50 protein-coding genes, 2 tRNA genes and 1 pseudogene (1 of these 53 only partly in view) are annotated in these 56,997 nt (G+C 70.1%); 22 read left to right on the plus strand and 31 right to left on the minus strand.

Annotated elements, in window-relative coordinates; translation table 11 throughout:
* The first annotated feature begins 130 nt into the window (after positions 1-130).
* The 3 genes from ACZ6R6_RS03980 to hrpB all read left to right on the plus strand — a co-directional run bounded on the left by ACZ6R6_RS03980 (position 131) and on the right by hrpB (position 3,835).
* Entirely contained in the window at positions 131-301 is a 171-nt protein-coding gene (locus ACZ6R6_RS03980) for a hypothetical protein (protein ID WP_470089993.1), read from the plus strand.
* A 43-nt stretch (positions 302-344) separates the two neighbouring features.
* Complete coding sequence (locus ACZ6R6_RS03985; RefSeq protein WP_470089995.1) at positions 345-1,175, plus strand: undecaprenyl-diphosphate phosphatase; 831 nt, start codon at positions 345-347, stop codon at positions 1,173-1,175.
* Between the two features lie 116 nt (positions 1,176-1,291).
* Positions 1,292-3,835: an ATP-dependent helicase HrpB gene (gene hrpB / locus ACZ6R6_RS03990; RefSeq protein WP_470089997.1), complete on the plus strand. Its 2,544-nt coding sequence runs from the start codon at positions 1,292-1,294 to the stop codon at positions 3,833-3,835.
* Between the two features lie 28 nt (positions 3,836-3,863).
* Here the strand turns inward: hrpB and ACZ6R6_RS03995 are convergent, their stop codons facing one another.
* Positions 3,864-4,568, minus strand: a complete 705-nt coding sequence (locus ACZ6R6_RS03995; protein WP_470089999.1) for a hypothetical protein — start codon at positions 4,566-4,568, stop codon at positions 3,864-3,866.
* 467 nt (positions 4,569-5,035) lie between these two features.
* On the opposite strand from ACZ6R6_RS03995, the gene ACZ6R6_RS04000 reads away from it, so the two are divergent.
* From ACZ6R6_RS04000 to ACZ6R6_RS04020, 5 genes are all read left to right on the plus strand, one after another.
* On the plus strand, positions 5,036-5,413 hold the full coding sequence (locus ACZ6R6_RS04000) for an RNHCP domain-containing protein (RefSeq protein ID WP_470090000.1): 378 nt from the start codon (positions 5,036-5,038) through the stop codon (positions 5,411-5,413).
* Positions 5,414-5,444: 31 nt separating this feature from the next.
* A complete protein-coding gene (locus ACZ6R6_RS04005; protein ID WP_470090002.1) occupies positions 5,445-5,855 on the plus strand; it encodes an RNHCP domain-containing protein in 411 nt (136 codons plus the stop codon).
* 188 nt (positions 5,856-6,043) lie between these two features.
* Positions 6,044-6,895, plus strand: a complete 852-nt coding sequence (locus ACZ6R6_RS04010; RefSeq protein WP_470090003.1) for an SPFH domain-containing protein — start codon at positions 6,044-6,046, stop codon at positions 6,893-6,895.
* Between the two features lie 2 nt (positions 6,896-6,897).
* Positions 6,898-7,125: a type II toxin-antitoxin system antitoxin gene (locus tag ACZ6R6_RS04015; protein WP_470090005.1), complete on the plus strand. Its 228-nt coding sequence runs from the start codon at positions 6,898-6,900 to the stop codon at positions 7,123-7,125.
* A gap of 47 nt (positions 7,126-7,172) precedes the next feature.
* Positions 7,173-8,579: an amidase gene (locus tag ACZ6R6_RS04020; RefSeq protein WP_470090007.1), complete on the plus strand. Its 1,407-nt coding sequence runs from the start codon at positions 7,173-7,175 to the stop codon at positions 8,577-8,579.
* 56 nt (positions 8,580-8,635) lie between these two features.
* Here the strand turns inward: ACZ6R6_RS04020 and ACZ6R6_RS04025 are convergent, their stop codons facing one another.
* The 3 genes from ACZ6R6_RS04025 to deoC all read right to left on the minus strand — a co-directional run bounded on the left by ACZ6R6_RS04025 (position 8,636) and on the right by deoC (position 12,066).
* Positions 8,636-9,517 carry an aldehyde dehydrogenase family protein gene (locus ACZ6R6_RS04025; protein ID WP_470090008.1) on the minus strand — a complete coding sequence of 294 codons (882 nt, stop codon included), beginning with the start codon at positions 9,515-9,517 and terminating at the stop codon, positions 8,636-8,638.
* 182 nt (positions 9,518-9,699) lie between these two features.
* On the minus strand, positions 9,700-11,124 hold the full coding sequence (locus ACZ6R6_RS04030) for an aldehyde dehydrogenase family protein (protein WP_470090010.1): 1,425 nt from the start codon (positions 11,122-11,124) through the stop codon (positions 9,700-9,702).
* A 3-nt stretch (positions 11,125-11,127) separates the two neighbouring features.
* Positions 11,128-12,066 (minus strand): deoxyribose-phosphate aldolase, encoded by a 939-nt coding sequence (deoC, locus tag ACZ6R6_RS04035; protein WP_306860106.1) that lies wholly within the window; start codon positions 12,064-12,066, stop codon positions 11,128-11,130.
* Between the two features lie 442 nt (positions 12,067-12,508).
* Here deoC and ACZ6R6_RS04040 point away from each other — a divergent pair, with 442 nt between their 5' ends.
* The 3 genes from ACZ6R6_RS04040 to ACZ6R6_RS04050 all read left to right on the plus strand — a co-directional run bounded on the left by ACZ6R6_RS04040 (position 12,509) and on the right by ACZ6R6_RS04050 (position 16,298).
* Positions 12,509-12,670: a hypothetical protein gene (locus ACZ6R6_RS04040; protein ID WP_470090012.1), complete on the plus strand. Its 162-nt coding sequence runs from the start codon at positions 12,509-12,511 to the stop codon at positions 12,668-12,670.
* Positions 12,671-12,778: 108 nt separating this feature from the next.
* Positions 12,779-15,652 (plus strand): ATP-binding protein, encoded by a 2,874-nt coding sequence (locus ACZ6R6_RS04045; protein ID WP_470090014.1) that lies wholly within the window; start codon positions 12,779-12,781, stop codon positions 15,650-15,652.
* Positions 15,653-15,698: 46 nt separating this feature from the next.
* Positions 15,699-16,298 carry a helix-turn-helix domain-containing protein gene (locus tag ACZ6R6_RS04050; protein ID WP_470090016.1) on the plus strand — a complete coding sequence of 200 codons (600 nt, stop codon included), beginning with the start codon at positions 15,699-15,701 and terminating at the stop codon, positions 16,296-16,298.
* Positions 16,299-16,544: 246 nt separating this feature from the next.
* On the opposite strand, the gene ACZ6R6_RS04055 is transcribed toward ACZ6R6_RS04050, so the two are convergent.
* From ACZ6R6_RS04055 to ACZ6R6_RS04075, 5 genes are all read right to left on the minus strand, one after another.
* Positions 16,545-18,482 (minus strand): ABC transporter ATP-binding protein, encoded by a 1,938-nt coding sequence (locus ACZ6R6_RS04055; protein WP_470090018.1) that lies wholly within the window; start codon positions 18,480-18,482, stop codon positions 16,545-16,547.
* Between the two features lies 1 nt (position 18,483).
* Complete coding sequence (locus ACZ6R6_RS04060) at positions 18,484-19,317, minus strand: ABC transporter permease (RefSeq protein WP_470090020.1); 834 nt, start codon at positions 19,315-19,317, stop codon at positions 18,484-18,486.
* Entirely contained in the window at positions 19,314-20,276 is a 963-nt protein-coding gene (locus tag ACZ6R6_RS04065; RefSeq protein ID WP_470090021.1) for an ABC transporter permease, read from the minus strand. The genes ACZ6R6_RS04060 and ACZ6R6_RS04065 overlap by 4 nt, the downstream gene beginning before the upstream one ends.
* Positions 20,276-22,315, minus strand: a complete 2,040-nt coding sequence (locus ACZ6R6_RS04070) for a S9 family peptidase (RefSeq protein ID WP_470090023.1) — start codon at positions 22,313-22,315, stop codon at positions 20,276-20,278. The genes ACZ6R6_RS04065 and ACZ6R6_RS04070 overlap by 1 nt, the downstream gene beginning before the upstream one ends.
* A 176-nt stretch (positions 22,316-22,491) precedes the next feature.
* Entirely contained in the window at positions 22,492-24,138 is a 1,647-nt protein-coding gene (locus tag ACZ6R6_RS04075) for an ABC transporter substrate-binding protein (protein ID WP_470090025.1), read from the minus strand.
* Positions 24,139-24,266: 128 nt separating this feature from the next.
* On the opposite strand from ACZ6R6_RS04075, the gene ACZ6R6_RS04080 reads away from it, so the two are divergent.
* Positions 24,267-24,503, plus strand: coding sequence for a glutaredoxin domain-containing protein (locus ACZ6R6_RS04080; RefSeq protein ID WP_306860125.1), 237 nt, complete (start codon positions 24,267-24,269; stop codon positions 24,501-24,503).
* A 147-nt stretch (positions 24,504-24,650) separates the two neighbouring features.
* On the opposite strand, the gene ACZ6R6_RS04085 is transcribed toward ACZ6R6_RS04080, so the two are convergent.
* Positions 24,651-26,021, minus strand: a complete 1,371-nt coding sequence (locus ACZ6R6_RS04085; protein WP_470090027.1) for an MFS transporter — start codon at positions 26,019-26,021, stop codon at positions 24,651-24,653.
* Positions 26,022-26,035: 14 nt separating this feature from the next.
* Positions 26,036-26,545, minus strand: coding sequence for a cupin domain-containing protein (locus ACZ6R6_RS04090; protein WP_470090029.1), 510 nt, complete (start codon positions 26,543-26,545; stop codon positions 26,036-26,038).
* Positions 26,546-26,652: 107 nt separating this feature from the next.
* Here ACZ6R6_RS04090 and ACZ6R6_RS04095 point away from each other — a divergent pair, with 107 nt between their 5' ends.
* A complete protein-coding gene (locus tag ACZ6R6_RS04095) occupies positions 26,653-27,582 on the plus strand; it encodes a LysR family transcriptional regulator (protein ID WP_470090031.1) in 930 nt (309 codons plus the stop codon).
* Between the two features lie 20 nt (positions 27,583-27,602).
* On the opposite strand, the gene ACZ6R6_RS04100 is transcribed toward ACZ6R6_RS04095, so the two are convergent.
* The 9 genes from ACZ6R6_RS04100 to ACZ6R6_RS04140 form a co-directional block, all read right to left on the minus strand.
* On the minus strand, positions 27,603-28,172 hold the full coding sequence (locus tag ACZ6R6_RS04100; RefSeq protein ID WP_470090033.1) for a TMEM165/GDT1 family protein: 570 nt from the start codon (positions 28,170-28,172) through the stop codon (positions 27,603-27,605).
* Between the two features lie 276 nt (positions 28,173-28,448).
* Positions 28,449-29,486, minus strand: a complete 1,038-nt coding sequence (locus tag ACZ6R6_RS04105; RefSeq protein ID WP_470090034.1) for a UDP-N-acetylmuramate dehydrogenase — start codon at positions 29,484-29,486, stop codon at positions 28,449-28,451.
* Positions 29,487-29,541: 55 nt separating this feature from the next.
* Entirely contained in the window at positions 29,542-30,792 is a 1,251-nt protein-coding gene (locus tag ACZ6R6_RS04110) for a glycosyltransferase family 2 protein (RefSeq protein ID WP_470090036.1), read from the minus strand.
* 89 nt (positions 30,793-30,881) lie between these two features.
* Positions 30,882-31,310 (minus strand): MaoC family dehydratase, encoded by a 429-nt coding sequence (locus ACZ6R6_RS04115; protein ID WP_470090037.1) that lies wholly within the window; start codon positions 31,308-31,310, stop codon positions 30,882-30,884.
* A gap of 1 nt (position 31,311) precedes the next feature.
* Positions 31,312-31,758 (minus strand): MaoC family dehydratase N-terminal domain-containing protein, encoded by a 447-nt coding sequence (locus ACZ6R6_RS04120; protein WP_470090039.1) that lies wholly within the window; start codon positions 31,756-31,758, stop codon positions 31,312-31,314.
* A 262-nt stretch (positions 31,759-32,020) separates the two neighbouring features.
* Positions 32,021-32,185: a 50S ribosomal protein L33 gene (gene rpmG, locus ACZ6R6_RS04125; protein WP_036325591.1), complete on the minus strand. Its 165-nt coding sequence runs from the start codon at positions 32,183-32,185 to the stop codon at positions 32,021-32,023.
* A gap of 75 nt (positions 32,186-32,260) precedes the next feature.
* Positions 32,261-32,334, minus strand: a tRNA-Met gene (locus ACZ6R6_RS04130).
* Positions 32,335-32,535: 201 nt separating this feature from the next.
* Positions 32,536-32,608: transfer RNA gene (locus ACZ6R6_RS04135), tRNA-Thr, on the minus strand.
* A gap of 101 nt (positions 32,609-32,709) precedes the next feature.
* Entirely contained in the window at positions 32,710-33,321 is a 612-nt protein-coding gene (locus ACZ6R6_RS04140) for a hypothetical protein (protein ID WP_470090041.1), read from the minus strand.
* 346 nt (positions 33,322-33,667) lie between these two features.
* Here ACZ6R6_RS04140 and ACZ6R6_RS04145 point away from each other — a divergent pair, with 346 nt between their 5' ends.
* Positions 33,668-34,318, plus strand: coding sequence for a hemerythrin domain-containing protein (locus tag ACZ6R6_RS04145; protein WP_470090043.1), 651 nt, complete (start codon positions 33,668-33,670; stop codon positions 34,316-34,318).
* A gap of 110 nt (positions 34,319-34,428) precedes the next feature.
* Here the strand turns inward: ACZ6R6_RS04145 and ACZ6R6_RS04150 are convergent, their stop codons facing one another.
* A complete protein-coding gene (locus ACZ6R6_RS04150; protein WP_470090045.1) occupies positions 34,429-37,764 on the minus strand; it encodes a BTAD domain-containing putative transcriptional regulator in 3,336 nt (1,111 codons plus the stop codon).
* A gap of 55 nt (positions 37,765-37,819) precedes the next feature.
* On the opposite strand from ACZ6R6_RS04150, the gene ACZ6R6_RS04155 reads away from it, so the two are divergent.
* On the plus strand, positions 37,820-38,131 hold the full coding sequence (locus ACZ6R6_RS04155) for a hypothetical protein (RefSeq protein ID WP_470090046.1): 312 nt from the start codon (positions 37,820-37,822) through the stop codon (positions 38,129-38,131).
* 143 nt (positions 38,132-38,274) lie between these two features.
* On the opposite strand, the gene ACZ6R6_RS04160 is transcribed toward ACZ6R6_RS04155, so the two are convergent.
* The 3 genes from ACZ6R6_RS04160 to ACZ6R6_RS04170 form a co-directional block, all read right to left on the minus strand.
* On the minus strand, positions 38,275-39,219 hold the full coding sequence (locus ACZ6R6_RS04160; RefSeq protein ID WP_470090048.1) for a ribose-phosphate diphosphokinase: 945 nt from the start codon (positions 39,217-39,219) through the stop codon (positions 38,275-38,277).
* Positions 39,220-39,325: 106 nt separating this feature from the next.
* On the minus strand, positions 39,326-39,895 hold the full coding sequence (locus tag ACZ6R6_RS04165) for a neutral zinc metallopeptidase (protein WP_470090050.1): 570 nt from the start codon (positions 39,893-39,895) through the stop codon (positions 39,326-39,328).
* A 327-nt stretch (positions 39,896-40,222) separates the two neighbouring features.
* A complete protein-coding gene (locus ACZ6R6_RS04170; RefSeq protein WP_470090052.1) occupies positions 40,223-41,134 on the minus strand; it encodes a hypothetical protein in 912 nt (303 codons plus the stop codon).
* A gap of 283 nt (positions 41,135-41,417) precedes the next feature.
* On the opposite strand from ACZ6R6_RS04170, the gene ACZ6R6_RS04175 reads away from it, so the two are divergent.
* Positions 41,418-41,813, plus strand: coding sequence for a hypothetical protein (locus tag ACZ6R6_RS04175; RefSeq protein ID WP_470090054.1), 396 nt, complete (start codon positions 41,418-41,420; stop codon positions 41,811-41,813).
* A 249-nt stretch (positions 41,814-42,062) separates the two neighbouring features.
* Here ACZ6R6_RS04175 and ACZ6R6_RS04180 read toward each other — a convergent pair whose 3' ends face one another.
* Positions 42,063-42,914, minus strand: a complete 852-nt coding sequence (locus ACZ6R6_RS04180; RefSeq protein ID WP_470090055.1) for a hypothetical protein — start codon at positions 42,912-42,914, stop codon at positions 42,063-42,065.
* Positions 42,915-43,985: 1,071 nt separating this feature from the next.
* Between ACZ6R6_RS04180 and ACZ6R6_RS04185 the strand changes: the two genes are divergently transcribed.
* Complete coding sequence (locus ACZ6R6_RS04185) at positions 43,986-44,531, plus strand: SMI1/KNR4 family protein (protein WP_470090057.1); 546 nt, start codon at positions 43,986-43,988, stop codon at positions 44,529-44,531.
* Positions 44,532-44,621: 90 nt separating this feature from the next.
* Here ACZ6R6_RS04185 and ACZ6R6_RS04190 read toward each other — a convergent pair whose 3' ends face one another.
* Entirely contained in the window at positions 44,622-44,768 is a 147-nt protein-coding gene (locus tag ACZ6R6_RS04190; protein ID WP_470090059.1) for a hypothetical protein, read from the minus strand.
* A 288-nt stretch (positions 44,769-45,056) separates the two neighbouring features.
* Positions 45,057-45,197, minus strand: a pseudogene (locus tag ACZ6R6_RS04195) (ClpX C4-type zinc finger protein); the annotation flags it as partial.
* 496 nt (positions 45,198-45,693) lie between these two features.
* Between ACZ6R6_RS04195 and ACZ6R6_RS04200 the strand changes: the two are divergent.
* The 3 genes from ACZ6R6_RS04200 (at position 45,694) to ACZ6R6_RS04210 (ending at position 48,818) form a co-directional block, all read left to right on the plus strand.
* A complete protein-coding gene (locus tag ACZ6R6_RS04200) occupies positions 45,694-46,227 on the plus strand; it encodes an RICIN domain-containing protein (protein WP_470090060.1) in 534 nt (177 codons plus the stop codon).
* Between the two features lie 529 nt (positions 46,228-46,756).
* Positions 46,757-47,026 (plus strand): hypothetical protein, encoded by a 270-nt coding sequence (locus ACZ6R6_RS04205; RefSeq protein WP_470090062.1) that lies wholly within the window; start codon positions 46,757-46,759, stop codon positions 47,024-47,026.
* Between the two features lie 961 nt (positions 47,027-47,987).
* A complete protein-coding gene (locus ACZ6R6_RS04210) occupies positions 47,988-48,818 on the plus strand; it encodes a hypothetical protein (RefSeq protein ID WP_470090064.1) in 831 nt (276 codons plus the stop codon).
* Here ACZ6R6_RS04210 and ACZ6R6_RS04215 read toward each other — a convergent pair.
* Positions 48,802-49,248 carry a hypothetical protein gene (locus ACZ6R6_RS04215; RefSeq protein ID WP_470090066.1) on the minus strand — a complete coding sequence of 149 codons (447 nt, stop codon included), beginning with the start codon at positions 49,246-49,248 and terminating at the stop codon, positions 48,802-48,804. The genes ACZ6R6_RS04210 and ACZ6R6_RS04215 overlap by 17 nt on opposite strands.
* Before the next feature lie 376 nt (positions 49,249-49,624).
* A complete protein-coding gene (locus ACZ6R6_RS04220) occupies positions 49,625-49,876 on the minus strand; it encodes a GntR family transcriptional regulator (protein WP_470090068.1) in 252 nt (83 codons plus the stop codon).
* Positions 49,877-49,960: 84 nt separating this feature from the next.
* Here ACZ6R6_RS04220 and ACZ6R6_RS04225 point away from each other — a divergent pair, with 84 nt between their 5' ends.
* Positions 49,961-50,242, plus strand: a complete 282-nt coding sequence (locus ACZ6R6_RS04225) for a hypothetical protein (RefSeq protein ID WP_470090069.1) — start codon at positions 49,961-49,963, stop codon at positions 50,240-50,242.
* A gap of 134 nt (positions 50,243-50,376) precedes the next feature.
* Here ACZ6R6_RS04225 and ACZ6R6_RS04230 read toward each other — a convergent pair whose 3' ends face one another.
* Positions 50,377-54,090 (minus strand): hypothetical protein, encoded by a 3,714-nt coding sequence (locus ACZ6R6_RS04230; protein ID WP_470090071.1) that lies wholly within the window; start codon positions 54,088-54,090, stop codon positions 50,377-50,379.
* 852 nt (positions 54,091-54,942) lie between these two features.
* On the opposite strand from ACZ6R6_RS04230, the gene ACZ6R6_RS04235 reads away from it, so the two are divergent.
* On the plus strand, positions 54,943-56,724 hold the full coding sequence (locus tag ACZ6R6_RS04235; protein ID WP_470090471.1) for an IS481 family transposase: 1,782 nt from the start codon (positions 54,943-54,945) through the stop codon (positions 56,722-56,724).
* Positions 56,725-56,846: 122 nt separating this feature from the next.
* Here the strand turns inward: ACZ6R6_RS04235 and ACZ6R6_RS04240 are convergent, their stop codons facing one another.
* Positions 56,847-56,997, minus strand: the 3' portion of a protein-coding gene (locus ACZ6R6_RS04240; RefSeq protein ID WP_470090072.1) for a YxiG-like protein. It continues 344 nt past the right edge of the window; only the last 151 of its 495 coding nucleotides appear in the window; the start codon falls outside the window, past its right edge; it ends in the stop codon at positions 56,847-56,849.

A 56,997-nucleotide genomic window follows, 5' to 3' on the forward strand; every position in this document is an offset into this window, starting at 1 on the left:
GGACGAGGGCACGATGTGGGCGAGCACGTTCGCCCTGACCGAGGTGACGGCCGAGGTGGAGGCGCGCATCAGCGCACTCGTGAAGCAGGCGGTGAGCTGAGGCCCGGCCGAGCCGCTGACCGGCGTCATCGTGGCCGACGCGCTGCTGCCGGCCGTCGACTCGCTGGACGAGAACCGGTCAGTGGAACACTCCCATCAGCTCAGCGCGCTGCGCGAGCAGCTCCTCGGCCCCCAGGAGAGCCGCGCGCGCCGGTCGGCCCAGCCGAATGACCGGGTCACACGAGGTCCCGCGCTCCGCTAGCCTCGCGTAAGTTACGCACGCGCTGGGACGGAAGGTACCCAAGTTGATCGGCTGGTTCGAAGCGGTGGTCCTCGGACTCATTCAGGGATTGACGGAGTTTCTGCCGATCTCCTCCAGTGCCCACATCAGAGTCGTGTCGGCGTTCTTCGGCTGGGAGGACCCCGGTGCGGCGTTCACCGCGGTGATCCAGCTCGGCACCGAGGCCGCGGTGGTGATCTATTTCCGCAAGGAGATCTGGGAGATCATCTCCACCTGGACCCGGGCCCTGTGGACGCCCGTCCTCCGCAAGCACTACGCCGCCCGGATGGGCTGGTACGTCATCATCGGCACCATCCCGATCGTCGTCCTCGGCCTGGCCTTCAAGGACTCCATCGAGACCGCCTTCCGCGACCTGCGCCTGATCGGCACGACGCTGATCGTCTTCGGCCTGATCCTCTGGTTCGCCGACCGCACCGCCCGCAACAAGCTCACCCTGGACCGGCACCTCAGCTTCACGCACGCCCTGATCTACGGCGCCGCCCAGTCGCTCGCCCTGATCCCGGGCGTCTCCCGCTCCGGCGGCACGATCAGCGCCGGCCTGCTGCTGGACTACCGCCGCGAGGAGGCCGCCAAATACTCCTTCCTGCTGGCCATCCCGGCCGTGCTGGGCGCGGGCGTCCTGGAGCTGTTCAAGATCGGCGAAGGCGGCGCCCCCGAGTGGGGCCCGACGATCCTGGCCACCGTGATCTCGTTCATCGTCGGCTACGCCGCGGTGGCGTGGTTCCTGAAATACATCAGCACCCACCGTTTCACCGGATTCGTGATCTACCGGATCATCCTCGGCATCGTCATCATCGCCCTGGTGAGCTTCGATGTCCTGAACCCCCTGGCCTGAGCCCCGGCACCACCGGGCCCGCACCACGCGGGCCCGGCCCCCGGCGCCACCGGGCCGCACCACGCGGGCCCGGACCCCGTTCCACGTCCGGCGCCGGGTTCGGGGAGACTGGCCGGGTGCGTTCCGACTGGTCCGGCCTCCCCGTCCGCCACGTCCTGCCCGAGCTGCTCGCCGCCCTGGACGAGCACGGCGCCGCCGTGCTCACCGCGCCTCCCGGCACGGGCAAGACCACGCTCGTCCCGCTCGCGCTGGCCGGACTCCTCGACGGCTCTCCCCCGAAACGGGTGATCGTGGCCGAGCCCCGCCGGATGGCGGTGCGGGCGGCGGCCCGGCGGATGGCGTGGCTGCTGGAGTCGGAGGTGGGCGCGGAGGTCGGGTTCACCGTACGCGGCGAGCGCAGGGCGGGCGCGGAGACGGTCGTCGAGGTCGTCACCACCGGGGTCCTCCTGCAGCGGCTCCAGCGCGACGCCGAGCTCGACGGCGTGGACGTGGTGCTGCTGGACGAATGTCACGAACGCCACCTGGACGCCGACACCGCCCTGGCCTTCCTCCTCGACGTCCGCGCCACGCTCCGTCCCGACCTGCGGCTCATCGCCACCTCCGCCACCGCCGACGCCGCGCCCTGGGCCCGGCTGCTCGGCTCCGGCGCGGCCGGCGGCCGCCCGGCGACCGCCGCGCCCGGGCCTGACACGCCGCGGGCCGCGCCGATCGTGCACGCCTCCGGATCCATGCACCCGGTCACGCCCGTCTGGGCGCCTCCCACCCGGCCGGTGACGCCCCCGCGCGGCCTGCGGGTGGACCCCGCGTTCCTGTCCCACGTCGCCGACGTCGTACGGCGCGCGCTGGGCGAGCACGGCGGGGACGTGCTGTGCTTCCTGCCCGGGGTCGGCGAGATCGGCAGGGTGGCCGCGATGCTCGGCGGCGTGGAGGTGCTGCAGGTCCACGGCCAGGCCCCGGCGCACGTGCAGGACGCCGTGCTCTCGCCCGGCCGGGAACGGCGGGTCGTGCTCGCCACCTCGGTCGCCGAGTCGAGCCTGACCGTCCCCGGGGTCCGGATCGTGGTCGACTCCGGCCTCGCCCGCGAGCCCCGCACCGACCATGCCCGGGGCCTCGGCTCGCTCACCACCGTCCGCGCGTCCAGGGCCGCCGCCGCCCAGCGCGCCGGCCGGGCCGGGCGCGAGGCCCCCGGGGTGGTGTACCGGTGCTGGTCGCAGGCCGAGCACGACCGGCTCCCCGACCACGCCCAGCCCGAGATCGCCCTCGCCGACCTGACCGGCTTCGCCCTCCAGGCCGCCTGCTGGGGCGACCCCACGGCCGCCGGACTGGCCCTGCTCGACCCGCCGCCGCCCGCCGCGATGGAGGCGGCGCGGCGGACCCTGCACGCGCTGGGCGCCCTCGACGGCCGGGTCACCGACCGGGGACGGCGGATGGCCGGCGCCGGGGTCCACCCCCGCCTGGCCCGGGCCCTGATCGACGCCGGCCCCCGGGCCGCCGAGGTGGTGGCGCTGCTGTCCGAGCAGCTCCCCAGGGAGTCGGGCGACGACCTGGTCGCGCTCTGGCGCTCCGCCCGGCGCGGCGGCGACGGCTTCTCCGCCCGCTGGCGCCAAGAGGCGAGACGCCTGTCCCGGGCAGTCCCCCCGCGGGAGCGGCCCGGCCGGGACCCGGCGCCGGGACGGACCTCCGTACCGGCCGGAGCCGGTGACGACGCCGTGGCCGGGCTGGTGGTGGCGCTGGCCTATCCGGAGCGGGTCGCGCGGCGGCGGGGCGGATCGTATCTGATGGTCTCCGGGACGGCCGCCGAGCTGGCCCAGGGGTCACGGCTCGGCGCGGCGGAGTGGCTGGCGATCGCGGTCGCGGACCGGCCGGTCGGGGCCGCCTCCGCCCGGATCAGGCAGGCCGTCGTCATCGACGAGGAGATCGCCAGGCTCGCCGCCGCGCCCCTCCACCGCTCCGGCGAAGAGGTGGTGTGGCGGATCCCGCCGGGAGAGCGGCGCGGCGACGTCTCGGCGCGCCGGGTGGAGCGCCTCGGCGCCGTCGAGCTGTCGGCCGACCGGCTCCGCGCCGCCGACGTCAGACCCGCCGTCCTGGACGGCCTGCGCACCGAGGGCCTGGCGATCCTGCGCTGGACCCCCGAGGCGGTGGCCCTGCGCGAGCGCCTGGCCTTCTGCCACCGGACGCTCGGCGAGCCGTGGCGCGCGGTGGACGACGACGCCCTGATCGACGGCGCCGACCTGTGGCTGGAGCCCGAGCTGTCCCGCGTCCGGCGCCGGGCGGACCTGGAACGCCTCGATGTGGCCTCCGCCCTGCACCGTCTGGTCCCGTGGAGCGCCCGCCTGGCGGACGTGGCGCCCGAGCGGATCGAGGTGCCCAGCGGATCGCGGATCAAAGTCGACTACTCGGGCGAGCGGCCGGTGCTGGCCGCCAAGCTGCAGGAGCTGTTCGGCTGGGACGAGGCCCCGCGCGTCGCAGGGGTCCCCCTGGTCATCCACCTGCTCTCCCCCGCGGGCCGCCCGGCGGCCGTCACCGCCGACCTGGCCTCCTTCTGGCGCGAGGGCTACCGCGCGGTCCGCGCCGAACTGCGCGGCCGCTACCCCAGGCACCCCTGGCCCGAGGATCCCCTGTCGGCGGTCGCGACCCGCCGCGCCAACCCCCGCCGCTGAGCCCCGCCGCCCGCCGGGCCCGGGGACCTCAGAGGCTCAGCCGGTCCCTGGTCGGGACGATGTCCTCGAACCGGGAGACCGGCAGGTCCATCGAGTAGACCGCGCCGCCGACGGCCGCCGCGAGGGATCGGGCCGCCCGGTAGACGGTCTCCATGTCGGACCGGTGCGGATCGTCGACGTCGAGCTCCAGGTCGACCGAGTGGTCCGGCTCGGCCACCGGCCAGTCCGGGGGCGGCCAGTCGTAGGTGACGCGGATGGGGTCGCCGTGCTTGCCGTCGAGGTGGCAGAGGCCGAGCTCGTGGTCGTGGCGGACGGTGCGCTCGCCGAGAGACGGGCGCAGCAGCTCGGCCACCCGTTCGCAGCCGAGCGGAGGGCGGTCGCCGATGCGCACCTCGACGTCCACGTGGCCGTCGTGCTCCTGCGGCGGGTGCAGCGCACCGCCGAGACGGCTGGCGAGGCCGTTGAGCAGGAGGCAGGCCATGGACCGCAGCCCGTCCCGGGCGATGATCGCCCCGCGCCGGTCGGCGGGGACACCCGCGAGGACGGCCTGTCTCTCGGTGATCTCGACGTGGCGCACCTTGGTGCCCTTGACGACGTACCAGTCACCCGACGTCGTGAGACCGGGATCGTACTGGCGGAGCAGGCCCTCCAGCCTGTCCGGGTCGGCCGGGTGGTGGGTGAGCAGAGCGGGGTGACGGCGCAACTGGCGGGCCGTGCGATCGAGGAACCACATGCTCCGAGTCTGCTGGCCCGTGCTTGGGACTCACTTGCGAGCAGGCGGGGACGTGACTTGCGGGCCCCAAGCGGAGCCGGCGGACGCCCCACACGGAGCGGCCCGGCCCCCACGCGGAGCGGCCCGGCGCCCCCGCCCGGGCCCGCCGGGGCGGCCGCGGCGGAGCCGAAAAACCGTTGGCGTCCTGGTGCGCGCCGCTGTTACGGTCTCCGTGACCTCGTCGGTGACTCCCGGGCTCCCGAGCCCTAGAAAGCAGTTGATTTATGTTCCGGCCCGCGCCGAGCGCGCCTCGCCGTACCGCGAAGACCTCCTGCCGCTGATCTTCTCCCGGCACCGGACGGTCTCCCGGTGCGCCGGCCTGACCGCGTCCGCCTGATCCGCGACGCCCGCCGGCCAGAACTCTTCCGAGGATCGCTCGGCCCTCTCCTGCCGCAACTGTAAAAGTCTTCTGGCAAGGAGTATCCCGGGTGCCTACCGACAAGTCCGATCTCGCCCCCAGTTCCTTTCTGCGGGTCGACACCTTCACCTGCGTCCGGTGCGGCCTGACCGTCACCAAGCTCGCTCCGGACGGCAGCCGCCGCAACCACTGCCCGAGCTGCCTGCACTCCCGGCATGTCCTCGACCGCGTCGAGGGCGGGCCGTCCGACTGCGGGTCGCGGATGACCCCGATCTCCATCGCGGTGCTGCGCAACGGGGACTGGATGGTGATCCACCGCTGTGTCCGGTGCGACCAGCTCACCTCGAACCCGATCTGCGGGGACGACAACCAGCTCATCCTCATGCGCATGGCCGTACGTCCGCTGGCACAGCCGCCGTTCCCGCTCGAAGCCTTCGGCGACCTGTGAGACGGCCCGAGACACCGGACGGGAAACGATCATGCCACGACGGAAGCCGGAGCGGAGGCGTCCTCAGCGGCGCAAGGACGTGCTGCACGGGCGGGGCGGCGCACCGGGCGACGCGTTCCGGTGCGTCGGCTGCCGGCTCGACGTGCCCCTCGTCGCGCCGGGCACCGCCCACCGCAACCACTGTCCGCACTGCCTGACCAGCCTCCACCTCGACCGGCGGACGCCGGGAGACCGGAGCGCGGACTGCCGCGGGCGCATGGCGCCGCTGAGCCTGTCGGTGAGACAGGACGGGGAGTGGATGGTCATCCACCAGTGCCTGGCCTGCGGCGAGCTCAGCGCCAACCGCATCGCCGGGGACGACAACGTGCTCGTCCTGCTACGGATGGCCCTGCGGCCGCTGTCCGACGCCCGCATCCAGATGCGGGCGCTGCTCGCCTTCTGAGACGCCTCACGTTCTGAGACGTCGCGGGAGGTGGGCCGCCTCGCGTCCCGGGGGTGCCCTCCGGGACGCGAGGCCGCTCTCCCCGCGCCGGCGAATCTCCGCGCGTGTCCGCAGATCGTGCGGCTTGCGCGGGTCCGCCTTCCGTGGGATATCTTAGTGATATCACTTCGATAGCAAAGGTGGACTTCATGGAACGACGTGCTTTCCGGATGAACGGATTCGCCGTTCTGGTCGGGCTTGTGGTCCTCGCGGTCGTCCTGGCCGCGGCCTCGCTGGTGGGCGGCATGCCCCTGCTGGCCGCCGCCGCGATCCTGTGGGGGATCGTCGCGGCCGTCGTGTCCAGCGGCTTCGTGGTGGTCAACCCGAACGAGGCGAAGGTCGTGCAGTTTCTGGGCCGCTACGTCGGGTCGGTGAGCGACGCCGGCTTCCTGTGGGTGCTACCGTTCACCACCAAGCGGCGGATCACACTCCGGGTGCGCAACTTCGAGACGGCCAAGCTCAAGGTGAACGACGCCGACGGCAACCCCGTGGAGATCGCGGCTGTCGTCGTCTACAAGGTGATCGACACCGCCACGGCCGCCTTCTCCGTCGACGACTACGAGGAGTACGTGGCGATCCAGTCCGAGGCGGCCGTCCGACACCTGGCCACCAGCCACCCCTACGACGCCCACGAGGAGGGCCGCACCAGCCTGCGCGACGGCGCCGAGGTGGCCGCCGAGCTCACCGCCGAGCTGAGCGACCGCACCCACCTGGCCGGGGTGGAGGTGCTGGAGGCCCGGATCACCCACCTCGCCTACGCCCCGGAGATCGCCCAGGCGATGCTGGTCCGCCAGCAGGCCACCCAGGTCGTCGCGGCGCGCACCCAGATCGTCGCGGGCGCGGTGGGCATGGTCCAGCTCGCGCTGACGAGGCTGGCCGAGGAGGGCGTCGTGGAGCTCGACGAGGAGCGTAAGGCCCAGATGGTCTCCAACCTCCTGGTGGTCCTGTGCGGCGACCGGGCGACCCAGCCGGTGGTCAACGCCGGCAGTCTGTATGCCTGAGCATGCCCGAGCGTAAAAAGGTCCTGCTCAGACTCGACCCGGCCGTCTACGAGGCGATCGCCAAGTGGGCGGCCGACGACCTGCGGAGTATCAACGCTCAGCTCGAATACGCGCTGCGCCTGGCCCTCAAGGCGGCGGGCCGCGAGCTCAGGCGGGCCGAACCGGGGCAGGCTCAGCAGGGCACCGCGGAGCGGGATAACACCGATGAGCCGGACAAGTCATCTGATTGAGACGTGAGAAGCTTCCGCTCACGCACTCGCCGGACCACACTCGGTTCATGTCGTGGGTGGGAAAGTCCGCAGTGGAGATGGCGGAGGCCGTGCGACGGGGAGAGGCGACCGCCCCGGCGATCGTCGAGGAGCACCTGCGGGTGATCGCCAAGTATGACGGGCGCATCGGGGCCTTCCGCAAGGTCCGCGCCGAGCGGGCGCTCGCCGAGGCGCGGACCGTGCAGGAGCGGGAGGACCTGGCCGGGCTGCCGCTCGCCGGGGTCCCGGTCGCCGTCAAGGACAACATCGCGATCCGGGGCGAGGCGACGCGGAACGGCTCGGCGGCGACGTCGAACGCCGCCGCGGCCGAGGACCATCCGGTGGTGGCCAGGCTCAGGGCGGCCGGGGCGGTGGTCGTGGGCATCACCAACGTGCCGGAGCTGTGCCTGGTGGGGTTCTCCGACAGCGTGTACGGCGTGACGCGCAACCCGTGGGACCTGAAGCGCACACCGGGCGGATCGTCGGGCGGGAGCGCGGCCGCCGTGGCCGCGGGGATGGTCCCGCTGGCCCACGGCAACGACGGCCTCGGCTCGCTGCGCATCCCGGCCGCCTGCTGCGGGCTCGTCTCGATCAAACCGGGCCGGGAGGTGGTCCCGCCGCCCGAGCACGGCTGGGACGGGCTGTCGGAGAACGGCCCGCTGGCCACGACCGTGACCGACCTCGCCCTGGCGCTGGCGGTGATGGCGGGCGACATGTCCCTGGCCACGCCCGGGGAGAGCGAGTCCCTCGAAATCGGCAGCGCCATCGACGACTACCCGGGCGGGCTCACCCCTTCGGAGCCGATGAAGCTGCGGATCGCGGTGGCCCCGGCCCCGCTGCCCCCGGGGTTCGCGATGGACGCCGAGTTCCAGGCGGCGGCCGTCGAGGCGGCCGACACGCTCGGCGCCGCCGGGCACACCGTGGTGGAGCACGGCGCCCGGATGCCGGGCTGGCTGGGCTCGGCCACGATCGCCACCTGGCTGGCGTGCGCCGCGGCGGACGCCGAGGGGCTCGACCCGCGCAGGCTGGAGCGCCGCACCAGGTCACTGGCCAGGACGGGCCGGCTGCTGGCGAGGATCGGGATGGACGGCTCGGCGGGCCGTGACCGCTGGCGCGCCCACGGGGCCGACCAGTGGTTCGGCAACGCCGACGTGCTCATCACCCCGACGCTCGCCACCGTCCCGCCGGCCGCCGAGCGCTGGGGCCGCCGCGGACTGCTGGCGAACATGCGCACCAACCTGACCTACGCACCCGCCACCGGGGCCTGGAACATGGCCGGCTGGCCCGCCATGACCGTCCCGTACGGCTGGCACTCCACCGGCATGCCCATCGGAGTCCAGCTCGTCGCCGCCCCGGGCGGCGAGACGCAGCTCCTGGCCCTGGCCGCCCAGTTGGAGAGCGCCCACCCCTGGCTCCGCCACGCCCCGCTCGACTGACCGCCGGCTCGACTGACCGCCGGGGCGGGCGGGACCCGCCCCGGCGGCATGAGGGGTCAGACGCCGGTGGGGTGCCAGACGGTCTTGGTCTCCAGGAAGGCCGTCAGGCGCCTGGTGCCGGGGTCGGCCGACCAGTCGGGCGTGGTGGGACGCAGGACGCGCTTGAGGTTCTCCGCCGCCGCCTCCTCGCAGGCGACCGCCAGCTCCGGGTCGGCGACCCCGGTGAGGTCGATGGCGTTGACGTCCATGTGCGCGGCCAGCCAGGGGGCGATCTCCTTGACCGACCCGGTGAGGATGTTGACCACGCCGCCGGGCAGGTCGGAGGTGGCGAGCACCTCGGCCAGGGTGATGGCGGGCAGCGGGGCCCGCTCACCGGCGATCACGACGCAGGTGTTGCCCGTGACGATCACCGGGGCGATCACCGAGACGAGCCCGAGCAGGGGCTCGTCCGGGGCGACCACCGCGACCACGCCGGTCGGCTCCGGCGAGGAGACGTTGAAGTACGGTCCGGCGACCGGGTTGGTGGACCCGGCCACCGCGGCGATCTTGTCGGCCCAGCCGGCGTACCAGACCAGCCGGTCGACGGCCGCGTCCACGACGGCCCCGGCCTTCGCCGTCCCCGCCTCGGCCAGCTCGGCGACGAACTGCGCCCGGCGGCTCTCCAGCATCTCGGCGACGCGGTAGAGGATCTGCCCCCGGTTGTACGGCGTCGCGCCGGACCAGCCGCCGAACGCCTTGCGGGCGGCGGAGACCGCGTCCCGGGCGTCCTTGCGGGAGGCCTTGGACGCGTTGGCCAGGAAGGCGCCCTTGGAGGAGGTCACCACGTAGGACCTTCCGCTCTCCGAACGCGGGAACGCCCCGCCGATGTACAGCTTGTATGTCTTGCGCACGGCCAGCCGTACGGGCTCGCGGCCACTCGACCGCTCCGCCTTACTCATCTCCCCGCCCTCTCCATGTGCTCTCCTGCTGTGCCAGCCGGGCCGGTACGAAGATCTGGCCGCAGCGGCTCACCCCGCACCGGTGGGCGAACCAGCCCCGCAACGTCGGACGGCCGGCGCGGGCGAAGTCGTGGCCGCGGGTGCTCTGGGCGCGGCGACTGCGGCGCCTGGCCCTGTGATGGTCACACATCGAGATACGCCTCCAGCCCGTGACGTCCGCCCTCTCTGCCGTATCCGGACTCCTTGTAGCCGCCGAACGGAGAGGTCGGGTCGAACCGGTTGAAGGTGTTGGCCCAGACGACGCCCGCGCGGAGCCGGTCCGCCATCCACAGGATGCGCGAGCCCTTCTCGGTCCACACGCCCGCCGACAGGCCGAACGGGGTGTTGTTCGCCTTCTCGACGGCCTCGGCCGGGGTGCGGAAGGTCAGCACGGACAGGACCGGGCCGAAGACCTCCTCCCGGGCGATCCGGTGCGACTGGGCGACGCCGGTGAAGATCGTCGGCGGGAACCAGAAGCCCTTGTCCGGCAGCGGGCAGACCGGCGACCAGCGCTCGGCGCCCTCCGCCTCGCCGAGGTCCGACAGCTCACGGATCTTGGCGAGCTGGGCGGCGGAGTTGATCGCGCCGATGTCGGTGTTCTTGTCCAGCGGGTCGCCCAGGCGGAGCGTGCCGAGCCGCCGCTTCAGCGCGTCGAGCAGCTCCTGCGCGATCGACTCCTGGACCAGCAGGCGGGAGCCCGCGCAGCAGACGTGCCCCTGGTTGAAGAAGATCCCGTTGACGATGCCCTCGACGGCCTGGTCGAGCGCGGCGTCGTCGAACACGATGTTGGCGGCCTTGCCGCCGAGCTCCAGGGTGACCTTCTTGCCCGACCCCGCGACGGAGCGGGCGATCAGGCGGCCGACCTCGGTGGAGCCGGTGAAGGCGACCTTGTTCACGTCCGGGTGGTTCACCAGGGCCGCGCCGGTCTCGCCCGCGCCGGTCACGATGTTGACCACGCCGGGCGGGAGGTCGGCCTGCCGGCAGATCTCGGCGAACAGCAGCGCGGTCAGCGGGGTGGTCTCGGCCGGCTTGAGGACGACCGTGTTGCCGGCGGCCAGCGCGGGAGCGATCTTCCACGCGAGCATGAGCAGCGGGAAGTTCCACGGGATGACCTGGCCGGCGACGCCGAGCGGCCTCGGGTCGGCGCCGTAGCCGGCGTAGGCGAGCTTGTCGGCCCAGCCCGCGTAGTAGAAGAAGTGCGCCGCGACCAGCGGCAGGTCGACGTCGCGGGACTCGCGGATCGGCTTGCCGTTGTCCAGGCTCTCCAGCACGGCCAGCTCGCGCGAACGCTCCTGGATGATGCGGGCGATCCGGAACAGGTATTTCGCCCGCTCGGAGCCGGGCATCGCCGACCAGGTGCCGAACGCCTCGCGGGCGGCCCGGACGGCCCGGTCCACGTCCTGCTCGGAGGCGACGGCCACCTCGGCCAGGAGCTCCTCGGACGCGGGGTTGATCGTCTTGAGGGACGTGCCCGTCCCGTCGGCGAACTCGCCGCCGATGAACAGGCCGTAGGACGGCTTGATGTCGACGACGTCGCGGGATTCGGGGGCCGGTGCGTATTCGAACATCGATCAGTCCAGGGTGAAGTAGTCGGGACCCGCGTACCGGCCGGTGGCCATCTTCTGACGCTGCATCAGCAGGTCGTTGAGCAGGGTGGAGGCGCCGAGGCGGAACCAGTCGGGGGTCAGCCAGCCCTCGCCGACGGTCTCGTTGACCAGGACGAGCATCTTGATGGCGTCCTTGGTGGTCCGGATGCCGCCCGCGGGCTTCACCCCGACCTTGCGGCCGGTCGCCGCGAGGAAGTCACGGACCGCCTCCAGCATGACCAGCGTCACCGGAAGGGTCGCGGCGGGCTGCACCTTGCCCGTGGAGGTCTTGATGAAGTCGCCTCCGGCCAGCATGGCCAGCCACGAGGCGCGCCGTACGTTGTCGTAGGTCGACAGCTCGCCGGTCTCCAGGATCACCTTCAGGTGCGCGTCACCGCAGGCGGCCTTGATCGCGGCGATCTCCTCGAAGACCTTCAGGTAGTCGCCGGCGAGGAACGCGCCCCGGTCGATCACCATGTCGATCTCGTCGGCCCCGGCCGCCACCGCGAACGCGGTGTCGGCGACCTTGACGTCCAGGGACGAGCGCCCGCTGGGGAACGCGGTCGCGACGCTGGCCACCTTCACGCCGGAGCCGCCGAGCGCGCCGACGGCCTGAGCGACCAGGTCGGGGTAGACGCAGACGGCCGCCACCTTGGGCACGGCCGGGTCACTCGGATCGGGACGGACCGCCTTGGCGCACATCGCGCGGACCTTGCCCGGCGTGTCGGCGCCTTCGAGGGTCGTCAGGTCCACCATGCGTATCGCCAGGTCGATGGCCTCCGCCTTGGCCGTCGTCTTGATGGATCGGGTGCCGAGCGTCGCGGCCCGCTGGTCCGCGCCCACCCGGTCGACACCGGGGAGGCCGTGCAGGAAGGCCCGCAGCGTGACGTTGGACGCGGCCACGTCGGCGAGCGGAGCAGTCATAGTTGACACCTCTCCAGAATGCCGACTGGTGTGATTAGTTCCAAACTGGACGCTGCCCAGTCCCTCCACTCGTTTTCGTCAACATTCGCCGAGTTCAGCCGTGGGTACGGCGGGGTGCCGCCCCGCCGTACCCACGGGCGCCCGCACCGGGTACGGCCCCGCGGCCGGAAGGGCACCGGTATCGGGTACGGCCCCGCGGCCGGAAGGGCACCCGCACCGGGCGTACGGCACGTCGCGGCAGCTCACGGGCATGCCTAAGGCGGGGGGGGACCGGCGCCGCGGGATGCCTCCCGGCGCGTCTAAGGCGGTGGACCGGCCCGGCCTAGGTAGTCCCGGGCCGCGGGCCGCCGGCAGATAAGGCATCCGCCCGATGTGGGGGTGGGGGCCTTAGCGCGAATCTTGAGTGTGTAAGGGAATGGCACCACTCGAGGAGGAACCCGAAATGGGTCCCGAGCTTCACTATCAGATGATCATCAACCGCACCGCCGAGCTCCGCGAGGAGGCGGCCGACCACCGCCGCGCCCGCCAGCTCCTGTCCGCCAAGAAGAACCGCTCCGAGGGCGGGCGCAGGCGGAGCCTCTTCGGCAAGACCAGCGCGGCATGACCCCGTCACGAGAGCCCGGCCGTATCCTCCCGTCCGGCCGGGCCTCTCAGGCTCCGTAGCCCTTTCGCTGAACGATAAATAGGGCGATAGCTACATATAAGGCGTGACATGCTGGACGACATGATGGGTCGGGCGGTAAGCCCCGTCTTCGTGGGACGGGAGGAGGAGCTCGCGGGCCTGGCCGAGGCCTTCGAGCAGGCGCGCAACAACGCCGCCGCCGCCGTCCTGCTCGGTGGCGAGGCGGGAGTCGGCAAGACCCGGCTGATCGGATACTTCGCCGGACGGGCCGCGGACGACGGAGCGCACGTGCTCATCGGCGGCTGCGTGGAGCTGTCCACCGAAGGTCTCGCCTACGCGCCGTTCACCGCGGCGATCCGCCAGCTCGTCCGCGAGCAGGGCGCCGAGGAGGTCGCGGCCCTGCTGCCCGACGGCGCGGCGCGTGACCTGGCCCGGCTGCTGCCCGAATTCGGCGAGCCCAGCGGTGACGTGGAGACCGAGACCGCCCGCGCGCGGCTCTTCGAGCAGATCCTCAACCTGCTGGAACGGCTGGCCGAACGCCGCCCGGTGATCCTGGTCATCGAGGACATCCACTGGGCCGACCGCTCCAGCCGCGACCTGATCGCCTTCCTCAGCCGCAACCTGCGCACCGCGCCGGTCCTGATGATCCTCACCTACCGCTCCGACGATCTGCACCGCCAGCACCCGCTCCGGCCGGTGCTCGCCGAGCTCAGCCGGGTGGAGGGGGTCCTCCGGCTGGACCTGCCCCGGCTCACCCAGGACGAGGTGGCCGCCCAGATGGCCGGCATCCTCGGCACGACCCCCGAGTTCGCCCAGGTCGGCAAGGTCTTCCAGCGCAGCGAGGGCATCCCCCTGTTCGTCGAGGCACTGGTCGAGTGCGGCGGCGACTGTTCCTTCCCCGAATCCCTGCACGACCTGATCATCGGCTCCGTCGAGCAGCTCCCCGACGAGACCCAGCGGGTGCTGCGCATCGCCGCCGCAGGCGGGATCCGGGTGGGCCACGCCCTGCTCGCCGCGGTCAGCGGGCTGTCCGACGTGGACCTGGAGGACGCGCTGCGGCCGGCCATCGCGGCCAACGTGCTGCAGGTCGCCGACGGCCGCGCCTACGCCTTCCGGCACGCGCTGATCCGCGAGGCCGTGCACGAGGAGCTCCTGCCCGGCGAGCACGTGCGGATGCACGCCCGCTTCGCCGAGGAGATCAGCGGTGACCGCACGCTGGTCCCGCCGGGCCGGGCCGCCATCGAGATCGCCCATCACTGGTACTCCGCCCGCGACGACCTGTGGGCCCTCATCTCCGCCTGGGAGGCCGCCGCCAAGGCCGCCAAGACCTTCGCCTACAACGAGAAGATGCAGCTGCTGGAGCGGGTGCTCACGCTGTGGAGCAAGGTCCCCGACGCCGCCGGGCGGATCGGGGTGGACCACACCACGGTCCTGGAACACGCCTCGGAGGCCGCCCACGCCTGCGGCGAGATCGACCGGGGCGCCAGGTTCGTCAAGGCCGCGCTGGAGGAGCTCGACGAGCGGACCGATCCCGCGCGGGTGGCCGAGCTCGTCGTACGGCGGGCGCAGTTCAAGATGGCCAAGCGGAAGGCGGGGGCGCTCGACGACCTCCGCTACGCCGAGCGGCTCGTCCCCGGGCCGGTGCTGGAGCGCGCCCACGTGCTGTCCAAGCTGGGCTCCTTCCTGGCCTTCAGCGGCGAGGTGGCCGAGGGGACCGCGCTCACCGAGGAGGCGCTGCGGATCGCCCGCGAGCACGGGGACGAGTGCCTGGAGGCCGACCTGCTGCTCAACCTCTCGCTGGGCCACTCGATCGCGGGACGTCTCGACACCACGATCGCCGTCAACTCCACCGCCCAGGCGATCGGCGAGCGCGTCGGCTCCGGCCGCATCATCCTGCGCGCCCTCGCCAACAACGTGGACGCGCTCAACAACATGGGCCGCTCGGCCGAGGCCGTGGAGCTGGCTCTCGAAGGCGAGCAGCTGGCCAGGAAGTACGGCCGCTACCGCGTCCAGGGCACGTTCATCGCCAACAACCGCGCGGAGGCGCTGGAGGCGCTGGGCCGCTTCGACGAGGCGGCCCAGCTGGCCGACCAGGCGATCACCATGGACCCGACCCTGCGCACCCGGCACCACCTGCGCCGGATCCGCGCGGACGTGGCGGTCGCGCGGGGCGAGACGGACGTGATCAGGTCTGTCCTGAACGAGGTGGACGCCGCCGCGCCCCTCCAGGAGGAGTTCACCCAGGAGCTGTCGGCCAACGCCCGGCTCAAGATGGGCCTGCACCTGCTGAGCGGCGAACCGCTGGCCGCGTTGGAGGTGGCCGAGGAGGTCGTCCGCACCGCACGGATCATGAGCAAGCCCATGCTGGGCTGGCGGATGCTCGCCCTGCTGTCGGGGGTCTGCGAGACCGTCGAGACGCTCGTGCCCGAACGGGCGGCGGTGCTGCGCGCCCACGTCGAGGAGGCCGGGGCCACGATGACCGTGGACAGCCCGGTCGCCGAGGCCTACCGGCTCTGCCTCAACCGCGACCACGACGCCGCGGCCACCGCCTGGGAACGGCTGGACCGCCCCTTCCCACGTGCCAAGTCGCTGCTCCACGCGGGGCGGGCCGCGGCCGCCACGGGCGACCGCGAGGGCGCCGCCGTACGGCTGCGCACGGCCCACCCGATCGCCCTCGCGCTGTCGGCCCGGCCCCTGGCCGCGGAGATCGAGTCCCTGGCCCGCCGGGTCGGGGTGGCGCTGACGCCGGAGGCGGTCCCGGACCCCGACCCGCTGCTGACCCCGCGTGAGCAGGAGGTGCTCCGGCTGGTCGCCCAGGGGCGGTCCAACCGCGACATCGCCGCCGAGCTGTTCATCTCGGCCAAGACGGTGAGCGTCCACGTCTCCAACATCCTGGGCAAGCTCGGCGTCTCCACCCGCGGTGAGGCCGCCGCGGCCGCCCACCGCCTCGCCCTGATCGGCTGACCTGCTGCATCATTGGATCGGTCGGGACCGGCGAGAGGGGACGTGCGTGCGCAGCGAGGACGGCATCACCGTCGGCATGGCCCCGCCTCCTTCCGAGGCGGCGGGAGTGCGTGGCGCGATCGCCGCCAACCTGCGCCGCACCCGCCTGGCCCGGGGCCTCAGCGTCCGCGAGCTGGCCGAGCTGACCGGGGTGAGCAAAGCCCTCATCTCCCAGGTCGAGCGGGGCGTCGCCAACCCGACGGTCGAGGTGCTGTCCCGGCTGGCGACCTCTCTTGAGCTGACCTTCGGCGAACTGACCCGGATCCACCTGGTGGGGCCCGAGGTGATCCGCAGGAGCGAGAGCGTCCCCCTGCCGGTCGGCGACACCACCGTCCGCACCCTGTTCGCCGCTCCCGACCGGCGCCGCTTCGAGCTGGCCGAGGGCGACATCCCGGCGCGCACCCGCAGCGCGAAGAGCTCGCACGGCCGGGGATCGGTGGAGCACGCCTACGTCGTCGAGGGCGAGGTGACCGTCGAGACCGAGGAGTGGTCGGTGACCCTCACCGCGGGCGACGCCCTCCGGTTCGCCTCCGAGTCCGACCACGTCTACACCACCGGCGCCGTCCCCTGCCGGGTCCTGACGCTGATCTCCTTCTCCGAGGACTGACACCCCGCACCGCGCGACGCGACGAGTACGGCGAGCGGCCCGGGCGGGTGACGACGCGGGGGCGAGGTGCGCCCTGCCTGGCCAGCGTCGCCGCCGACCCGCTGCGGCGACCAATACCCGCATTCATAACCTGGCGGAATGGATGCCGGTCCCGGCGGCCCGTCCCGCCTTCCCGCCGTCGAGGGCCGCCGGGAGCCATCGAGAGCCGTCGGGGACCTCCGGAGCCACCGGGGTCTGTCGGATCCGTCAGGCCAGCCAGCCGCCGGAGCCGTCGGGGACACTGGCCAGCAGGGCCCGGGTGTAGGGGTGGGCGGGAGCGTCGAGGACCTGGTCGGCGGGGCCGGCCTCCACGCACTGACCGGCCTCCAGCACATACAGCCGGTCGGCGATCTGGCGGACCACCGCCAGGTCGTGGGTGATGAACAGCATCGCCATCGACAGCCGCTCCCGCAGTTCGGTCAGGAGCCCGAGGATCTGCGCCTGCACCGAGACGTCGAGCGCCGACACCGGCTCGTCGCAGATCAGCAGACGGGGCTCGCCCGCCACGGCGCGGGCTATCGCCACCCGCTGCCGCTCGCCTCCGGACAGGCCGGCCGGGCGCATTCCCGCCATGTCCCGGCCCAGGCCGACCGACTCCAGCAGCCGGGCGACGTCGTCCGGCGCGGCGGGCCGGCCGTCGGCCCGGAGGGCCTCGGCCAGGGCCGCGCCGACGGTCCGGGCGGGATTGAGCGTCGAGTAAGGGTCCTGAAAGATCATCTGGGCCGTGCGGCGGGCCTGGCGCACCGCGCCGCGGCCCATCCGGCCGTAGTCGGAGCAGTCGGCGCCGCCGAGCAGGATCGTGCCGGAGTCCGGGCGCTCCAGCCCGGCCACGCACCGGGCCAGCGTGGTCTTGCCCGACCCCGACTCGCCGACCACGCCGACGACCTCGCCCGGCGCGACGGACAGGCTCACCCCGGCCAGCGCGGGCCGCCGCGCTCCGGCGAACGTCCTGCGCAGGTCGCGCACCCGCAGCACCGGGTCGGCGGTGACGGGGAGCGGGGGCGCGACGCCCGGCTCGGGCGCGGGCGGCGCGGGGAGCTCGGCGGCCCGCAGACACGCCGACAGCCGCGCGCCCCGTACGGCGGACGGGCCGGCCTCACCCCGTACGGCGGACAGACCGGCGGACGAGTCGGCCTCACCCCGTACGGCGGGCATACCGGCTGATGCATCGGGACCGTGCCCTGCGGCGCGCAGCGCGGGCGCGCCGGCGCGGCACTCGGCCACCACGAGGGCGCACCGGTCGGCGAAGGCGCACCGGTCGGCCACGGCGTCGTGGGCGGGCACGGAACCGGCGACGGCGGGGATGACGGCGAGCCGCCGGTCCGCGGGCGGCTCGGCCGCCAGCAGGGCCCGGGTGTAGGGGTGGAGCTGTTCCTCCCGTACGGCCGCCGCCCCGCCGACCTCCATGATCCGGCCGGCGTACATCACCATGACCCGATCACAGGTGGAGAAGGCCAGGCGCAGGTCGTGCGTGATGAGCACGAACGCCATGTCCCGCTCGCGCTGGACACGCCGGACGAGGGCGAGCACCTCGCGCTGGGTGGTGGCGTCGAGCGCGGTCGTCGGCTCGTCGGCCAGCAGCACCCGCGGCCCGCCGGCGAGCGCGGCGGCCAGCCCGACGCGCTGCCGCATGCCGCCGGAGAGCTGGAAGGGGTAGCGCCCGGCCACGTCGGCGGGCAGGCCGACCTCCGCCAGCAGCCGGGGCACCTCGACCGCCGCGTCGGCCCCGCGCGGCAGCCCGTCGGCGATCTGCCGCCCGGCCCTGCGCAACGGGTTGAGCAGGGTGAACGGATCCTGCATGAGGAGGGAGACCACGTCGCCGCGCTGCCGCGCCCGGGCACGCGGGTCGTCGTCCACCCGCTCGCCCGCGATGCGCACCTTCCCGGCGGCCTCCAGCCCGCGGGGCAGCAGGCCGAGCACCGCCCGGACCGTGAGCGACTTGCCCGAGCCGGACTCCCCCACGATCGCGACGGACTCCCCCGGCGCGACCTCGAAGGAGACCTCCGACAGCAGGGTCCGCCCGGTGGCGGGCTGGCGCACGGTGAGCCCCTCGACCGCGATCCCCGCCCCGGACCGTCCGCCGTCCCGGACCGCCGGCCCGCCCGCCTGCGACGGCCCGGCTGCCCCGGACTCGCGCTCTCCCATGTCAGCGTGCCCTTCCGCGCCGGTCGACGCGTTCGTACAGCCAGTCGCCCACGATGTTGAGCGCGGCGGCCGTGGCGATGATGGCGAGCCCCGGGGCGATCACCGCCCAGGGGTTGGCGAGGAGCTGGGTGCGGTTGTCCGACAGCGTGCGCCCCCAGTCGGGCGAGCCGGCCGGCACCCCGAGGCCGAGGAAGGACAGCGAGGCCAGCGAGACCAGTGCGTAGGCGAAGTTGAGGAAGGCGTTGGCCAGCGCCACCGGGGCGATGTTCGGCCAGACGTGCCTCGTCATGATCCGCCAGGCGGAGAGGTTCTTCAATCGCGCCGCCTCCACGTAGGGCCGGTGCCGCTGCTCCAGGACGGCGCCGCGCACCACGCGCGTGTCGGTGGGCGCGAACAGCACCACCAGCACCACGATCGCCAGGCCGTATCCGCCGCCCAGGACCCCGGCGACGACGATCGCCACGAGCAGGGCCGGCAGGGAGAACATCAGATCCGCCCAGCGCATGGCCAGCGCGTCGACCCAGCCGCCGAGGTATCCGGCGGGCAGCCCCACGAGGTTGCCGACGAGCATCGACCCCACGGCGACGCACAGCGCCCCCGGCACGGCCGTACGGGCCCCGGCGACCAGCAGTTGCAGCACGTCGCGGCCGAGGTCGTCGGTGCCCAGCGGGTGGCCGGGCCCGGGGCCGGCGATGCCCAGCATCAGGTCCTGGCCGGTGGCGTCCGGCACCAGCCAGGGGGCGGACACGGCGGCGACCGCGACCGCCAGGAGGACGGCGAGCGCGGCGGCCACGCTCACCGGCGGACGCGTCACGACTCTCGATGGACGCGTCACGACGACCTCCCGCCGAGCCGGACGCGCGGGTCCACGGCCGAGTAGCCGACGTCGACCAGGAGGTTGACGGCGGCGATGAGCAGGGTGAGCAGCAGCGCGAGCGCCTGGACGACCGGCACGTCCTTGAAGGTGACCGAGTCGACGAGCAGGGAGCCGAGACCTGGCAGCGCGAAGGTCACCTCCACCAGCACGGTCCCGGCCAGCATGCCGGTCACGATGAGCCCCGCCGCGGTGAGGATCGGCACCAGCGAGTTGCGCAGCGCGTAGCCGAGGACGGCGGCGCCGCCGAGGCCGCGTGCCCGCGCGAAGACCACGTAGTCCTGCTCCAGCTCCCGGATGAGCGCGGCCCGGCTGAAGCGGACGAGCATGCCCACCGCGCCGACGGCCAGCGCGGCGGCGGGCAGCGTGAGGTGCAGGATCTGGTCGGCGAGGCCCTCGCCGGTGCCGTAGACGGGGAACCAGCCCAGCCAGGCCGCGAACACCACCAGGAGCAGGAGCCCGACGGCGAACGGCGGGGCGCTCAGCCCCATCACCCCGGCGGTGACGACGAGCCGGTCCGTGGCACGGCCCCGGCGCAGGGCCCCGACCACGCCCAGCGGGATGCCGGCGAGCACCGCCAGCAGCGTGCCGTACCCGGTCAGCGCCAGGGTGAGCGGGAGCCGCTGCCCGAGCATGTCGGCGACCGGCATCCCGGTCCTGATGGAGGTGCCGAGGTCGCCCCGGACGGCGCCGCCGAGCCAGCTCAGGTACTGCACCGGCAGCGGGTCGTTCAGGTGGTAGCGGGCCTGGATGGCGGCGATCGTCTCCGGCGTGGCGGGACGGGTGCCGAGGAGGGTCTGCTGGACCGACCCCGGGGCGAGGTAGAGCAGGCCGAACACGCCGATCGACAGCAGCGCGACGACCACGGCGGTGCCCGCGAGCCTGCGCAGCAGGAACGCGCCCCAGCTCCGCCCCGTCATCACAGCACCCCGTTCCCCGCCAGCCAGGCGGCCACGCGCTCCGCCGCGTCCCGGCGGTGCTCCGGCTCGGTCAGCTCGTGGCCCTCCCGAGGGTAGACGACCAGCTGGGTCCGGACTCCAGCCGCTGACCAGGCACGATAGAGCTCCTCGGCCTGCCCGGCCGGAGTCGTGCGGTCCTCGGCGCCGTGCAGGATCAGCGTCGGGGTGGTGACCTTCGCGGCGTGGCAGACCGGCGAGCGGGCGGCGAGGAAGTCCCTGCCCTCGGACGTGGCGATGCCGGCACCGCCGTGGTAAAGCGGGTCGTAGCCGTGGCCGAGGTTGCTGGCGTTGGCGAAGCTGAGCCAGTTGGCGACCCCGGACATCACCACCGCCGCCCGGAACCGGCCGGTGCGGGTCACCGCCCACGCGCTGAGATAGCCGCCGTAGCTGAGCCCGAGAACGGCCATCCGCCCGGGATCGGCCACGCCCGCCGCGACGAGGTGGTCCACGCCGGCGAGGACGTCGTCCAGATCCTGCTCCCCGACGTGCCCGATGACGCGGCGCGCGTAGTCCTGGCCGCGCCCGCTGCTGCCCCGGGGATTGGGCAGCAGTACGGCGGCGCCCGCGTGCACGAGCGGCAGCGCGAGCTGCCCGGACTCGGCCGGCGCGAAGGCGCTGGACCACAGCCAGGTCGGCCCGCCGTGCGCGATGACGACGAGCGGCGACGGCGCCCGCCGCGCTCCGCGCCCGTCCGGTCCGGAACGGTCCGGGCCCGCAGCGCCGTCCGGCCCGGAGCGGGCCGGGTGGTCCGGGTGATTCGAGTGGTCCAGGTGGTTCGAGTGGTCCAGGTGCTCTGGGTGGTCCGGGTGGTCGGGGCCGGCGGAACCGTCCGGTCCGGAGCGGTCCGGGGTGGCCTGGCCGTACGTCTCGGGCCTGCACCGGGTCAGCAGGAGCCCGTGGACGGCGAGCCCGTCGGGGCCGGTCCACGCCACCTCCTCCTGGTGTACGGCGAGCCCGGCCAGGGCGTCGTTGAGGGCGGTGACCTGCCGCCAGCCGCCCCCCGTCACCTCCGCGACCGCGATCTCCGGGGGCCGTTCCGCCGTCTCCCAGACCGCGGCGGCCAGCGTGCCGGCGCGGTCCACCGACAGCGACGGCTGCCCGTCCCGCCCGCCCAGGGTCCCCCAGGCCGTCCACCGGGTCAGCGCGCGGCCGTCGGCGGTCAGCGTGCCGCCGTGCGTCCCGGTGCCCGACCAACCGGTGAACCACAGGGTGTGCCCGTCCAGCCAGCCGAGATCGGTGACGTCGTCGACGGCGGCCAGCCTCGTCGTCTCGCCGGTGGCCAGGTCGATGTGGATGATCCGCCCGGAGACGATGGACAGCCCCTCGACCACGACGGCGGCGCGCCCGCCGGGTGCCAGCCGCGGGCGGCTGAGCTGCCAGGAGGTGCGCAGGAGGGTCCGGGTCTCACCGGTCTCGGGATCGATGAGGTCGAGCCTGGGCCGGTAGTAGCCGGCGGGCGTCTCATCGTCCGAGGTGACGGCGAGCGCGACGCCGCCCCGCCAGTCGGCCTCCCACACGGTCACCCCCTTGAGCGGGATCGGCCGCAGGCACGGGTCGCCGACCTCGGCCCAGGCCAGCCGGCGCAACCGCCCGCCCGGGGTCCGGACGTAGGGGTCGGAGGGGTCGTGGACCCGGAGCCCGAGATGGCTGCCGTCGCGCTCGCTGCCGGGGTCCGCGGTCCGCACCAGGACGGTCCCGTCGTCGTCCGCGACCAGGTCTTCGATCTCCCCGGCCGCCCGGACGCGCCAGGCGGGGGCGAGGTCGTCTCCGGCCCGGACCTCGACGTGGTCGAGGTCCGGCCCCTCTCCGGCGGCGAGCAGCAGCCGCCCGTCCGGCAGCCAGCGCGTCAGCGCGTGCCACCGCCGCGGCGCCTCGGGCACCGGGACCGGCGCCCCTCCGGCCGCGAGGTCGAGCACGTGCGCGACGGGCTCCGCGCCCGCGAGCGGCAGGACGCAGGCGACGCGACCGCCCGCCGGGTCCAGCGCCACGCTCTCGGGCACGCGGAGATCGGCCAGCGCCGCGTGCGCCCCCAGCAGCGCCGCCCGCGCCTCCGACGCCTGTGCTGCCGGTACCCGTGCTCCTGGCGCCTGCGCTCCCGGGGCCCGTCTCTCTGACGGGGCCTGCGCTCCCGGCGGCGCCTGATACGTCTCCGGCGCCGCCGGTGTCTCCGGCCCGGTCATGAGCGGGCGGAGAGCTTGGCGGCCCAGGGGCCGACGAAGAAGTAGGGCCCGAACTCTCCGGTGCCGACGCCCGGGCCGAACGCGGTCGCCGCCTCCCCCCACCACAGCGGCTGGTAGGGGACGTCTGCGGCGGCCTTGACCAGCGCCTCGCCGAGGAGCTTGCCCCGGGCCGCCTCCTCGACGGCCTCCTTGGCCCGGTCGAGCAGGCCGGTCACCTCGGGGTTGTCGTATTCGGCGATGTTGGAGCCGTTCTCGCCGGCGTAGGCGCTGTTGAGGAGCTGCTGGACGTACTCCGACGGGTCGCCCGTCGTCGCGAAGTACCACCCCAGGTAGATGCCGGAGGCGTGCTTGCCGAGCTCGGCGATCCACTGCTCCAGCGGGACCTCCTTGACCTCCAGGGTGATCCCGATGGTCTTGAGGTTCTGCGCGAGGGTGAGCGCGGCCCTGCCGAGCTGGGGCCCGCTGCCGGGATAGGTCAGCACGTCGCTGAAGCCGCCCGGGACCGACGACCGGGCCAGCTCGGCACGTGCCTGGGCGAGGTCGAAGCCGTACTGCGGGATGCTCTCGTACAGGCTCTTGACCTCGGCCTCGCCGAGCACGCCACCCCACTGGGCGGGGTCGGGGATGGTGGCGGCGACCTGGCCGTGGCCGCGCAGGACGCTGCGCACGATGCCCTCCCGGTCGACCGCGTGGGCGACCGCCCGGCGGACGTGGACGTCGTTCCACGGCTTCTTGGCGGTGTTGAAGGCGAGCGTGACCAGGGAGCGGTCGCTGGCCGTCTTCAGCTCGGCGCCGGGCACCGCCTTCCACTGGTCGATCTGCTCGGCGGGCACGTTCAGCGCGACGTCGACCGAGCCGCCCCGCATGGCGAGCAGCCGGGTGGACTCCTCGGGGATGAAGTCCAGCCTGATCTGGCGGTACGGCGCCTTGCCGCCCCACCAGGCGTCGTTGCGCTCCAGCGTCACGTGCGAGTCGGGCGCGAACTCGGTCACCTTGTACGGCCCGGTCCCGAGGATCTTCCCGGTGGGGGTGCCGATGTCCTGGCCGGTGGCCTCGATGAACTTCCGGCCCGTCACGAGCAGGGTGCCCGGCGACGGGGTCCAGGCGAAGGACGCGTCGGGCTGCTTCAGCGTGATCGTGACCTCGGCCGGCCCACTTGCCTTGATCTTGTCCACGTTGGCGTAGGCGTAGGCGAAGGCCGAGGTGGAGCCCTTCCTGGCATGGAGGTCGAGGCTGGCCACGACGTCGTCGGCGGCCAGCGGCGTCCCGTCCGCGAAGGTCACACCACTGCGGATCGTGTAGACATAGGTCTTCGGGTCCTTACGGCTCCACGACTCGGCGAGGGCCGGCTGGAGGCTGCCGTCCTGGCCGACCCCGACCAGCGCCTCCTGGCAGAGGAGGGCGACGACGTAGTTCATGATGCCCGCCTCCTTGCTCGCGTCCAGCGAGCTGATGGAGGAGGGCAGCGCGACCCTCAGGACGTCGCGGGGGCCAGCCGCCCCTCCGGACGGGCTCCCCTGACCCGCCGGCCCGGTCGAGCCGCAGGCCGTCACGAGGCCCGGGACCGCCGCCAGGCCCCCGACGATGGCGATGGACCTCAGAAGGGAGCGCCGGGTGAGGGCGGTGTCGGGGAGATCGGCCACAGGGGACCCACTTTCATGCGGCCAGCCAGGTCACCTAGCTGCTGCGTCTACCATTACTATCCACTTGGCACAGGAGAGTATTCGCTAGGTAGCATTCCGGTCAAACCCACCTGTTGAATGGGGAATTCATGGCCTCCGTCACCGTCTACAGCGCCCCCTGGTGCGGTCACTGCCATCGGCTGAAGGAGGGGCTCACCCGGGCGGACATCCCCTTCACCGAGGTGGACGTCGACCGGACGCCGGGGGCGATCGAGCTCATCACCGAACTCGGCGGCGGCTCCTGGCTGATCCCGACCGTGGTGCTGCCCGACGGCTCGGCCCTGGTCAACCCCAGCGTGCGGGAGATCCAGGGCCGTCTGTCCTGACCGGCCGGCAGGAGCACGGCCGGCTGAGGCGGCCGCCTGCGTCCCCGGCGCCGGCCAGCGGAGGGTACGGCTTGGCGCGGGTACAGCTGGGGGGTACGGCCGGGGGTACGGCCGGCGCGGGGTACGGCCGGCGCGGGGAGCGGCCGGTCAGCGCTCCGGCTCGCCCTTCGGGGCACGCACCGGCGTCAGCGCGAGCACGGCGGCGGCCAGCGGGAAGCACGCGACCACGACGAGCACGCGGGACAGGCCCATCGACGGAGCCAGCGCGCCGGCCACGGCGGAGCCGACGCCGCCCCCGACGAAGAAGGCGAGGTTGAGCAGCCCCATGCCCGCGCCGCGCAGCGGCAGCGGCAGCCTGGCCGACATCTCCCCCGTGAGCACCACCTGGGTGAGGGCGAAGGAGGCCAGGGCGAGCGAGGCGCCGGCGACCAGGGGCCACGCCCCGCCGCCCGCGAACCCGGCCACGGCCACGATGGCACCCGTCACGGCGGCGGCGCCGGCCAGCAGCCGCCGGCCGGCGCGGGCGCCGAGACCGCCCGCCACGCGGGACAGCACGGCGCCCACCGCCGCGCCGGGCAGCAGCGCGGCGCCGACCGCGAGCACGCTCCAGCCGTGGGACCTGGCCAGGATCTGGGGCACCGCGTACATCATGGCGAACAGGCCGCCGTAGACGCCGACGCCGACGGCCGCCGCGGCCCAGAACCCGGAGTCGCCGGCCACCGGACGTGGCACGAAGCCGCCCGGCCTGCGCTGGACCCGCCGTGCCAGGCCCGCCGAGGACAGCGCCAGCACAGCCGTGAGCGCCGCCGCGACCGCGCCCGGCAGGCTCAGCGTCCGCGCCTGGATCAGCAGCAGCAGTGAGCTGACCGCGGTGGTGAGCAGGGCCGCGCCAACCACGTCCACCGGCCTGCGCGATCCCGGCCTGGTGGCCAGGGCCAGGCAGAACGGCACGGCCAGGAGCGACAGCGCGGGCAGCACCAGGGTCATCCGCCAGGACAGCCAGGCCGTCACCACCCCGCCGACCAGCGTGGCGCCGGCCGCGAACAGCGCCATGACGCCCCCGTAGGCGGCCAGCACCCTGGCCCGGACGGCCGGATCGGTGGCGGCGAGCAGGGCCAGGCCGCCGGAGGTCATCGCCCCCGACCCGGCGGCGAGCACCAGCCGCCCGGCGATCAGCACGCCCAGGTCCGGGGCGGCCAGGCAGCAGACGGCGCCGGCCGCCAGGAGCAGCGAGCCCGCGGTGAGCGCGGCCCGCACCCCCCAGGAGTCGGCCAGCCGCCCGAAGACCGCGGTGCCGATGCCGAGCGCGAGGGCGTGCGCGGTGAGGACCCAGACCACCGCGGCGGGTCCGGCGCGCAGCGCGGTCGCGACGCTGGGCAGCGCGACGCCGGCCGCGGTGACGCCGAACACCGCGGGGCCGAACAGGGCGCCGAGCCGTACCGCGGTCGAGAACGGCCCGATCGCGGCCGGACCGGCGGCCACGGCGGGCGGCTGCCCGACGGCGGAGGTGGAAGACATCGACGGCGCCTCTTTCATCGGGTGACGGGGGTGCGTGCGGCCTGCCAGGCCGCACTGCTCACGGGGTGGACGTCGTGGCGCGCCTGCACGGCCGGCAGGCCGTCGCCGGGCTCCAGCCCACGGGCGACGCGCCCCAGATGCCGGAAGTAGCCGAACCGCTCGACACCGGGCGCCAGGACCACCAGCACGTCGGCGGCCGAATCGGGGGCGGCGCCGAACGCGTGCGGCAACCCCGGCGGCACCACCACGAGGTCGCCCCCGGCCACCGTGACCAGCTGATCGCCGAGGAGGAACTCCATGACCCCGTCGAGCACGTAGAACGTCTCCGAGGACAGCGCGTGGCGGTGCGGGGCGGCTCCGTCGGCGCCGCGGCTCAACATGAGCCGGTTGACGCCGAGCGCGCCCCCGGTGCCGCCGGCGTCGACCAGCAGCCGGAACGCGCTGCCCGCCGCCAGCTCCACCACCTCGGCGCTCTCCGCGCGGACGATCACAGCACGGCTCGTATCCGGGTCGTTCGATGACATGCACACTCCTTCCAGATGCTTGCCTCCCATTCGAGCGTGGGAACACCTCACGGACCAGAAGCAGTTGTCACCTGCAGAAATCACCGATCGTGATGAATGGAGGAGCCGTGGAGCTCCGGCAGCTGGAGTACTTCCTCGCCGTCGCGGAGGAGGGGGGATTCGGCCGGGCCGCCGAGCGCCTGAACATCGTGCAGTCCGCGGTGAGCCAGCAGATCCGCAGGCTGGAGCGCGAGCTCGGGCTGCCGCTCTTCGACCGCTCCACCCGGCACGTCCAGCTCTCCTCCGCCGGGGAGCGCCTGCTGCCCGAGGCCAGGGCCGTGCTCACCGCGGCGGACCGCACCCGGCAGGTCGCGGCCGAGATCGTGGCGGGCGCCGACGGCATCCTGCGGCTGGGCGCGGTCCACGGCCCGGGGGACCGGCTCTACCGCACCCTGGCCGAGCTGGCCGCCATCGCCCCCGGGCTGCAGGTCCGGCTCAGGAACGCCCCGCTGGCCGACCGGCTGGCCGCGGTGCGCTCCGGCGGGCTGGACGCCGCGCTCGTACGCGCCCTGACCTCGGCCCCCGGCCTGCGGCTGATCCGCGTCTGGAGCGACCCGCTGTACGTCGCCCTGCCCGCCGCCCACCCGCTGGCGGACGAGCCCCTGCTCCGCCTGGAGCAGCTCGCGCACCTGCCGCTGCGGCTGGCCCCCCGGGAGAGGAACCCTCCCTTCCACGATCTGATCACCGGCGCCTGCCGCGCGGCCGGGATCGACCCGCCCCCGGGGCCGCCGTTCACCAGCCTGCAGGAGACTCTGGCCGAGATCGGGACGGGTCCGCCCTCCTGGACGGTCTTCTACGAGGTCTCGGGGCTGCCGCTCGCGCACCACGTGACCTTCCGGCCGCTGGCCGGACCGGCCGTCGTCACCTCGCTCGCCATCCGCGACAGGCCGCTCACCGCCGCCCTGCGGCACCTGCTCACCTCGTTCGGAGCCGGCGCGCCGGACGACGGTGCGCGGAGCGGCGACGCGCCGCAGGAGGGCGGCGCGCGGGCGACATGAGCCGGGCCGGGGGATCCTCGTCAGGCCAGCAGCGGCTCGACCAGCAGGATGACTCCGAAGATCGCGAAGGCGGCGGCGGCGCCGTACCGGATGATCTTCTCGGGCAGGTGCTTGCCGAGCATCCGGCCGACCGCGATGGCCAGCGCGTCGGCGGCGACCATGCCGACCGTCGAGCCGAGCCAGGTGCCGAACCAGCCGTGCTGGGTGGCCAGCGTGATGGTGGCGAGCATGGTCTTGTCGCCGAGCTCGGCGAGGAAGAAGGCGACGGTCACGGCGATGATCGCCGACCGGGTGGTGCGCTGCGCCTTCTGCGACTCCTCGTCGGTCAGCTCGTCCCCGCGCAGGGTCCACACGGCGAAGCCGAGGAACGCGAGGCCCGCGATGATCGTGATGGCCGTGGTGGGAATCAGGTCACCGGCCAGCCGGCCCAGGCCGACGCTGACCAGGTGGACGACCGCGGTGGCCAGGGTGATGCCGGCCAGGACCGGCCATGGCTTGAACCGGGTCGCGAACGTCATCGCCATGAGCTGACTCTTGTCGCCGAGCTCGGCGACGAAGATCACCGCGAGACTGATCCAGAACGCTTCCAACGGGATTGCCCTTCCGCGCGCGCGGCCGGGCCGGAAGGGGCACCCGGGGAGACGGGCACGCTTCGGCCCGGCAGCATCGGTGTATGCCTGCCAGGCCGAAGGTCTCGTCCGCCTGGATCGGCTCGGATGCCAGGCCCGCGCGACCGGGCGCCCGGGGCGCCAGTATGTCGATCACGCGATTGGGACTACTCCCCTTCGGGTGTTTCCATCTGACCCTAACAGGCGCGGCCGCCCGCGCATTCCCCGGAACGGCCCCTTCCCGCTCCCCGGCCCGGGTCAGAGGTGGGTGCCGACCATCACGGGCTCGTTGACGAGGGTGACGCCGAACTTCTCCCGCACCCCGTCCCGGACCTCGCGGGCCAGGTCGAGGAGGTCGGCGGTCGTCGCCGACATCTCTGGATTCGTCATGGCGAGGGTGTGCTTGGTGGAGATGCGCGCCGGGCCGCGGCGGTAGCCCTTGGGGAACCCGGCGTTCTCGATCAGCCAGGCCGCCGGGACCTTGACCGCGCCGTCCGGCATGTCCCACCGGGGGTGTCCGGGGGCACGCAGCTCCAGCTCGGCCGCCTCCGCGGCGGTGAGGACGGGGTTGGTGAAGAACGAGCCCGCGCTCCGGCTGTCGGGGTCGTCGGCGTCGAGCACCATCCCCTTGCCCCGGCGCAGCTCCAGCACCGCCGCGCGGGCCTCCGCCGGCGGCACCCGCTCACCGAGGGCGACGCCCAGCCTGCCGGCCAGCTCCTTGTAGGCGACCGGGCCGGACAGCTCTCCCCCGGCCAGCTCGTAGGTGACCGCCAGGACGACGTGCCGCCCGGGCTCCTCCTTGAACACGCTGTGCCGGTAGGCGAACCCGCACTCACCGGCGGTCAGGTCGCGCACCTCGCCGTCCTTGCGGTCGTAAACCCGCACCCCGGTGATCGTCTGCGAGACGTCCTGACCGTAGGCCCCGACGTTCTGGATCGGCGTGGAGCCGACCAGCCCCGGGATGCCGGACAGGCACTCGATCCCCGACCGCCCTTCCGCCACCGCGCGGGCGACCAGCCCGTCCCAGTCTTCTCCCGCCTGCACGGTGAAGCGGTCTCCGTCGACCTCGATCCCCCGCGACCCGACACGCACGACCAGCCCGTCGAACCCCTCGTCCGACACGACCAGGTTGCTGCCGCCGCCGAGCACGAGCACCGGCTCGCCCGCCCGGTCCGCGCCGGCCACCAGCTCGACGATCTCCTCCGCCGACCCCGCCGCCACGAACGCCCCGGCCGGTCCGCCCAGCCCCAACGTCGTGTACGGCGCCAGCCGTACCCCTGCAACCCGCTCAGTCATGCGCTTCCCCACCACCCGGCCGAAATCCGCGACCAGCCTACGTGGCACGGAGCGGCTAGGTGTCGCGGAGCAGCCTCAGCACGCGGTCGTAGGTCCGGCGGGACTCCCTGGCGCGGTAGTCAGGGTCGACGTCGTGGTAGCCGCGGTGCCGTTCCTGGTGGACCGGCAGGTCCCTGTCGAGGGCGACGAGGGTGCCGGGAAGCATGAGGGAGAACTCCAGGTCGGCGTTGCGGTAGTAGCGGGCCCCCGCGGGGAAGCCGCCGGCCGCGAGCGCGGCGTCGCGCCTGACCGCGAACAGGTGGCCGAGCAGCCCGCGGACCTCGCCGGGCTCCGCGTCATGCCACTCGTGACCGTCGGCCCCGGGGTTCACGCCCTTCCAGCCCGCCGCGGCCACGTCGTCGGTCAGCGTCCGGACCAGCGGAGTGATCGCGTCGCCGTCCAGGATCGTGGAGGTCTCCATCACGACGTGCACGTCGGAGGTGTCGAGCTTGAGCAGCTTGGTACGGCTCTCGCCCCACCCGGCCGTGCCTCCCCTCCAGTGCGGGGCCTCGGCCACGTGCCAGGCCTCGACCCGGCGGGGGAACTCCTGGGCCAGCTCGTGCAGGACGGCGCCGGCGCCGTCGACGTCGCCCAGGTCGAGACCGATGATCCTGGCCTCGGTGCGGGCCACCAGGGCACGGACGCACTCGCGCAGGTCATCGGGCCAGCCGTCGACCAGGAGGCCGACGGTCACGGTGGGCGGCGCGGCGGGCTCCGCGTGCTCGACGGGAGTGATCGACTCGTCGAGGCGCGACACCGACAGGCTCCCATCCCACAGCAGTTGGGAGGAGACCATCCGCTCGGGATGGCCCTCATGGTCGTCCCACTCGGGGTGACCCCCGTGGTCGTCGGCGCGGCCGACGAGCTCGGAGCCCTCGGGCTTCTGCTCCGGCGCCGCCTCCGCCTCGGCGACCCGCTCGGCGTTCAGGTCGTCGAGCCGCTCGGGCCTGGCCTCGGGGGCCGCGGCCTCGGCGACCCGGCCGGCGTCCATGGAGGCGGTGTCCCGGCCGGCGGGCTCGGAGCCGGCGGGACCGGCCCGTCCGGACCGCCGGCCGCCCGTCCCCGTCTCGGGGACGGAGCTCACCGTCGGCCACACCTCGAAGGGAGGCCGGGGGATCAGCTCGAAACCGTCCGCGGTGTCACGGACGAGCCAGCCCTCGGCTTCGATCTTGTCGCGGAGCGCGTCGGCCCCGGCGTGGTCGCCGCCGGCCCGCGCCCTGGCCCGCTGCTCGGCGAGCCCCGTCACGTGAGGTGGTACTTCGCTCATCTCCGGACGCTACCCACGGACCGGGGGAAGAATCAGCCCCCCGGCCCGGGAGCCGGACCAGCCGTACTCGACCTCCGTGGTCAGGACGGCTAGCCGAGCTGGACCACCGCGCGGGCCTTGGAGAGCACCCGGGAGTCGCCGGACCTGGCGGTCAGCGCGACCACCACGCGCTTGTCCTCCAGCTTCTCCTCGATGACGCCGCTCACCGTGATCACCGCGCCCTGCTCGTCGTCCGGGACGACCACCATGGAGGAGAAGCGCACGCCGTAGTCGACGACCGCGCCCGGGTCGCCGACCCAGTCGGTGACGAACCTTCCGCCCTGGGCCATGGTGAACATGCCGTGCGCGATGACGTCGGGCAGGCCGACGGTCTTGGCGAAGCGCTCGTTCCAGTGGATGGGGTTGAAGTCGCCGGAGGCGCCGGCGTACATCACCAGGTTGGCGCGGCGGACCGGGTAGTCGACGGGCGGGATCTGCTGGCCCGTCTCGACCTCGTCGTATTTGACAGTCGCTGCCATCTCAGGCCGCCCCTCCGCGCTCGACGATGGTGTTGTAGGCCGTGCACACGGGTTCGCCGTCGACGGTGGTGACATCGCTCCTGACGGTGACGAGCTCGTTGCGGCCGACGCTGCGGATGTCGGTCACCGTGGAGACGGTGACGAGCTCGTCGCCGGCGTGGATCGGCCGCTGGTATTCGAAGCGCTGCTCACCGTGGACGACCATGGCGAAGTTCAGGCCGAGCTCGGGGTCCGCCAGGACCGACCCACCGGTCAGGCTGAACACGATGGGGAAGGTGGGCGGCGCGATCACGTCCGGGTGTCCGGCGGCCCGGGCGGCCTCCCGGTCCCGGTAGACCGGGTTGTTGTCGCCGATCGCCGTCGCGAACTCTTTGATCTTCACGCGGCTGACCTCGTAGGGCGCGGAAGGCGCGGACGCCCGCCCGACGAAATCACGGTTCAGAGCCATCGTGCTCCTTTGCGGATACCGAGCTGGTGAGGCCGACACTAACAGAACAAGATTCCGGGACGTATTTCCCGGGTCGGCCATCAGGAAACCCTAGCCCGGCTCCGCCCGGCACCGGCTGTCGAGCGTGGTCAACACCCGTGCGGAAAAGCTGTACAGATACGACAGACCGGCGCCCTCCAGAAGGAGGACGCCGGTCTGCGTTGAGTATGAGTGCTACTGAAGTAGCCATCTCCCGTCGAGGACCGGGAGGCTTCGCAGAGACTTAGCGGGTCTCGCGGTGCGCCCTGTGCGTCTTGCAGTTGGGGCAGTACTTCTTCAGCTCAAGCCGATCCGGGTCGTTGCGCCGGTTCTTCCGCGTGATGTAGTTGCGGTGCTTGCACTCCTGGCAGGCCAGCGTGATCTTCGGCCTAACGTCGGTGGCAGCCACTTGGGAGTGCCTTTCTACGTTCGGGACTAGGACAACCCAGCCCAGCTCCCCTTGTGAGGGGACCCGGGAGGGTAGTAGCGGAGGCCGGACTTGAACCGGCGACACAACGATTATGAGCCGTTTGCTCTGCCTGGCTGAGCTACTCCGCCTTGGGCCGGCGAAATCTACCGACCCCCGCAAGGATACCCGACGCGCAGAGTGCCTGCGTACTTGTGCAGGTCAGGGCCATCGCTCCTGGGTTTCCCCAGTATGCCCGTCTGCTCGCCGGGAGCCTTGAGTCTGTCCGGGTGGCCTTCAGGTCCACCCAAGCCGAAAGCCCTAACCGGATGGTTAGGGCTTTTAGGCTGTTGAGCCCCTTTACGGAATCGAACCGTAGACCTTCTCCTTACCATGGAGACGCTCTGCCGACTGAGCTAAAGGGGCCTGTCTGCTTCGCTCTCGCGCTGCGGACAGGTGTAACCATACACGCCCCGGGAGCGCGATGCGAAATCAATCGCGGCCCCCGGATCGCCACCGCTCACTCGTCAGCGCCACCGGAGACCGCGCTCGGCCCGACCGGCCTGCTCAGCGCGGCCCGAGTGCTCCGCCCGGCGGGAGTGCTCGGCCCGACCGCCCTGCTCGGCCCGGCGGGAGTGCTCGGCCCGACCGGCCTGCTCGGCCTGGTCGGTCTGCTCGGCCTGCTCGGTCCGCTTGGTCCGGCCCGCCTGCTCAGGCGTGGGCAGTTCCCCGATCACCGTGCCGATGTGGTCCTCGGGCTCGGGGAAGTCGCCGGAGACGCCGAAGTGGGCGAAGTATCTCTTCCCCTTCATCCGCTGCACGCTGCCCAGCAGGACCGTCGCGGTGTACGGCTCGACCTCGCAGTCCGGCAGGCACCAGGTCCCGGTCAGCTTGCCGGTGCCGAGCGCCGCGTGCGGCCCCCACTTGCTCCAGGTGATCTCGCTGAGGGAACTGCTCTCGGACAGGACCAGGTCCGCCGGCCGCTGGTCGGCCCGCCCCTCCTCGGCCCCGTGGAGGTTGAACACGTAGACCGGCTCAGGGCCCCTGGGCCCGGTCCCGGCGACGGCCGCCCCGGATCCCGCGGTCGCGACGACCGTCCCGAGCACGGCGACCACTGCGGCGATGGCGCTGCTGCGCATGCCTTCCCCCCGTATCTGCGCTGTGTCTGCGCTGTGTCTGCGCTGCCTGTGCACTTGTCCCTGCGCGTCGGCAGGGCGGGGGGAGGACCTTCCGGCCGGCGGGGTGACGATCATCCGCCGGGCCGCCCTCCGCATCGTACGGCGGAGGCCACGAACCGGCGGGCAGGCGGCTCCGAATACTTTCCGTGGCGTACATGGGACATGCGGTGAGAGCGAGCGGCGCGGGACCGCTGTCCGCGCCGACCGGATGGCGGGTCACCCGATAAGAAATCACCAAGTAAGTCATAAGCGGGCCGTCACACCATGAGTCGGGCAGCAAGCCGTACCGACCGAGGAGACACCCGCGATGGCCCCCAAGACCCCCGAACTGCTGGGCTTCCAGATCACCCACCGAGCCATGCGCGGCGACGTCCGCCGTCTGGCCCGGCTGGCCACGGATCTGGCCGATGGCCGGCAGTCCGCCACCCGGGCCCGCGCCGCCGCCATCGCCGGATTCGTCACGACGCTGTGCCAGGGCATCCACCATCACCACACGATGGAGGACGAGGTGCTCTGGCCCGTCATCGAGCGGACCGCCGGCGCCGAGGTGGACCTGCGCGACCTGAGCGACGACCACTCCGAGCTGGACCCCCTGCTGGCCGAGATCAACAGCCGGGCGACCGCGTTCGCCTCCGGCGGGGACGCCCGCGCGCTCGCCCTCTCGCTCGCCCGGCTCGCCGACATGCTCGACGAGCACATCGAGGAGGAGGAGCGGCTGCTCTTCCCGATCATCACGAAGTACGTGTCCGTGGCCGACTGGAAGCGGGTCGAGGACGCCGTCCGCAAGGGCGGGAACATCAGGGTCGACCTGCCGAGGATCGAGCAGTACGCCAGGCCGGCGGAGCTCGCCAGACTGCGCAGGCTGGCCGGGCCCGTGCTGACGGTGCTGCTCTCCCTGCTGCGCGGCGGCCACCGCCGCCGCCAACTGCTCGTCTTCGGCCCTCTCGCCGAGATCTGAACCACGCTCCGGCCCGGTCCAGGGCACCGTACGGCGGGCGCGCGCAGGACACCGGGCGTGGGACGCCGGCCGGTCATGGCCGGCGCCCAGCCGCCCCTGACGGGGCCGGGCTACCGCCCGGGCTCCGGGCACCGGCCCCCGGCTGCGGCTGCGGCGCGGGCCCGGGCCGCCCTGCGGGCCCAGTGCGAGGAGCCGGCCTGCTCGGCGACGCGCTCCGCCGCCGCGTAGTGGGCCGCCCCGTCCCGGCCGAGCGACTCGGCGAGATCTCCCAGAACGTGCGCGACGGGCCCGATGGTGACCGACCCGGAGGAGAGACCGGCCAGCTCGCCGTCCCACGGCAGGAGCTCCCGGTAGCACCGCTCGCTCACCTCGCGGTCGCCCAGGGCGACCGCGTTCTCCGCGCGCAGCGCCATCCGTATCAGCCAGTAGTAGTCCTTCCGCGCCGCCCAGCCGGGCTTCCAGAACGTCCGGGCCTCCTCGTGCCGGCCCTCGGCGATCAGCGCCCGGACCAGCAGTTCGGAGACGTCATCCGGGATGAACCCGTACATGGCCATCATCTCCGGGATGTCCTGCGGCAGGCCGCCCACCAGCCGGGACAGGAACCGGCCCACCATGCCGATGCCGGTGGCGTTGGCGCCCCCGGTGGCGGCCATCCGCTCGGCCACCGTCGAGTAGGAGCGCTCCGCCCGCTCGAACTCGCCCCTGATCAGCAGGACCAGCGTGTCCAGCATCGACAGCACGCTCAGTGCCAGGCCGAGCTGGCCGCTGGTGGAGTGCTCCAGGGCCCGGTCCGCGTGATGGCGCGCGGCGGGGAGGTCGTTGCGGCCGAGGCTCACCATGTAGAGGGCGTGGTGGCCCTGCATCCGGTAACCGGGCAGCCCGGCACGCTCGCCCAGTTCCACCAGCTCCCGGCCCACCGCCTCCAGCTCCTCACGCCGGTGCGGCGTCAGCAGGACGAAGTAGCGGGCGTTGAGCGCGAGGCAGACCAGTTCGGTACGGCCCAGCCTCCGGGCCAGCCGCAGCGCCTCGGCGCTGGACGACTCGCACACCTCGTCGTCGTGCCCCTCCAGCTCGAAGGTGAGCGTGGCCAGCAACCGGCAACGGGCCTCGTCGCCGTCCTCGCCCGCCGTGTCCCCCTCCAGCGCCTCCCGGACCGCCGCGACGAACGCCTCGTCGATCCGGCGGTCCGGCTGGATCGACCAGGTCACCGGGGCCTCGTAGGTGGTCAGCGCGCGGATGAGCCCCGTCCCGAGCCGCCGCGCCACCGCGATCGCCCGCTCCCGGTTCTCCCTGGCGGCCATCACGTTGCCCTCGTGAGCCTGCACGCCCACCAGGCGGCAGAGCAGGTCGAACCGGCGGTGGTCGTCGTCCACGAGATCGAGCGCTCCCTGATAGAGGCCCCCCGCCTCCCGGTAGGCGTGCAGGGCCGCCGCCCGCTCCGCCGCCGCCACCGCGTACGGCACCGCCCGTCCCGCGCTGCTCGTGGTGGCCGCCGCGAGCGCGTGGTGTCCCAGGGCTGAGACGTCCCCGGGCCTGAGGCGCTCCAGCGCGCCGAGGACCCGGCCGTGCAGCCGGGTACGGCGGATGCCGGGGGTGTCCTCGTAGAGGGTCTCCCGCACGAGCACGTGGGCGAAGCGGACCCGGCCCGGCGCGGGCTCGGTCAGCAGCCCGGTCAGCACGCCCGCCTCCAGCCCGTCCAGCACCGCGTCCTCGTCGGCGCCGTCCATCGCGAGCAGCACGTCCACGTCGACGTCCCGGCCGACGATCGCCGCGTCCCTCAGCGTGGTCTGGGCCGTGGCGGGCAGCCGGGCGATCCTGCGCCGGATCAGGTCGCGCACGCCGGGCGGCAGCGTCCGGGCCGCCGGCGTCCCGTCGGTGGCGATCAGCCGCGCGGTCTCGCACACGAAGAGCGGGTTGCCGCCGGTCCGCTCCGCCACGGTGCGCGCGGTCACCGGGTCGATCTCCCGCCCCGAGCGCTCCCGCAGCAGCTGGGCCACCCCGTCGTCGCTGAGCCCGTACAGGTCGAGGCGGTGGGTGTGCCGCCCGGTGAGGGCCGCCCAGGTCGCGCCGAGATGGTCGGCGGCCTCGGCGGGACGGTAGGTGGCAACGATCATGATCTCCGCCGCCGCGAGCCGTACCGCCAGATGGCGCAGCAGCCGCAGCGTCTCCTCGTCGGCGCGGTGCACGTCCTCCAGCACGACCAGCAGGCGCGTATCGGCCCCGGCGACCTGCGCCAGGTAGTCCTCCACCGCTCTGGCCAGCAGGAACCGCTCGGCGGCCGGGGTGTCGTCGACCAGCAGGGGCGCCAGCCGTACCGCCACGTCGTCGGCCGGCGGCCGCTCGGCGGCCAGCCCACGCAGGACCTCGCTCCACGCCCACGCGGGCGGCGCGCCGCCGTCCGTCTCCGGGCACCGGCCCGCGGCGGTCAGCCATCCCCGGCCCGCCAGGCTCTCCGCGAACGCTCCGGCCAGCGTGCTCTTGCCGGCTCCCGCGTCCCCGCCCAGCCACACCGTGCGCAGCCCCGCCGCCCCGGCGACGGCGTGGAGCGCGGCCAGCTCCGCCGTACGGCCGATCAGCCCGCTCTCCTCGGATGTCCAGGTCAGGACCCGCCCGGGGGCCCGGGTGGCGATCAGGGGACCGGAGACCACCGGCGCTTCCCGGGCCGGGGGACCGGAGATCACCGGCGCTTCCCGGCGCAGGGAGCCCGCGTGGGCCAGGATGTCCGCCTCCAACCCGCGCAGCGCCGGCCCGGGGTCCACCCCGAGCTCACCGGCCAGGGTCTCGCGGGCCTTCCTGATCGCGGCCAGCGCGTCCGCCTGCCGCCCGGCCCGGTAGTAGGCCAGAGCGAGCAGGCGCACGGCGTTCTCCCTGAGCGGGTGCGCGCGGACGTGCTGCTCAAGCTCGATCTCCGCGTTGCGCCCGAGCACCAGCCGGGCCTCCGCCCGGCACTCCACGGCGACCAGCCGCAGCTCCTCCAGGCGCGCCGTCTCCGGCTCCGCCCACTCGTCGTCGGCGAACTCCGCGTAGGCCGGGCCCTGCCACAGCGCGAGCGCCCGGTCGGCCAGGTCGAGTGCCCGCGTCCCGTCGCCCGAGGCGAGCGCCGCCGTGGCGGAGTCGACCAGCCCGGGGAACACCCAGGCGTCCACCTTTCCGGGCTCCAGCCGAAGGCGGTAACCCGGAGCGGCGCTGACCAGCACGGTGGCGGGTGTCCGGGGCGGCCGGTCGGGTTCGAGCGCCCGCCGCAGGTTGGACACGTACACCTGGAGGGCGGCCAGCGCCTTGGGCGGGGGCTGCCCCCGCCACAGGTCATCGATGAAACGATCGGTGGAGACCACATGTCCGCCCGCGGCGACCAGCCTGGCCACCACGGCCCGCTGCCGGGAGGCGCCCAGCTCCACCGCACGACCGTTGATCTCCGCCTGGAGCGGACCGAGAACACGCAACATGACAGGGGCAGAGTATGCGTCCCTGATCGCCATTTGATTGACATTGAGGAGCACAATGCTGCAAGACCGGCGCAAGGCGACGATCCGGGCGCTCGACGAGAGTGACCGGCCCCACTGGTACTGGCACGGGGTGGACGACGACGGCCATGTGTGGCTGTTCGAGACCGTCATGGACGACGGCGGGGAGTATTGGCCCGTCAGGCATGCCGAGCTGGGATCGGACGGCCTCGCCCGCCGGTATTCGTGGAGTCACATCGAGGACGAGCACGGCTTCCTGGCCGAAGGCCCGATCTATCCGGACGACTTCGGCCTGAACCGGCTGACCGCTGAGGAGTTCGCCACGCTGTGGAACGCGCTCAGCCGGTGAGGGCGCTCTCCTCGGAGTTGTCCGGACGGCCTTCCCCGACTCGCCGGTGAGCCCGCGGGATCTCACCGGTGAGCCCGCGCGTCACCGCCGTGGCGCCAGGCGGCGCGAGACACCTCAGGGGCGTCGGACAGGGCGCCGGCCGATCAGGGAGCGTCGAACAGGGCGCTGACCGACTCGCCGTCGTGGATTCGGCGCATGGCCTCGGCGAGCGCGGGGGCGATCGACAGGACCCGGAGCTTGGAGCCGGGCTTGGCGTCCGGGATGGGCACGGTGTTGGTGCAGACGATCTCCTCGACGTCGGGCTGGTCGCCGAGGCGGTCGACGGCCCCGTCGGCGAAGAGGCCGTGGGTGCAGGCGATCCGCACCGAGTTGACCCCGCGCTCCCGGAGACGGTCGAGCAGCTCCATCACCGTCGTGCCCTTGGCGATCTCGTCGTCCAGGACGATGACGTCCTTGCCCGCGACGTCGCCGATCACCGATCCGATGATGACCCGGTCGTCGCTGACCCGCTGCTTGGCCCCCATCGCGACCTCGATCCCCAGAAGGCGGGCGAAGGCCGCGGCCTCCTTGGCGTTGCCCAGGTCCGGGGAGACGACGACGGCGTTGGAGAGGTCGTACTGGCGGAAGTGGGCGGCCAGCTCGCGCAGGGCGTGCAGATGGTCGACCGGGACGCTGAAGAACCCGTGCACCTGGGGCGCGTGCAGGGTCATGGCCAGCACCCGGCCGGCTCCCGCCGCCACCAGGAGGTCGGCGACCAGCCGCGCCCCGATGGAGATGCGCGGCGCGTCCTTCTTGTCCGATCGGGCGTAGGCGTAATGGGGCATCACCACGGTCGTCCGGGCGGCCGAGGCGCCCCTGGCGGCGTCCAGCATGAGGAGCAGCTCGACGAGGTTCTCCTGGACCGGGGGGACGAGCGGCTGGATGAGGAACACGTCCCGCTCCCGGCAGTTCGCCGGTAGCTGCACCTCCAGGCAGTCGTTGGCGAACCGCTTGACCCGGACCGGATGCAGCGGGGTCCCCAGGTGGGAGCAGATCTCTGCGGCCAGCTCGGGATGGGCACTACCGCTGAACACCGTGATGTCTCGCACGGGGCGCTCCTTGCTTGTGAACCGTGGGATCAGCCAGGCGAGCGGCATGCTATCGGTGGGCGCGGCACCGGCTCGCAGCCGGTGCCGACCGCCCCGGCGGAGCGGGTCAGGACACCATGGACGGCCTGGCGGCCCATGTGTCGCAGGCGGCCGGGGAGACCGCGCGGTAGCCGCGATTGAACCAGCGGACCCGGTTGGCGCCAGTGCCGTGGGTGCGGTAGTCGCCGATGTCACCGCTGGCGCGGAGCGCGCCGGACAGCGCCTCCCAGTCCTGCTCGGTACGTGGCAGAGACCGTCGCACGCTGCCCAGGAACACACCGGACAGGCAGTCCGCCTGAAGCTCGTAGCGGCGGCCGAGCTCGGCCCAGTGGGCCCGGTCGGAGCGGACACGGGCCTCGTAGTCGTCCCTGATGCCGGTGAGGCTCTGCAGGTGGTGGCCGTATTCATGGGCCGCCACCTTGAGGGGATACAGGTCGGTCCGGCCCTCGATCCAGCTGCCGGTGAGCGGGAACACCAACGTGGACCGTTCCGTGCAGTAGAAGGCCGCCGCGTTGGCGGGCCAGCGCACTCCGCACACGCGCTGGGCGGGTTCTTCGTAGAAGCGGACCGTGGGCTCGCGGAACCTCAGCCCGGCGCGGGTGAGGTGAGCGGACCACAATCCGTTCAGGCATTTCATGGACGCCGTCAGATACTCGCGCGTCCGAGGCATGCCTCCGTCGATGAGCGGCGGCTCCGGGCACGATGTGGCCGCCAGCCTGCCGATCTTCAGCAACGGGTTCCTGGGCGGAGCGGCCTGCGCCACTCCGGACGGCAGGACGGCAAGACACACGGCCACCAGGAGGGCCCATCGCGTGAGGACAGCCAGACGCCGGAGAGATCGCCGGGGGCCGGCGCCGGACAGGAGGGAGCGCATGATCGGACAGCTTAGGACTTCCGGCGCGCCGGGCCGAGACCGCCGGCAGTCCGGCCGGGCCGACGCTGGCCGAGCGTCCGGCGGGTGGGGTCAGTCGGCGAGGAGCGCCACGGTGTCCGGGGTGAGGCGGCCGAAGGTCCCGTCGGGGCGCATGAGGTTGCGGCAGCCGTCAAGCTCGACGTACGCGTCCCTGAAGCCGGGATCCAGGACCGCGAACCGGGTGTGGTCGCTCGGGCAGTCGGTGGCCGGCGCGCCGTCCAGGGAGGTGAGCAGGGCGCGCAGACTGCGGCCCTTGAGGATGCGCGTGGACTCGAACCTTCCCTTGACCGTGCCCGCGGCCTTGTCCAGGGTGCGGTAGACGCATACGCGCAGGCCCTTCGGCGCGGGATCCCACATCGGGCGTGCCCGCTGCGGCCGAGGCGGCTCCGTCCGTAGCCGGGAGAAGGTGAGGATCATGTCCACATACGTGTCGACGCAACCGGCCCGGAAGTGCTCTTCGCTCTCGACCCTCCGGACGGGTATCACCTTCTCGACTCGGTACGGCAGGCGGCGGATGGCGTCGAGGGCGGAACGGAACGGCTTCCCGCACACAGTGGTCGGCAGGTCCGGCAGCACCGCCCTGCCCGACGAGTCCACCACGACGAAGTCGTCGACCAGAATCAGCTCCATGGTGCAGTTCTGGCCGAATATCGATCTCTCGGACGGGCGGCGCAGCTCGGCCATCAGCTCGCCGGCCGCCGGACCGTCGGCGTGCTCCTCGATCACGACCGTCCAGCGGCCCTTGCCGGGCAGGTAGCGGGAGTCCCAACGGCAGCGGATGACCTGGACCGGCGTGAAGTCATCGGCAAGCACCTGGCGTGGCAGGGACAGGTCCGGTTCGGGGCCCTTCGGGCAGGAAGCCCCGGCGACATGATCCAGACGTGTGGTCCGGTCTTCCGCAGGGTCGCATCCGGTGAGAACCATCACGGCGATCATGACGAGAGCCATGCGGACAAGGTTCACCTCTGGACCCTATTGGGGATGTGTCGTCCGCACTCTCCGATCCGCCGGGAAATGCGATCAAGGACGAGACGCCCTGAGCGTGTGCGATGGGATCCCTGCTGTCCGGAACGGTGATGGAGGCGGCCTCGCCAGGGAATCTTCACGGACCGAAGGATGTCTATCCTGTGACACGTGACATAGGCCGACGTCGGACGGTGCCATGCAGAACGCCCCCGCTGCTCCCATGGAAGCACCGCCCATCAGGCGGTCTTTCTGGCGCGGCGCGAAGGGAGGCTGTCTGGCGGTGGTGCTCCTGCCGGTGATCGGGCTGTTCCTTCTCGTCAAGGTCCCCATGTGGGCCAACGACGCGAAGCTCGACAGTTTGATCGGAAGGTTCGAGAACCACCCCTTACCACCGAAGACGCATTGGGCGGACAAGGACGCGGAGGGCTCCATCGCGCTGCGCGGCAACGGCAACCACTGCGACTACCGTGCCCGGTTCACGCTGAGTACGGAGTTGTCCGTCGACGAGCTCACGGACTACTACGACCGGGCGGACATCGCGGGCGTCGAGACCGGCCGGCCGAACGTCACGGTGTGGACCCGGCAGCCGTCGAAGCGCGCGGCCTACAGCAGCCGGACGGTGATCGTGGAACTGAACGACGGCACCGGCGCGGGCCTGGACATCCGCTGCCACTGACCTGCTCGGGCTGTCCGACCGGGTTGAGCCGGTCTTGCCTCGCCCGCACCACTCACCGTCTGTGCGGATGACTCGCGGGGAGCTCTCCCGACCCAGTCGAACAGAGGACGGCACCCGGCTCAGCGTCCTCTTTCTACGCCTTTCTACGCCTTTCTACGCCTTTCCAAGCCGGGGACGTGGCGGTCGGCCACAGGCGGACGCTGAGCGGTCACCCCCTGGGATGAGCGGTCACCCCCTGGGAGCTGGGCGTCATCCCCTGGGAAGGGTGCGACGGCGTAGCAGGAGTCCGATGGCGGCAGCGAGGGTGATGAGGAGGCCGGTCGATACGAGCACCCGCCCGTCGGGGCCGGACTCACCGCCGCCTCCGGTCGCGGCTCCCCCTGTTGGTGTCTTGAATATCTTGCCCTTCTCCTCCCCTTCCTCCCCTTGGGCCGGCTGCGGGCTCGAAGTCGCCGGTACGGAATCGGATGACTGATCATCCACGGTCACCTGTGGGCTCGGGGTCACCTTTACGGCATCGGTTGGCTGGCCGTCTACGGAGGCGACGGTGAGGGTGTAGGTCGTCAGGGCCGCGCTGTTCTGCACCTCGCACTTGATCGACGGCCCGTTGGGCCCGGTCCCGAAGTTGATGGCGGCCGGCTTCACCGTCGCGGTGCCCGCGTCGGAGGATTCGGTCTTCAGCGTGACCATGGTCGTTGGCAGGGGAACGGTCCGTCCCACGCCGAGGGTGGCGAGCTCGCCCACTCCGGTGGCTGAGGTCAGCCCGGCGAGCCCGCTGATGGACGCGTACGCGTACAGCTTGGTGCCGTCGGCCAGTCCCGCGGTGGGCGCCCTCAGCGCGGTGGTGTCGTCGACGTAGGTTCCGCGCCAGCCGATGGTCGTCGGCTGGCCCGTCGTAGCGTCGGCCGGCACCGTCAACTCGACCCTGACCTTGATGTCTTGTTTCTCGGCCACGCCGGTTGTGGTGCATCGGTAATCGACGATGTCGGTGCCGACGACCGCACTCTGCCGCAGCTCGGAGACGACGGCATGCACCGGTTGGCAGATCAGGGTCAGGCCGCCGACCAGGGCGGCGCCCGAGAGAATCAAGGGGATGCGCAAAACGACTCCTGTTGCGACAGACGGGGCACAGGAGAGACGGGGCGTGAAGGCGTCCGGTTGACACCATTGAGCCATTTCCGACCCGCTGGCGCCGAATGAAGCGTTTCGGGATCCACGGAGAGCGGGGGGCCACTCCGACGTGGGACGGGTCTGCGAGATTCGAGCCCCTGACATCCTGCTCGCAAAGCCGTATGCCGTTCTTTCCCGACCTGTGGAAAACACAGGTCAGCGTAGTGGTCGCGTTTCCTGTGACTCCTCGCCGCTCACCCTTGTTCCTGCCCTGTCGGGGTAGCCGGCCTCACCAAAGCCTTCGGGTCCGCCCGTGCGGCCCCGGCGGGTGAGGGTACGGCGGAGCATCCGCGGCGGCCGTCCTGCACATATCCCGTAAGCTCGCCTTCTCATTCACGGCAAGCTCGATATCGTCCACCGACACCTGCATCTGGCGGAAACATCTCCCCGGAACGGGCGTCTGGCTGCGGCATCCCACCACCGTTCGTGGTTATCCAGAACTGTTGAACGTGGACGACCCAGATGACGAGCGCCTCCACGCTTTCACGCGGGTTCATGGCTGGGACATCGCGAACGACGCAGATAAAAGGTCTTCGACGAGTTGCGCCGGGAAGACGGGGATGCGGCAGAGAAGGTGGTCGCTCTCTGCCGTCCATGTGTCCTACGGCTGCCGTCCATGTGCCCTGCGGCCCGTCGGCCAGTTCGCCCACCGACCACGGCTCCCGCGGCAGCCGTCGTACCGCGCCGGCCCGGTCAACTCATAGATCTGCCCGGTGCGACCGTCCTCGCGCAACGTCGCGGCCGCCGCATCGGCGATGTCGGGGGATCGACCGTCGGCTATCGCACAGCGGCCGCCCGGCCGAGAAGCTCGCGGCTCGAACCGGGAACCTACAGACCAAAAGATCGATCTTGAGTTGTTCCGGACGGTTCGATGCAGGCCGGAGGGCATGCGCAGCCCATCCTGAACGGCGCTGAACGCCCCTGTAGCGCAACCAGGAATGCGACCCCGAGGCCCCTCGGTCACCGGCAGATCTGTCGTGGGCGGATGGCAGGATCATCGCCATGACAGACATCGATGATCTTCTCCGGCGAGTGTCGGTGAAGGCGAGTGCGCCCGGGGAGCCGTTGCCTCCCCCTGCGGCGACGGAAGAGGTGGCGCAGGCAGAGAGCGTCTTGGGTTTCGGACTTCCCTCCACACTCGCACGGCTCTACTGCGAGGTGGCCAACGGAGGCTTCGGCCCTGACTACCAGCTCTTCCCGCTCTGGGGAGAAGGGCGTACCGCAGTGAACGTCTACCGTGAGGAACGTTCGATGTCGGAGTCCGGCGGTGAAGTGCATTGGCCGGCGGGTGTCCTTCCGATCCTGGACTGGGGATGCGGCATGTACGCCGCCGTGGACTGCCGGAGCCCCGAGGGAACCGTGCTGGTCTTCGAACCGAACGGGATCGATGGCGACTGGCACCGTGCCTGGTACCTCGACTCCGAGAGTCTGGCCGGCTGGCTGGAGGCCTGGCTTTCAGAAACCGGCTGGTATGAGGAGGACGCCGGCGAAGACAGCGAGATACAGCCGTGGAAGATGGCTCGGCAGCGGCTATCCGAGAGGGAGTGACCTGGTCCGATCCGTCCTGGCCTCACGGATTAAAGGGGATGGCGCCTATTGACCTTCGCGGCGCTCTGGCCTGGCGCTTCGGGTGCTGTCTCATCCTTGTTCAGGGGAGGCGATCCGCGCATAGTCCGGATCTTGAAATCCTGCCTGCTCGCCGCGCTCTCCGGCAATCCCTGACGTTCCCACTCTGCCATCAGGATGGCCGAGGCCGGCCTGGAACAGCACACCCTCGCCACGCATACCGGGATCATGCCGCACGAAAGATCCCCAGACAGAGGCGGGCTGCCCCAGATCGCGTCACTCCTCGCCGGAGAACCGCTCCCACGCCGTCTGGCGGGTGATCCCGAGAGCTTCCCCGAGCCTGGCCCAGGTGACGCCTCGGCGGCGCAGTTCCCGCGCCCACGAGCGCAGGTCAGCCTCGGCCTGGTCGATGTGGGCGGCGACGCGCGGAATGTGGCTCAGCATCTCCTCGTCAGTCAGCGATTCCCACATGGGCACGTGCGGTCCTGCGTGGCTTTTGGGGCTCCCGTCGATGATCGACGCGGATAGAGACACGCACTCGTTGCAGATGTACACGCCGGGGCCGGCGACCAGCTTGTCGACCTCGGTAGTCGGCTTGCCGCAGAAGGAGCACCGAGCGGGTTCGACCAGGGTGTCAGGCAGTGTCACAGCGCACTCCTATGACGTCAGGGCATCCCTGACACCATAGATCGTCAGGGATGCCCTGACAGCCCGTACGCGCGTTGCACCGCCCTGAAGCGCCTCGCCGGCAACCGCCCCCGCAGTAGGGCGCTCATCGCTACCGAGACACGGTCCTAGCGTCCACGTGAAGCCGGACAAGGCGTTGCGGGGCTGCCGCAGTACTCGTTGCAGTAGACGACCTCTCGAACGTCGAGCATCTCGAATCGTGATCCCGCGGACCAAAAGATCGACCTTGAGTTGTTCCGGACGGTTCGATGCAGGCCGGAGGGGCTATGCGACCTGCTCCGAACAGTCCCGGATCACCCTGAACCGCAACCCCGGATGCCCGGCAACCGTCACAGCTCCGCCCCCGGGCTGGCGTCACGTTCCGCCGCGCGGGAGGACATGTGCGGAGAGTGATTGATCAATGACTGTCAGTCATGACATGGTGCTTGAGTCTTGATCAACTCTCTTGGGAGGCACCATGCTTGCTCGCCGTCTACTAACCGTCGCCGTCATCTCCGCGACGATGGGCACAGTCACCACCCTGCCCGCCGTGGCCTCTGCTCACCGGCCCGCCGACCGCACCGCCCAGGTCGGGTCCCCCATGTGCGTCGACGTCAGCAACAACCGTGGCAACGGCACCCTGATGTACCAGTGGCAGTGCGACAGCAACAACGCCAACCAGAAGTTCGTCATCGAGGGCGGTCTCATCAAGGTGGAAGACACCATCGGCAAGCACCCGGTGATGTGTCTGGACTCCTCCAACGGCCGAGCCAACGGCACCCGGGTCTACCAGTGGCAGTGCCTGGGTAACCCTAACCAGCTCTGGGTCGTCCAGAGAGGCCTGATCATCCTCAGGTCCACCCTCAACTCAGGCAACCGCCTGTGCCTGGACGCCACCAACGGCCGCGGCAACGGCACCCAGGTGTATCTGTGGCAGTGCGACCCCAACAACACCAACCAGAAGTTCGTCATCGAAGATGGCCAGATCGTGATCAAGGACACCTTGTCCTGATCTCTGGTCACGCCCGGCACCTTCCCGATACACCGCGGGGCATCAGCGGCAGGCAGGACGGCAACCCGGTTCCCCTGTGGGCCGGGGCTGAGGAATGAAGTCCCGGACCGTCGATCACCCCACCCCGTGTGCCCCGCCCCGTGTGCCCCACCCCGTGTGATGGCCGGCCACAGCATGGTGATCGGCGTGTGGCATCTGTGCGGCGGTGCGTCCCCGGTCGGCGGATGCGGCTTGGTACGGCGGGTGCCGGGTGCGGCGTGGCCCTGAGTCCCGCCGTTCGGGACCGGCCTCCAGGCCGCATGCCCGGACGGCGGGCCGGCGGCGGGCCGTGCGACGGGCCGGCGGCGGGCCGTGCGACGGGCCGACGGCGGGCCGTGCGACGGCGCGGAGCGCCGTCACCTTGATCTCCACAAGAACAGTTCGGCAAGCTTCTTCCTGACGCACGGGCGGGCGGTCCGCGCTCTCCCTCCCCCTGAGCTATGAAGACGGCCGGGTGACTTTGCATATGGTGATAAGCGCGCTTGCGTGGGTGGCTCTCCTGCTCGGCGGCGCACTCGGTGTGCAGGGCCTGTACGTGTTGAGGACCGGTCGGTTGCCAAGCTGGTATCGCCAGCGCGATCAACGTTCGGCGCGGTTGTCTGCCTGGTTGTTCCTGCTGATGGCCGCCTTCATCATCATGATCAACCTGCCCCGGGCCGTGGGGTGGGCATCGTGGCTGATACTCACCCTTAACGCACTCGCCTTGGTGCCCTTGGCGGGGTACACGGTGCTCGCCGTGAAACAAGCTCGCCACCGATGAGCGGCGCCCCTCCCCTCGTACAGTGGAGATCCCCAGGGGCCCTCGTACAGTGGAGATCCCCCAAGGGGGAGGCCAGACGCGGCAGATCTGCCCCGGCTTGGTAGACACATCAGGGCCTGCGGCTACGCGGCAGCGTAGTCGCCTTCTCGCGTGTTCTTGAGGGCGTGTCGCTGCCCGTAATGGGCAGGACACGTGTGGCCGCCCCGCACAAGATCTACGCCATGGCGCATCCACGGCCAGAACGGCGAAACCATGCGCCGGATCCGGCAGGCCACCAAGGACTGATTCGCGCGGGAACACATCGGGAACGACCAGCCGTAGACCATCGTTGATGACCATGAACAGCCGGACCTACGAGAAGAGCCCCCTCACCGCGTTTCCACTGGCGAGAGGGCGCTTTCTGCCGGTGTGGCAGGTGCAGGACTTGAACCTGCGTAGGCCGAGCCGACGGTTTTACAGAGCCCTGCCTGGCAGATCGACACATAGCATTCGGCCTGCAAAAACGTCATCTCGATAGCTCACCGGACGCGCATGGCGACGCGCATACGACGCGAGCCATTCTCTTCGGCCTGTATCCAACTGACGTGGCGGCCCCGCCCCCTTCGATGCGAACACTGGTGGGACATGCCGGGTCGGCTCATCGGATGACGTCTGGTGCCGTCAGGTGCCGCGTCGGTGCTGTTTGATGATCTCGGCCGCGTCCTCGTGTCAACGGGTTCGCTGACTTTTCGCTGACTCGGCACATCCACACATCGGAACCCATCGCGGCTGGAGCAACCCGCTCCGACGCTGTTCTTGGATGGTCGCCACCATCCACCGCGCTCCGGCGACATCTCAAGATCATGGCTGGGATCCGCGCTCTCTGCACCAAGGCCCTGCTCGTCCAGCTCCGATTCTCCGCGCCCCAAGTCTCCCCGGTCTGGTCAAGCAGGCTGGGCAGGGAGCTTGCTGTGACGAGGCCGTGATCATCATCCGTGATGATCGGCGCATGAAACGCATGAGCGTCGCGCTGGTGGTGGCCGGCCTGTTGAGCGTCGCGATTCCCGGCGGCGCCGTGCACGCTGCTCCCGACTCGAAGTCCCTCGACTCCGTCACCAAAGCGATCAAGAAACAGTTCGCGAAGAAGAGCAGCGTGCGCTTCTCCGTCAAGCGACATGGCGGGCCCCCAGCCACCTGGGACATGAAGGCGTCCGGCGCGCACCGCTTCAGGGCTTCGGGCGTGTACGCCGCCGATACCACGACGATCCACCAGGAGCCGGAAGGGACGGGCCGGTCCCGAGAAATCAGCATCGGCCGGGAGTTCTACTCGCAGGCCTACGTGCGCTCCAAGGACGGCAAGTACGTCTGGAAATCACCGTCGACGGTGGGGAAATGGAGCTATGCGCGGACCCTGTCCGGGGTCATCTGGGGAGAGGATCTGATCAACGGGATCAACCTGGGCTTCCTCAAGCTGGCCGCCTCTCACGCTGAGACCAGCGCCAACGGCGGAAGGTTCGAGGGAGTGAAGACGACCCTCCACAGCGGCACAGTGACGGTTCCCAAGCTGGGTGAGAGACAGGCCGGGATGACCTTCGGAACCGAGAAGGAGGATGGCTCGTGGAGCGGGCCGATCACCTGGAAACTCTGGGTGGGCCCGGACAACCTGCCACGACGATTCCACGCCATCATTAAGTTCACCCGGCCGGAGGGCGGTGACGCCGAGACCATGACGATGAACATCATCTATCGAGGATGGGGAACCCCCGTCAAGATCACGGCCCCGCCCGAGCACCTCATCACTGACGACTGGTGATCGCACCAGCGTTCGCTCGGTGGCTGCGCCGCATACCGGCGATGAGAAGCGCGGCTATGCCTCCATAGAGCAGAAGAACGAACCAGAGCCCCTGCGAACCCAAGGGACAGTAGGGGGAGAAGAACGTGACGACCGAGAGCGCGTAGTAGGCGGCCGTCATGAGCGCCGCACCAGCCCCGATCCACGCCAGGAAGCGGAGTCTCTTACCTGAGGATCGCCATATGGCCACTGCTAGCACCACCAGGACGACGGGAAGAAGCGTAGCCATGGCGTCGAAGCCCAAGGCGAGCACGTCAGGACCGGTGTACCCACCCTCAGTGTTCAGATAAGCGCAAATCTGAATCCCTGAGTCAGCGTCCAGGAATCCCCAATGAGGAAGGAGCGACAGCAGAACGGCGCTCGTCCAGCACAGCAGCACACGGTGCTTCATCGCCTTCCTCCCAGACCTGCAACGCCCCGTCCTCCCGCGCGGATCTTGGGAGGAAGTCCATGATCCCGCGATGACCAGGGCCTCTGGACGAGGTACGGCAGTAGTCGCTCAGTTGGCCCCCCGGCAACGCAGAAGGCCGCTCCCGATCTCTCGGAAGCGGCCTCTGACCTGGGTGGAGATGAGGGGATTCGAACCCCTGGCCCCTTCGATGCGAAGCCATTTCGCCCGGATAGGGACCTTGGCGAATGTGTCGCCTGAGCTGGGGAAGCGGTCCATGACGGTCCACGGTCGTCCGGGCTCGTCCGCAGTTGTTGTCACTCAGTCCGCGGTGCCTGCCGTGCCCGAGGTAGCCGGCTACGGCCGCTCGCGGGGCTCGTCACTCCGCCGGCCACTTCTCCTTGTCGGCCACGAAGCTCCCGCGCTGCGGCAGGGTCATCACCCATCCCTCGTCGCGAAGCATGGCGACGGCCTGGCGGGCGGTGTCACGGGCCACGCCATGGTCTCGGACCATCTCCGACTCGGAAGGGATCCGGTCGCGGGGCTGTAGCTCGCCGGCCTTGATCCGCTCACGGATGATCGCCGCCACCTGCTGGTAGATCGGCGTCGGATCGAACCTGTCTATCTCCACGGAGCGACGTTAGAGACGTAGCCCACGGGGCTCATATGGGCAACGTCGTAGACGAGGTAGACAAGGTAGACGTAAGGTCGGCCCATGACCCGGGCTTACCACGGCCCCCACGTTGGGCCGCTCCAGGCAGACCACGAAAAGCTCGTCTGGCTCAAGCCGCTTCCCCGAACCGACCGCGTGCGCGTACGGCAGCACACCTGTGAGTGCCGGGAAGACCTTTACGAGCTGTGCGCCTCCGGCGGCCTGATGTTCATCCGCCGCACCATGCGGAGATCACGCGGAACCTTCGTCCACGAGACGGAGCGCTGGCTCAGCAAACGCACAGAGGAAATTTGGCTCCTCCTGCTGGCGGGGCAGATGCGTTGACTAGAGGCTAAATCGCCAACTTCTCCGTAAGTCGCGTTTGATCATTCACAGTCAGTCGATCTATCCCGACGATCATCCAGGTCTCCCTCATCGAGTAACCACAGCACTCTCGATCTCCGACAGGATAGATTTGCTTAACGCTCACGGCGTCGTTTTTTATTCTTTGGCCGCCCTGACTGCCCCTTGTCCATCGACAGCTTAAACGCAGGTAGGCTAAAACTTTCCACCCACTCAAGAGAAGCGGCAGCAAGGATTCCCCGAGAGAAAGACTCTTTTAGCTGCTCGGCGAAGTCCTCTGGAGAAATATTTCCACCGCCGGACTGATCATGAAGGTCGAATCCAAATCCATAGAATACCAGAACGCGACTCTTGGCTCTCGCTAGCTTAATCCATCGAGCGGTCGGGAGGGCAGTAGATTCTCCCCAGACCCCGCCCTCTGCATCTTGAAGCACGATACCGCCAGCTTTGCCCACAAGAGCCCACCCAGGAGCAAGCCGAACAACAGGACGATCCGGCGAAACTCGAAAAAATCCCTTCTCGCAAATCATCTCAATTTGCATCTCTATTGAGCCGCCATCAGTAGTACGCGAAAAACCAACAAAATATCTCGGCTCAAGGAAAACCACGGGATAGGTAACTGCAGTCGCCGCTTCCAGCCTGTCCCACCCGCTAGGGACAGGAGAAAGCAATGTTCTCGAAAGCTCCCTATCCGAAGTTAAGAAAAAGCGAACTGCAACTTCAGTCTCCTCAAGCATCTCTCGCATCCGTGCAGGAGTAACCGCAGCCTGAGAGATTTCATCAATTTTATCCAACGGAATTTCGAATGTAGGCTGCTCTAGAAATTTTCGGTTTCGCTGCGAATCGGCCTCTATCCGAATAAGATCCCGCGTGATCTTATTCTCCATTGAGGCGAGCAGCCTTAACCAGGCTTCGCTAGAAGGGGAGTCATCATCGGAAATCAACGAGTAATCTATGTTATTTAGTGCGGATTCGAAAGATTCGACATCCATCCTCTTAAGAGCAATGACAGCATCTAATAGCGCGAAACGAATACGGTCGCGAGGAGAAGCAACCCTCATTAGTTCTGCGATATCGACAATATCCGCTAGCTTCAAAATAAAGTCTGCAGCTTCTTCGTCATCGCCTATCAGCCATGCGGCTGATGCATTAAGACCTACATTATGAAAGAGCAGCCCTACAGATGATTTGAAAAGAGAGTGAGGCCCTATGTGCGAACGAAGGACATCAAGCTCATCAGAAGCATTTCGCCATTTTAGCTGTCGAGTTAATGCTTCGATCAATAGGCGACGAACTTCTATTTCTTGGAGAAGTAGAGGAGTTCCCTCCGAAAGGATCTCGCATGCTAAAGCCTCAGCTCTATTGCACTTGCTGGAGGACATTAAACGGCCAAGCTCCGCCACTCCCCTCAGCGTTTCCGCTGCAGGGGTAGTTGGTAGGCCTTCCACAAGAGAACGGAAGGCGGAAAGCATCCTTCGGATTCCCTGGCTACTCTGAGAACTATTGGATATATGCTCCAGAAGAAGAACAACTTGAGTTGCTAGGTATATTGCAGCAGAGGAGTTCTCACGAGACAATCGCTCGGTAAAATCTAGCACACGCTCCAAATGATAAATGATCGAGCTATCTATTGCCGACTCGGTAGCTCTCATTACTGACAGGAGGTAGATTCGCCCCTGCGCAGCGAGAAGCTCATTAGGATCATCTATTTCTTCAAGCCATGCGATCTCAAGCTCTAGAAACTGACGCGCAGCATCATGTTGCCCATACGAATGATGGAATACAGCCAAGTTTCCGATTAGGTGAGCAGTTTCGTTTGTTTTAATACTCAGTCGACGAGCATGGCTAGCCAAGCTAGAAGCATGCTGGGCGATTTCCCAGGAGAGCTCACCTCTTCCAGTCTCCATGGCCACTGTAAGCCATCGTTCAACATGGTGGCATGCGCACGGTACTACTTGATAAGCTAGCGGCTTGCTCTCAAGCTGCATTCTCAATACATCTTGCAAAACAGAATTCATCGCTATTGTTAACTTAGTGCCCGACTCTCCCTCATATATGGGTCCAGAGAGAGGTTTTGAGTAACGAACAAAGGACACTTGAGAAAATACTCTTACCATCTCCCTGATGGGCGTATTAAGTTCATCAGCAATTACCGCCCCTACGCCATTGTCCGGAACACTCTGCGGCTCAACGAACGCTGAAACGGCAAGTAGATGGACGGGAATTTGAGATGGAGAAAAATAGCATGCCGTATAAAGCATGCCAATCGCAGAACTCTGATAATCCTCCCCTTGTGGAAGGATTTCCCGAATGCGCCCGACTCCCATCATTATGGCTGCAACAAGCGTTCGAGGATAGCCTAGGGGTACAGATATCGTGTCATTGAGAGACCTTTCTTTAACTAAAGAAAGGTAGCCTTGTATTTGCTGTAGACTAATTTCGCAGCTGACTACATATCCGCACGCAAGCTCGATCGCAAGGGGCCAGTTCTCAAGTGTCTGAACCAGCTCTATCAAGCTGTCTTCGTAGAGAGACTTCTCTTCCTGGTTCACAGAAAGGCGGAGAGTCGCTAGTTCAAGCGCTTCCAGCATACTCATAGAGTTTACGGGGATGACCCTACCCATTCGACGCCAGCCAGCGCTGTCGATAGATGTAACCAACACATGCCCGTTACCAGTGTGAGGAATCCATCTGCCAACGTCCTGTGGAGTTGCGTCATCAAAAATCATTAGCCAGGGACCAGGAAGTTGACGAAGGATATCATGTATCTGCTGTCTTACAGATTCGACTCCGTCGTCTTCTCCTACTGCCCGTCCTCTGCTAGAAATTCTTCCTTTGAGGTATCGAAACGAAGCATAGAGAGAATCTTCACTCGATGCATCAACCCAGAAAACTAGCTCGTATCTATCTGCATACTCTGCAATGTACGCAGACGCCAAGCTGGATTTTCCAATTCCAGATAAACCGGCCAAAATGGATAGCTGCAAGCTATTAATGGCCGACTCAGATTTAAAGAATGACTCCTCTATGCTCTGCATCAACTCTGGCCGCCTGACATCAGGTACCGGAGCAACTGGGCCGTATACTGCGCTCCATTCCTGGTACCCGAGGGATCGAATCAGTTGCTCATCATCTATAATTACCTCTTCTCTAAATTCATCCATCTGCCATTCTGCGCTATCAGGATCAGCCGCCCTGCGAAGTATCTCTGAAATGAGATACCCTATGACTAGTCCGGCTGACCGTTCTCCAAGTCTTGGATGCTGACGCCCACGCATAGCCCTTAGCTCATCGCGAAGAGCATTCCGGATTTCATCCTTATTTCTTCTATCGAACTCGATTCGCGCACGACTGAGGCGATCAGCGTTTTCGGTAGACAGATTCGCTAGAAGAGTTTTACTATTTTGCGATTTATTAAGCAGCTTCTCTAGCGCGTTTACACGGGAATCCGACGACAGGTTCCGATCTTTAAGGATCTCGGCTAGTCGCCTGCAGTTTTTATCTGGCTCCGCTGAAGTTATCAGCTCGTAGCGCTCAGCATCACAACTTGAAATCAACTTGAATATTACCGATAGAGCATCTGGGGCACTTACTTTTTTGCCCAGCCTGGCGCTTTTAACCTGAACGGCCAGGGCGACTTCTCCAGAATGATTGATTAAATCGAAATCAACGGAATCGACACTTTCTAGTGATACTGACCCAACTGGCCCCTCAATCCTACAAGCATGAATACCTGATCGACTTGCGCCTGCAAGTAATGCCTCTAAGGTTCGGAGATACTGAAACTGATATCCGCGAGCGGAGATCCGCCCACCATCCAACAAGCTCACTTCTTCCCCTTGGAGTCCTTTAAGCTAGGGATTGAAGACTCGAAATCATAACAAGCAATACGATGATAGCAATAGTATCCGGCAGATCTGTTTACGGACCAAGATGGCCATACGCTGGTCACCAGGATTAAGTGCCTACCACTAGTTCCTATAGAAGGAGGGCCGTTAATCTGTTATTTAACCCTTATGGGAAGATATGCCCCAACGGCAGATAAACGGACCGCAACATATGCGGATCACCTCGTACGCCATCGGCCCACCGCGAAGCGGCAGCGGGCCGGGGACGGAGGGGCAAGCTCGGCCTCGCGTGTACGTCAGCCGGCCGCCGTTCCTCGATCATTGGATGCCATCCCGCACGGCCGGGCTTGCCCCGGAGGAGCCGGTCTGCTGGGCTTGCCTGGGTCGATGGCGTACGAGGTGATCAGCCCCGGCCACCCCACAACCCCGGCTCGTGCTCGGCGATCACCTCGGGGCCGGAGTGCCCCGCCGGAGGCATGCTTTGACCTCCGCTGTCTGCGTCGCCGTACGACTGTCGCCTCGCCGTATCCCGTCCGGCCTGCTGGTCTCCTCCCCCTTCTCTGCCTGGCGTCCGATGTGCGGTGGGCCGGTCGGGCGGGACCGGCCCGAAGAGGCCGCACGCCCGCCCGGTTCCGGCCGACCGCCCGCCGCCCACCGGGCGGCGGCTTGATGACGTAGGGAAGATTTGAACCATGCAGCTCTGTAGGCGCTTGTCCTACTTCGGTTGATGCTTGACAGTGCGGCTTCGGTTGATGCTTTACACCCCTTCGGCTGACCTGCCTTCCTGGTGATTGTTGACGATCACGCGGGGAGGCCGGGTTGGCGCTGGTGGAGTTGAGCGTCATGGAGCAGCGGTATCGCGCTGTGCTGGAAGTAGAGGCGGGCTGTCCGGTGACCGAGGTCGCGCAGCGATACGGGGTCTCGCGTCAGTCGGTGCACGCGTGGGTGCGCCGGTATCAGAGCGCAGGACTGGCCGGGCTGGCGGACCGGTCGCATCGGCCGCAGGCCTGCCCGCATCAGACGATCACCGAGGTGGAGGCCGCGGTGTGTGAGCTGCGCCGTTCGCACCCACGGTGGGGGCCGGCCCGGCTGGCCCATGAGCTGGGCCGGCGCGGGGTGGAGCCGGTGCCGTCGCTGACCACGCTGTATCGGATCTTGGTGCGTAACACGCTGATCGTGCCGGGGCAGCGGCGACGCCCCAGGTCGTCGTATGTGCGCTGGGAACGCGAGGCGCCGATGGAGTTGTGGCAGCTGGATGTGATGGGGGCGGTGATGCTGGCCGACGGCCGGGAGCTGAAGCTGATCAGCGGCATCGACGACCATTCCCGGTTCATCGTGATCACGCAGTTGGTGGTGCGGGCCTCGGGCCGGGCGGTGTGTGCGGCGTTCGCGGCGGCGTTGCGGGCTTTCGGGGTGCCGGATGAGGTGCTGACCGATAACGGCAAGCAGTTCACCGGGCGGTTCACCAAGCCCCGGGCCAGTGAGGTGCTGTTCGAGCGGATCTGCCGGGAGAACGGCATCACCGCCCGCACCACCCAGGTGCGCTCGCCGACCACGACGGGCAAGGTCGAGCGCTGGCACAAGACGGTGCGCCAGGAGTTCCTCGCCGCGCATGAGCCGTTTTCCAGCCTGCAGGCGGCGCAGGAGGCGCTGGATGCGTGGGTGATCGACTACAACACGGTGCGGCCGCATCAGGCGCTGGAGATGGCTGTTCCGGCCGACCGGTTCGTGGTGCGCCCCGGCCGGGATGAGCAGGACGGCGGGCCGGTGCTGGTGTTGCGGCTTCCGGCGGAGTTGGCCGCGCTGCCTGCCCCGGCCGCGCGTCAGGTGCGGGCCGGAGCGGCCGATGCCGTCGAGGCGATGTCGGTGACGCCGGTGGCGGTGGAGGTCGAGCGCGTCGTGCCCGCCAGCGGCAACCTGACCGCGTGCGGGCGGCAGGTGTGGCTGGGCAGGGCGCGGGCCGGGCAGACGGTCACCGTCTGGGCCAGTACCACGACCATGTGCGTGTTCATCGGCGAGGAGCTGATCAAGACGCATCCGGTGACGTTGTCCAGGGCTGATCTGGGGCGGCTGATGGCCGGCGGCGGACGTGCGGGGCGCCCGTGTCCGGCTGCGGCGGTGCCGCCGGGACCGTTGTCGGCTGATGCGGTGGTCGAGGTCGACCGGATGGTCAACAACGCCGGGTGCGTGGGCCTGGCGGGCAGGCTGCTGAGCGTCGGGGTTCCGCTGGCCGGTCAGCGGGTGACGTTGCGCATCGACGCGCGGACGGTCCGGGTGATCGCCGATGGAGTGCTGGTGCGCACCAGGCCGAGCCCGTTGACGCCTTCCCAGCGCGGCCGGTTGCATGGCGCCCGCCTGGCTCAGGGCGTCGACGGCGCGGTCGTCGGCCGGTTTCCGACGGTGGAGCGGGTGGTGTCGGGCAACGGCACGCTCATGGTGGCCGGCTGCAAGGTCCAGGTGGGCCAGGTGCACCGCGGCAAGGTTGTCACTGTCGTCCTTGAACCGGCCCGGTTGCGGGTGCTGTTCGAGGGCGAGGAGCTGTCGGTGCATCCGCGCACGATCATCAAGGAGGTCAACCGGCTGCGGGCGAGCGGCCATATCGACTACAGGATCTAGGCCTGGTGGAAAGCATCAGCTGAGACTGATCCGTCAATCATCAACTGAAGGTTTACACAGCTCTGTAGGCGCTCACTATCGGCTATCCCTGCCACGTCGCCTACTGGCTTGAGCTTCGCATGTTAGGTAGCGCTCGTGTCGTCCTTCACTACGAAAGGTGCATAGCCGGCCGAGAGCTCGGTCACCTGTAGGTCGGAGAACACCAGCATGGTGTTGTGGCCGTCATTGGTCTCGAACCGGACCTCGTGAAAGTCGATGCCGAGGGCTTCCGTC

It is taken from the genome of Streptosporangium sp. NPDC048886 (genome assembly GCF_055586905.1).

Excerpts from the sequence above, each read along its gene's own strand:
- ACZ6R6_RS03995 (WP_470089999.1), bottom strand. The coding sequence starts at position 4,568 with ATGTGGTTCCTCGATCGCACGGCCCGCCAGTTGCGCCGTCACCCCGCT.
- ACZ6R6_RS04005 (WP_470090002.1), top strand. The coding sequence starts at position 5,445 with ATGCCACGACGGAAGCCGGAGCGGAGGCGTCCTCAGCGGCGCAAGGAC.
- ACZ6R6_RS04010 (WP_470090003.1), top strand. The coding sequence starts at position 6,044 with ATGGAACGACGTGCTTTCCGGATGAACGGATTCGCCGTTCTGGTCGGG.
- ACZ6R6_RS04015 (WP_470090005.1), top strand. The coding sequence starts at position 6,898 with ATGCCCGAGCGTAAAAAGGTCCTGCTCAGACTCGACCCGGCCGTCTAC.
- ACZ6R6_RS04020 (WP_470090007.1), top strand. The coding sequence starts at position 7,173 with ATGTCGTGGGTGGGAAAGTCCGCAGTGGAGATGGCGGAGGCCGTGCGA.
- ACZ6R6_RS04025 (WP_470090008.1), bottom strand. The coding sequence starts at position 9,517 with ATGAGTAAGGCGGAGCGGTCGAGTGGCCGCGAGCCCGTACGGCTGGCC.
- ACZ6R6_RS04030 (WP_470090010.1), bottom strand. The coding sequence starts at position 11,124 with ATGTTCGAATACGCACCGGCCCCCGAATCCCGCGACGTCGTCGACATC.
- deoC (WP_306860106.1), bottom strand. The coding sequence starts at position 12,066 with ATGACTGCTCCGCTCGCCGACGTGGCCGCGTCCAACGTCACGCTGCGG.
- ACZ6R6_RS04040 (WP_470090012.1), top strand. The coding sequence starts at position 12,509 with ATGGGTCCCGAGCTTCACTATCAGATGATCATCAACCGCACCGCCGAG.
- ACZ6R6_RS04045 (WP_470090014.1), top strand. The coding sequence starts at position 12,779 with ATGCTGGACGACATGATGGGTCGGGCGGTAAGCCCCGTCTTCGTGGGA.
- ACZ6R6_RS04055 (WP_470090018.1), bottom strand. The coding sequence starts at position 18,482 with ATGGGAGAGCGCGAGTCCGGGGCAGCCGGGCCGTCGCAGGCGGGCGGG.
- ACZ6R6_RS04065 (WP_470090021.1), bottom strand. The coding sequence starts at position 20,276 with ATGACGGGGCGGAGCTGGGGCGCGTTCCTGCTGCGCAGGCTCGCGGGC.
- ACZ6R6_RS04080 (WP_306860125.1), top strand. The coding sequence starts at position 24,267 with ATGGCCTCCGTCACCGTCTACAGCGCCCCCTGGTGCGGTCACTGCCAT.
- ACZ6R6_RS04085 (WP_470090027.1), bottom strand. The coding sequence starts at position 26,021 with ATGTCTTCCACCTCCGCCGTCGGGCAGCCGCCCGCCGTGGCCGCCGGT.
- ACZ6R6_RS04090 (WP_470090029.1), bottom strand. The coding sequence starts at position 26,545 with ATGTCATCGAACGACCCGGATACGAGCCGTGCTGTGATCGTCCGCGCG.
- ACZ6R6_RS04105 (WP_470090034.1), bottom strand. The coding sequence starts at position 29,486 with ATGACTGAGCGGGTTGCAGGGGTACGGCTGGCGCCGTACACGACGTTG.
- ACZ6R6_RS04110 (WP_470090036.1), bottom strand. The coding sequence starts at position 30,792 with ATGAGCGAAGTACCACCTCACGTGACGGGGCTCGCCGAGCAGCGGGCC.
- ACZ6R6_RS04115 (WP_470090037.1), bottom strand. The coding sequence starts at position 31,310 with ATGGCAGCGACTGTCAAATACGACGAGGTCGAGACGGGCCAGCAGATC.
- ACZ6R6_RS04120 (WP_470090039.1), bottom strand. The coding sequence starts at position 31,758 with ATGGCTCTGAACCGTGATTTCGTCGGGCGGGCGTCCGCGCCTTCCGCG.
- ACZ6R6_RS04140 (WP_470090041.1), bottom strand. The coding sequence starts at position 33,321 with ATGCGCAGCAGCGCCATCGCCGCAGTGGTCGCCGTGCTCGGGACGGTC.
- ACZ6R6_RS04145 (WP_470090043.1), top strand. The coding sequence starts at position 33,668 with ATGGCCCCCAAGACCCCCGAACTGCTGGGCTTCCAGATCACCCACCGA.
- ACZ6R6_RS04150 (WP_470090045.1), bottom strand. The coding sequence starts at position 37,764 with ATGTTGCGTGTTCTCGGTCCGCTCCAGGCGGAGATCAACGGTCGTGCG.
- ACZ6R6_RS04155 (WP_470090046.1), top strand. The coding sequence starts at position 37,820 with ATGCTGCAAGACCGGCGCAAGGCGACGATCCGGGCGCTCGACGAGAGT.
- ACZ6R6_RS04165 (WP_470090050.1), bottom strand. The coding sequence starts at position 39,895 with ATGAAATGCCTGAACGGATTGTGGTCCGCTCACCTCACCCGCGCCGGG.
- ACZ6R6_RS04185 (WP_470090057.1), top strand. The coding sequence starts at position 43,986 with ATGACAGACATCGATGATCTTCTCCGGCGAGTGTCGGTGAAGGCGAGT.
- ACZ6R6_RS04190 (WP_470090059.1), bottom strand. The coding sequence starts at position 44,768 with ATGCGTGGCGAGGGTGTGCTGTTCCAGGCCGGCCTCGGCCATCCTGAT.
- ACZ6R6_RS04200 (WP_470090060.1), top strand. The coding sequence starts at position 45,694 with ATGCTTGCTCGCCGTCTACTAACCGTCGCCGTCATCTCCGCGACGATG.
- ACZ6R6_RS04215 (WP_470090066.1), bottom strand. The coding sequence starts at position 49,248 with ATGAAGCACCGTGTGCTGCTGTGCTGGACGAGCGCCGTTCTGCTGTCG.
- ACZ6R6_RS04225 (WP_470090069.1), top strand. The coding sequence starts at position 49,961 with ATGACCCGGGCTTACCACGGCCCCCACGTTGGGCCGCTCCAGGCAGAC.